44 protein-coding genes (2 of these 44 only partly in view) are annotated in these 57,671 nt (G+C 55.8%); 36 read left to right on the top strand and 8 right to left on the bottom strand.

Annotated features, from left to right (window positions below; all coding sequences use genetic code 11):
* Window positions 1-206, top strand: partial view of a GNAT family N-acetyltransferase gene (locus QMO62_RS15725; protein WP_284642352.1) — the 3' portion only. 295 nt of this gene lie to the left of the window's left edge; 206 of the gene's 501 nt are visible here — the last part of the coding sequence; its start codon lies beyond the left edge, outside the window; the stop codon is at window positions 204-206.
* A gap of 33 nt (window positions 207-239) precedes the next feature.
* Here the strand turns inward: QMO62_RS15725 and QMO62_RS15720 are convergent, their stop codons facing one another.
* Window positions 240-2,144 (bottom strand): right-handed parallel beta-helix repeat-containing protein, encoded by a 1,905-nt coding sequence (locus tag QMO62_RS15720; RefSeq protein WP_284642350.1) that lies wholly within the window; start codon window positions 2,142-2,144, stop codon window positions 240-242.
* A gap of 255 nt (window positions 2,145-2,399) precedes the next feature.
* Between QMO62_RS15720 and QMO62_RS15715 the strand changes: the two genes are divergently transcribed.
* Window positions 2,400-3,869, top strand: a complete 1,470-nt coding sequence (locus tag QMO62_RS15715) for an FAD-binding oxidoreductase (protein ID WP_284642349.1) — start codon at window positions 2,400-2,402, stop codon at window positions 3,867-3,869.
* Window positions 3,870-3,871: 2 nt separating this feature from the next.
* Complete coding sequence (locus QMO62_RS15710) at window positions 3,872-5,260, top strand: (Fe-S)-binding protein (RefSeq protein ID WP_284642347.1); 1,389 nt, start codon at window positions 3,872-3,874, stop codon at window positions 5,258-5,260.
* Window positions 5,261-6,114: 854 nt separating this feature from the next.
* Here QMO62_RS15710 and QMO62_RS15705 read toward each other — a convergent pair.
* From QMO62_RS15705 to QMO62_RS15695, 3 genes are all read right to left on the bottom strand, one after another.
* Window positions 6,115-7,338: a sensor histidine kinase gene (locus tag QMO62_RS15705; RefSeq protein WP_284644958.1), complete on the bottom strand. Its 1,224-nt coding sequence runs from the start codon at window positions 7,336-7,338 to the stop codon at window positions 6,115-6,117.
* A gap of 2,545 nt (window positions 7,339-9,883) precedes the next feature.
* The gene (locus tag QMO62_RS15700) at window positions 9,884-11,356 is read right to left on the bottom strand and encodes a serine/threonine protein kinase (RefSeq protein ID WP_284642345.1); all 1,473 of its coding nucleotides are present in this window, start codon (window positions 11,354-11,356) and stop codon (window positions 9,884-9,886) included.
* A gap of 66 nt (window positions 11,357-11,422) precedes the next feature.
* Window positions 11,423-13,084, bottom strand: a complete 1,662-nt coding sequence (locus tag QMO62_RS15695) for a hydroxysqualene dehydroxylase (protein ID WP_284642343.1) — start codon at window positions 13,082-13,084, stop codon at window positions 11,423-11,425.
* A 207-nt stretch (window positions 13,085-13,291) separates the two neighbouring features.
* Between QMO62_RS15695 and QMO62_RS15690 the strand changes: the two genes are divergently transcribed.
* From QMO62_RS15690 to QMO62_RS15675, 4 genes are all read left to right on the top strand, one after another.
* Entirely contained in the window at window positions 13,292-14,056 is a 765-nt protein-coding gene (locus QMO62_RS15690; RefSeq protein WP_284642341.1) for a phytanoyl-CoA dioxygenase family protein, read from the top strand.
* A gap of 148 nt (window positions 14,057-14,204) precedes the next feature.
* Complete coding sequence (locus QMO62_RS15685) at window positions 14,205-15,059, top strand: helix-turn-helix domain-containing protein (protein WP_284642339.1); 855 nt, start codon at window positions 14,205-14,207, stop codon at window positions 15,057-15,059.
* Window positions 15,060-15,088: 29 nt separating this feature from the next.
* Window positions 15,089-15,718 carry a stalk domain-containing protein gene (locus tag QMO62_RS15680; protein WP_284642337.1) on the top strand — a complete coding sequence of 210 codons (630 nt, stop codon included), beginning with the start codon at window positions 15,089-15,091 and terminating at the stop codon, window positions 15,716-15,718.
* 130 nt (window positions 15,719-15,848) lie between these two features.
* The gene (locus QMO62_RS15675; protein ID WP_284642335.1) at window positions 15,849-16,439 is read left to right on the top strand and encodes a spore coat protein; all 591 of its coding nucleotides are present in this window, start codon (window positions 15,849-15,851) and stop codon (window positions 16,437-16,439) included.
* 66 nt (window positions 16,440-16,505) lie between these two features.
* Here the strand turns inward: QMO62_RS15675 and QMO62_RS15670 are convergent, their stop codons facing one another.
* Window positions 16,506-16,598, bottom strand: a complete 93-nt coding sequence (locus QMO62_RS15670; protein WP_284642333.1) for a YjcZ family sporulation protein — start codon at window positions 16,596-16,598, stop codon at window positions 16,506-16,508.
* 282 nt (window positions 16,599-16,880) lie between these two features.
* Here QMO62_RS15670 and QMO62_RS15665 point away from each other — a divergent pair, with 282 nt between their 5' ends.
* Complete coding sequence (locus QMO62_RS15665) at window positions 16,881-17,873, top strand: PfkB family carbohydrate kinase (protein ID WP_284642331.1); 993 nt, start codon at window positions 16,881-16,883, stop codon at window positions 17,871-17,873.
* A 46-nt stretch (window positions 17,874-17,919) separates the two neighbouring features.
* Here the strand turns inward: QMO62_RS15665 and QMO62_RS15660 are convergent, their stop codons facing one another.
* Window positions 17,920-20,163, bottom strand: coding sequence for an FAD-dependent oxidoreductase (locus QMO62_RS15660; RefSeq protein ID WP_284642329.1), 2,244 nt, complete (start codon window positions 20,161-20,163; stop codon window positions 17,920-17,922).
* 155 nt (window positions 20,164-20,318) lie between these two features.
* On the opposite strand from QMO62_RS15660, the gene QMO62_RS15655 reads away from it, so the two are divergent.
* The 16 genes from QMO62_RS15655 to QMO62_RS15580 all read left to right on the top strand — a co-directional run bounded on the left by QMO62_RS15655 (window position 20,319) and on the right by QMO62_RS15580 (window position 38,624).
* A complete protein-coding gene (locus tag QMO62_RS15655) occupies window positions 20,319-21,113 on the top strand; it encodes an AraC family transcriptional regulator (protein ID WP_284642327.1) in 795 nt (264 codons plus the stop codon).
* A 109-nt stretch (window positions 21,114-21,222) separates the two neighbouring features.
* Entirely contained in the window at window positions 21,223-22,113 is an 891-nt protein-coding gene (locus QMO62_RS15650) for an alpha/beta fold hydrolase (protein ID WP_284642325.1), read from the top strand.
* A gap of 115 nt (window positions 22,114-22,228) precedes the next feature.
* Window positions 22,229-22,546: a hypothetical protein gene (locus QMO62_RS15645; protein ID WP_284642323.1), complete on the top strand. Its 318-nt coding sequence runs from the start codon at window positions 22,229-22,231 to the stop codon at window positions 22,544-22,546.
* A gap of 2 nt (window positions 22,547-22,548) precedes the next feature.
* Window positions 22,549-23,220, top strand: coding sequence for an HD domain-containing protein (locus QMO62_RS15640; protein WP_284642322.1), 672 nt, complete (start codon window positions 22,549-22,551; stop codon window positions 23,218-23,220).
* Entirely contained in the window at window positions 23,217-24,302 is a 1,086-nt protein-coding gene (locus QMO62_RS15635; protein WP_284642321.1) for an acyltransferase family protein, read from the top strand. Before QMO62_RS15640 ends, QMO62_RS15635 begins: the two co-directional genes overlap by 4 nt.
* Window positions 24,303-24,345: 43 nt before the next feature.
* Window positions 24,346-25,362, top strand: coding sequence for a Gfo/Idh/MocA family protein (locus QMO62_RS15630; protein WP_284642319.1), 1,017 nt, complete (start codon window positions 24,346-24,348; stop codon window positions 25,360-25,362).
* 91 nt (window positions 25,363-25,453) lie between these two features.
* On the top strand, window positions 25,454-25,813 hold the full coding sequence (locus tag QMO62_RS15625; RefSeq protein WP_284642317.1) for a metal-sensitive transcriptional regulator: 360 nt from the start codon (window positions 25,454-25,456) through the stop codon (window positions 25,811-25,813).
* 595 nt (window positions 25,814-26,408) lie between these two features.
* Window positions 26,409-27,608, top strand: coding sequence for an IS4 family transposase (locus tag QMO62_RS15620; protein ID WP_284638332.1), 1,200 nt, complete (start codon window positions 26,409-26,411; stop codon window positions 27,606-27,608).
* A gap of 686 nt (window positions 27,609-28,294) precedes the next feature.
* Window positions 28,295-29,941, top strand: a complete 1,647-nt coding sequence (locus QMO62_RS15615; protein WP_284642315.1) for a response regulator — start codon at window positions 28,295-28,297, stop codon at window positions 29,939-29,941.
* A 4-nt stretch (window positions 29,942-29,945) separates the two neighbouring features.
* A complete protein-coding gene (locus tag QMO62_RS15610) occupies window positions 29,946-31,778 on the top strand; it encodes a sensor histidine kinase family protein (protein ID WP_284642313.1) in 1,833 nt (610 codons plus the stop codon).
* Window positions 31,775-32,758, top strand: coding sequence for a substrate-binding domain-containing protein (locus tag QMO62_RS15605; RefSeq protein ID WP_284642311.1), 984 nt, complete (start codon window positions 31,775-31,777; stop codon window positions 32,756-32,758). Before QMO62_RS15610 ends, QMO62_RS15605 begins: the two co-directional genes overlap by 4 nt.
* 249 nt (window positions 32,759-33,007) lie before the next feature.
* A complete protein-coding gene (locus QMO62_RS15600; RefSeq protein ID WP_284644957.1) occupies window positions 33,008-34,066 on the top strand; it encodes a galactose ABC transporter substrate-binding protein in 1,059 nt (352 codons plus the stop codon).
* 102 nt (window positions 34,067-34,168) lie between these two features.
* On the top strand, window positions 34,169-35,692 hold the full coding sequence (locus QMO62_RS15595; RefSeq protein WP_284642309.1) for a sugar ABC transporter ATP-binding protein: 1,524 nt from the start codon (window positions 34,169-34,171) through the stop codon (window positions 35,690-35,692).
* A 22-nt stretch (window positions 35,693-35,714) separates the two neighbouring features.
* Window positions 35,715-36,725 (top strand): galactose/methyl galactoside ABC transporter permease MglC, encoded by a 1,011-nt coding sequence (mglC, locus tag QMO62_RS15590; RefSeq protein ID WP_284642307.1) that lies wholly within the window; start codon window positions 35,715-35,717, stop codon window positions 36,723-36,725.
* A gap of 339 nt (window positions 36,726-37,064) precedes the next feature.
* Entirely contained in the window at window positions 37,065-37,844 is a 780-nt protein-coding gene (locus tag QMO62_RS15585) for a Cof-type HAD-IIB family hydrolase (RefSeq protein WP_284642305.1), read from the top strand.
* A 24-nt stretch (window positions 37,845-37,868) separates the two neighbouring features.
* The gene (locus QMO62_RS15580; RefSeq protein ID WP_284642303.1) at window positions 37,869-38,624 is read left to right on the top strand and encodes a class I SAM-dependent methyltransferase; all 756 of its coding nucleotides are present in this window, start codon (window positions 37,869-37,871) and stop codon (window positions 38,622-38,624) included.
* Here QMO62_RS15580 and QMO62_RS15575 read toward each other — a convergent pair whose 3' ends face one another.
* On the bottom strand, window positions 38,625-39,089 hold the full coding sequence (locus QMO62_RS15575) for a hypothetical protein (protein ID WP_284642301.1): 465 nt from the start codon (window positions 39,087-39,089) through the stop codon (window positions 38,625-38,627).
* An 86-nt stretch (window positions 39,090-39,175) separates the two neighbouring features.
* Here QMO62_RS15575 and QMO62_RS15570 point away from each other — a divergent pair, with 86 nt between their 5' ends.
* The 12 genes from QMO62_RS15570 (at window position 39,176) to QMO62_RS15515 (ending at window position 57,269) form a co-directional block, all read left to right on the top strand.
* Entirely contained in the window at window positions 39,176-40,270 is a 1,095-nt protein-coding gene (locus QMO62_RS15570) for a metallophosphoesterase (protein ID WP_284642299.1), read from the top strand.
* Between the two features lie 125 nt (window positions 40,271-40,395).
* Window positions 40,396-42,897: a heparinase II/III domain-containing protein gene (locus QMO62_RS15565; RefSeq protein ID WP_284642297.1), complete on the top strand. Its 2,502-nt coding sequence runs from the start codon at window positions 40,396-40,398 to the stop codon at window positions 42,895-42,897.
* A 113-nt stretch (window positions 42,898-43,010) separates the two neighbouring features.
* Window positions 43,011-43,865 carry an ABC transporter permease gene (locus QMO62_RS15560; RefSeq protein WP_284644956.1) on the top strand — a complete coding sequence of 285 codons (855 nt, stop codon included), beginning with the start codon at window positions 43,011-43,013 and terminating at the stop codon, window positions 43,863-43,865.
* Entirely contained in the window at window positions 43,865-44,743 is an 879-nt protein-coding gene (locus QMO62_RS15555) for a carbohydrate ABC transporter permease (RefSeq protein WP_284642295.1), read from the top strand. Before QMO62_RS15560 ends, QMO62_RS15555 begins: the two co-directional genes overlap by 1 nt.
* Before the next feature lie 64 nt (window positions 44,744-44,807).
* The gene (locus QMO62_RS15550) at window positions 44,808-46,394 is read left to right on the top strand and encodes an extracellular solute-binding protein (protein WP_284642293.1); all 1,587 of its coding nucleotides are present in this window, start codon (window positions 44,808-44,810) and stop codon (window positions 46,392-46,394) included.
* Window positions 46,395-46,456: 62 nt separating this feature from the next.
* Window positions 46,457-48,163 (top strand): hypothetical protein, encoded by a 1,707-nt coding sequence (locus QMO62_RS15545; RefSeq protein WP_284642292.1) that lies wholly within the window; start codon window positions 46,457-46,459, stop codon window positions 48,161-48,163.
* A gap of 3 nt (window positions 48,164-48,166) precedes the next feature.
* On the top strand, window positions 48,167-49,396 hold the full coding sequence (locus tag QMO62_RS15540) for a DegT/DnrJ/EryC1/StrS family aminotransferase (protein WP_284642290.1): 1,230 nt from the start codon (window positions 48,167-48,169) through the stop codon (window positions 49,394-49,396).
* Between the two features lie 4 nt (window positions 49,397-49,400).
* Window positions 49,401-51,221 carry an NHL repeat-containing protein gene (locus QMO62_RS15535; RefSeq protein WP_284642288.1) on the top strand — a complete coding sequence of 607 codons (1,821 nt, stop codon included), beginning with the start codon at window positions 49,401-49,403 and terminating at the stop codon, window positions 51,219-51,221.
* Between the two features lie 4 nt (window positions 51,222-51,225).
* On the top strand, window positions 51,226-52,272 hold the full coding sequence (locus QMO62_RS15530; protein ID WP_284642286.1) for an alpha/beta hydrolase family protein: 1,047 nt from the start codon (window positions 51,226-51,228) through the stop codon (window positions 52,270-52,272).
* A 73-nt stretch (window positions 52,273-52,345) separates the two neighbouring features.
* On the top strand, window positions 52,346-53,782 hold the full coding sequence (locus QMO62_RS15525; protein ID WP_284642284.1) for an extracellular solute-binding protein: 1,437 nt from the start codon (window positions 52,346-52,348) through the stop codon (window positions 53,780-53,782).
* A 242-nt stretch (window positions 53,783-54,024) separates the two neighbouring features.
* Window positions 54,025-56,865 carry a hypothetical protein gene (locus QMO62_RS15520; protein WP_284642282.1) on the top strand — a complete coding sequence of 947 codons (2,841 nt, stop codon included), beginning with the start codon at window positions 54,025-54,027 and terminating at the stop codon, window positions 56,863-56,865.
* A gap of 89 nt (window positions 56,866-56,954) precedes the next feature.
* Complete coding sequence (locus QMO62_RS15515) at window positions 56,955-57,269, top strand: hypothetical protein (RefSeq protein ID WP_284642280.1); 315 nt, start codon at window positions 56,955-56,957, stop codon at window positions 57,267-57,269.
* 356 nt (window positions 57,270-57,625) lie between these two features.
* On the opposite strand, the gene QMO62_RS15510 is transcribed toward QMO62_RS15515, so the two are convergent.
* A protein-coding gene (locus QMO62_RS15510) for a transposase (RefSeq protein ID WP_284642278.1) crosses the window boundary here: on the bottom strand, window positions 57,626-57,671 show its final stretch. The gene runs 836 nt beyond the window's last position; the window shows 46 of its 882 coding nt (coding positions 837-882); the start codon falls outside the window, past its right edge — the gene reads right to left on this strand; the stop codon is at window positions 57,626-57,628.

The following is a 57,671-nucleotide window of genomic DNA, read 5'->3' as shown; positions in this document are numbered from 1 at the left end:
TGCTGCCCGCTTATAGAGGCTTAGGAGCAGGAACGAAACTGCTGCAAGCGCTGGCGGAAGAGGCGATGAAGAGAGGATATGAAGCCCTTTCGCTTAGCGTGGATCCGCGGAATCCGGCTGTCCGCTTGTATAAGAGGCTCGGTTTTGTTGAAAAGGGCATGAGCGGCACCTCGGCTGTCATGCGATGGAGCTTGAAAGAAACATGAGGAAGCCCTCCATGGAGGAGGGCTAGGATGCCGTCAATACCCGTAGAGGATGATGGTGCCGCTATACGCCGTACCGTTGTTCGGGTTAATCGTGATTTGACTATTCCCGAGGGTGAGTCCGGGGATGTTGGCGGTATTATGCAGCACGATCGGAGGCTTTGCCAAAGGGGCGGGGAAGGCGATGGTTTGGGCTGTGCCCGTGCTGTTTACGTAGCCGGTCAATTCAAGGATGATTTTCCGGTAAGGCCTGGATGGGTTGGAGGTAGCGAAGCCGTCCTCCGCAATCATGGTGAGCACGACATTGCCCCCTGTGCTCCCCGTAACCGTAACCGGCCGGGGGGACCGGGGCATCAGGTAGCTTCGTCCGTCGCCGCCTACTGTAAAGTCGCTGTAATCGAACTCTCCCCGCCAGACGGCTCCGTTCCCATTCAGACGAAACACGCCAAGTCCTCCAGCCCGCTTGTAGAAGGGCGCATCCCCCGGCTCATACACCATACGCCCGAAGACAGAGCCGAGGACGACGGCATAATCCCGAGGTCTCGATAGAATGGCGTGATCCTGCCAATCGCTCCAGCTGAAGCCGACATTACGAATGATGGAGTCCTTTACCGTGCCGCTATCGGTTGCATTCCAGCGCTCGGTATAAATCGCCCCGTTGCCGATAGCCTCGAAGCGTAAATTATCGATCGTCCAGCCGTTGAAAAAGCCTTGGCTGGCACCCGGATTCGTAGGGGCGGGCTGATAAATGCCGTACGGGCAATACCCGGTGTGGCAGCGCAGGATCCAGGTGCCCGAATGACCTTCCTTGTCTCCGTTGATTGCAATCCCCGCCATTGCCGCTCCTGTAAACTCACTGTCCAGAATCGTATGATCGCCCTCATCCCGCTGCATATATAAATTGTAATAGTTCGCCTCCAGGCGGCAGCCGACAATTTGCACGTGGCTGGCACCGTTAATGTTGATGCCGTATTTGAAATTCGCGATCTTGACCCGGTTAAAAAAGCACTTCTTCGTCGCCTCAACACCCACGGTTGTTGTTGTAATGACCCCGATTTGTCTCGGCCCGGGACCGACGAGATACAAATCCTCCATCCCGGTGCCGTAGCCGGTCGCCGCGCTGCTGAGGAGAAACGCGGGGACATTGTCTCCGAGACTCGGAATCAGGATTCGGCTGGTGTTCATGCCGATGCCCCGGACGATAATGTTGTCCAAGGGGATGGGAGCCGTCAGGGAAGCCAGCCGGTAGTCGCCCCGGGAAAGCTGCAGCAGCCCGCCGCCTACGGAGTTCAAATAGGAAACGGCGCTCAAGAAAGCGGACGTATCGTCCTTCTGGCCATCGCCTGCAGCCCCATAATCTTCGACGTGCGCAACCCCCCGGTAGCTGCCGGCAGGCGGGTTGCCTCCCCCGGCTGTAGACGTTTCGAAGGAAACATCGTCATGCCAGCTGCCCGTATACCAGGAGCCGATGCCGTGCCGGGTCGCCGTTTGGTTAAAGGCATCAACCGCCTTCAGCTTGGATGCCCCGTTATAAAATATCTCGATAGAGCTTCCGGTAAAGGTCGCTTTGACCTCGCCTCCCTCCACATAGGAAATCGGGGCCGTACCGAGAGGCGTGTTCTGATCGTTCTGCCGTCTGTACAAGTTGATGGAATTCTGGTCGGAGCGAACCTCTGCAAAAAAATAGTTTTGGGCATTGGAAGCCCGGAAGGTTAGCCAGGCGGAGTTGCCGCCGTTCCCTTTCAGTTTTGCTTTGAGGGAACCGTCAGATTCGCCCGAATCGATCACGGCATTTTGATTACCAGACCCTATGGCTTCCGCCCGGTTCGAATTAATCCGCCAGGAGCCGTTGAGAATTTGCCAAGGCTGTCCCGTTTCCGCTGTACCCAGAGAGCTGCTTGTGCTTGCACGGTTGAAGGAATCCGTAAATATCAGCGCCATCCCAATCACCCTTTCTCTAAGTTAGCTTGAAATTGATATAGTATATGAGGTGGAAGATTAAAAGGTTTGGATAACTATGACACAGAAAGGGGAAAGTGGCTTTTTCGTCACATTGGCACGGGCTGACAGGGTCTGGGTCAAGGGGAATCGCTGTAAGGGATTTTTTATGTAGACGCGAAGGGTGGTTTTGATTACAATAAAGTCATCAGATGACCTGATGTATTTGTGAGGTCTGGATTAGGGAGAGGATAAAGCATGACTTTGGCTGAATCGGTACGCAAGGAACTGGCTTCTATTGTAGGAGCAGGATGGTTCCGTGATGATAAAGAAACGCTCGTTTCTTACAGCTACGATGCGACGCCGCTGTATCAATCGATGCCGGACGGAGTCATTTTCCCTTCTTCGACGGAAGAGGTTTCCGCGATTATGAAGGTGTGTGCGGCGCACAAAATTCCGGTTACCCCTCGGGGAGCAGGGAGCAATTTGTGTGCGGGCGTGGTGCCGCTGAAGGGCGGACTGGTCATGGTGATGACGCGGATGAACCGGCTGATTGAGATTGATGAGGAGAATTTGACCGCCACCTTCCAAATGGGGCTGAATACCAAGCAGTTTCACCTTGCAGTGGAGGATACGGGCTTGTTTTATCCGCCGGATCCAAGCAGCATGATTATTTGCACGATGGGCGGCAATATTGCCCTTGGAGCGGGGGGCTTGCGCGGACTGAAGTATGGCACGACGAAGGATTACGTCATCGGCCTGGAGGCGGTGCTGGCGAACGGGGACATCCTGCGTACCGGCGGGAAGCTGGTGAAGGATGTAGCCGGCTATGACCTGACCCGCCTGCTCGTAGGATCGGGCGGCACGCTGGCCATCCTCACGGAGGCGACGGTGAAGCTGGTGCCGAAGCCTGTTTATCGCCGCGCCATGCTGGCAGTATATGCAGACCTGCAGTCGGCGGCGAAGACCGTTTCACAAATTATCGCCAACCGCATAACTCCGTGTACGCTTGAATTCATGGATCAGGCTACCATCCAGGTGGTGGAATCGTTCGCCAAGATCGGACTTCCGGTGGAAGCGCAGGCCATTCTGGCAATCGAGCAGGATGGCGAGGAATCTCTTGTGGAGCGGGACTTGAAGCTGATCGAGGACATTTGCCGAAGTGCCGGAGCGATTCAGGTGAAGGTTGCGGCCACGCCGGAGGAGGGCATGAAGGTTATGGAGGCGCGGAGAAGCGCTTTGGCGGCATTATCCCGGCTTCGTCCTACGACGATCCTTGAGGATGCCACGGTGCCCCGCTCGAAGATTGCCGACATGGTGCTGGAGATCCAGCGGATCGCGGACAAATATAACGTGCAGATCTGCACGTTCGGCCATGCGGGCGACGGGAATCTGCATCCGACGGCGATGACGGATGCGCGCGACGAAGAGGAGATCCACCGTGTGGAATCGGCCTTTGCCGAAATTTTCGAGGTCACCATAGCGCTTGGGGGAACGATCACCGGGGAGCACGGTGTAGGTCACGTCAAGGCGCCGTACCTGGAGTGGAAGGTAGGATCCTCGGGAATTGATTTGATGAAGCGGCTGAAGACGGCTTTCGACCCGGATGGGCTGCTCAATCCGGGTAAGCTGTTCGCCGAGACGCGTAAGCGGATTGTGTTTGCCTCCGAGGCGGCTTCCTCGGAATCCGGGGCCTCGGGCGAGGCTTCAGCGAAGGGCGGTGCGTGAGGATGGCGACGGAAATACAACGGTTAGCCGAAACGTTGAAGCAGACGCTCGACTCGGACCAGCTTACGAACTGCATGCGCTGTGGCTTCTGTCAGTCGGCGTGCCCGACCTTCCAGGAGACTGGTCTGGAGGCGGCGTCACCGCGGGGCCGGATCGCCTTGATGAAGGCGGTGGCCGACGGGCTGATGGAGCCGGATGCGGCGTTCAAGCAGCAGATGGATCTGTGCCTTGGCTGCCGGGCCTGCGAGCCGGCCTGCCCGTCCGACGTCAAGTACGGGCAGCTCATCGAGCAGACTCGGGAAGCGATTGCCACGGAGACGGATTATCCGTGGCATGTGCGTTCGCTGCGCAAGCTGTTCATGGAGCAGCTGTTCCCTCATCACGGGCGGATGCGCGTGATGGGCGGACTGCTCCGGCTGTACCAGCGCAGCGGCTTGCAGCGCCTGGCCCGGGCGGCCGGCGTGATGAAGCTGTTCCCGCAGCATATGCGGGAAATGGAAGCCGTGCTGCCCGAGGCGGGCAGCGACGGAGTTGTGCTGCGCTGGCAGCGGCTCGGCTTGCCTGCGCGAGAGGAGCAGGCGCCGGACGGGGCGCGGCTGCTCGTCATTCCCGCGACCGGCGAGCCTCTTGCCCGCGTGGGGCTGTTCCGCGGCTGCATCATGGACGTCCTGTTCACGGATACCAACGTGAACACGGTCCGCCTGCTGCGCCGTGCGGGATACGAGGTCGTCATCCCGACCTCGCAGACCTGCTGCGGTGCGCTTCACGCGCACGCGGGTGAAACGGCCAGCGCCCGGAGGCTGGCCGAGCAGAACATCGCCGCCTTCGGGGGAGCTCGCATCGATTGGATTGCGAGCAATGCCGGCGGCTGCGGCGCCAGCTTGAAGGAGGCGGACCACCTCCTTCATCAGGATGCAGCTTTGGCGGGTCCCGCCAAGCAATTTGCAGCCCGCGTCCGCGACGTGTCGGAGCTGCTCGCCGAGGGCCGCCCTCTGCCGTTGAAGCGGCAGGCAGGCTCAACCTCGCAGGTCGTGACGTATCAGGACTCTTGTCATTTGCGCAATGTGATGCGCGTGCAGTCGCAGCCTCGCGAGCTCGTCCGCTCGGTGCCCGGCGTTCAGCTGCGCGAGCTGCAGGGCGCCGACCGCTGCTGCGGCTCCGCCGGCATCTACAACCTGACGCAGCCGGAGATGTCCGCCGGCGTGTTGGACCACAAGATGGAGAATGTAGAGCGCACCAAGGCGCAGGTTCTTCTAACCGCAAACCCCGGCTGCCTGCTCCAGATGAAGTGGGGCGTCCAACGTGCGGAGCTGCAGGGCAAGATGGAAGCCCTGCATTTGGTGGACTTTTTGGCGGAATCGCTGGATGAAGAGGAAAGAGACAGAAGCTAGTGCTGGTTTCAGCGCCCGTATTTCGATGAGATTGCGGGCGTTTTTGGCGTTACTCATGTGCAGCGAAGGAGCATACCCGTACTACCCTTGAAACGTTATCCCTTTCGCTCAGTAGCTCAGCGTGGGCCTGCATCTTCGACCTCACTGTATCTGAGCCATGGGGATAAGGCTCCAACAGAACGGAATATAGGGAACAGGTGACGCTACGGTGCGGGATTTGAATAGTTGGACATAGACAAGGTGGGTTTATCGTCGCGATTCGATTAAGTGAGCGCCCGTATCTCGATGAGATTGCGGGCGTTTTTGGCGTTACTCATGTGCAGAAAAGGAGCATATCCGCACAGCCTTGAAACGTTATCCCTTTCGCTCAGTAGCTCAGCATCGGCTGGCATCTCGACCTCCTTGTAACTGAGCCATGGGGATAAAAGTCCAAAGGAATCGAATGAAGAGGACGGGTGCTGCTATGGTACGAGACCCGAATAGGTGGACATAGGCAAGGTAATGTTTTAGATGGTGACATCTCAACCTCATCGGAACTGAGCCACGGGGATAAGAATCCAACGGAACGAAATACAGGAAAAGTGTAGCGGTGGCATTCGAGCCCAATGGCAAATCTGCCACTGCAAGAACTAAATGCATCGAAATCCCTGGATTAGTGTGAAATGTGCTATTGCAAGGTCCAAGCGGATATCAGTTAAGGGGAATCCGCGCCTGCAATGGCAAATCTGCCATTGCAAGGCCCCTAAGGTGCGAATACCAACTATTTAGTGTGAAATATGCGATTACACGGTGCCAGGAAATCTCCTCGCGCATAGAAAAGCCCGCCGCTCCGAAGAGCGGCGAGCATGTGACCGTCAGCCGACAGAGACTACCTGAGCAGCCTTCACCTGCAGCGGCAGGGTGAAGTAGAAGCAGCTGCCGTGGCCCCAGTCGCTCGAAACCCCGATCTCACCGCCGTGCAGCTCGACGATTTCTTTGGCGATGGCAAGGCCCAGGCCGCTGCCGCCGTCGGCGGAATTGCGGGATTTGGAGCCGCGGTAGAACCGGTCGAAGAGATGGGGCAGATCTTCTTGGGCAATTCCGCTGCCGGTATCCGTTACTTGAACGAGGAGGGCCCCCCCATCGACGCTGACCCCGCCCACAAGCCGCAAGCATCCGCCTCGCGGCGTATGCTTGATGGCATTGTAGACAAGATTCGAGATGACTTGTCCGATCCGGTCCGGGTCTGCGATGACGGCGAAGCCGCCTTGCTTCAACGGCTCCTGCAGCAGCAGCTCATACCTCAGCCCGGCTTGCTCTGCGTCGATCTCATGCTTCTGGTACAGCTGCTGCAGCAGCTCGGCGGCCTCACAGTTGCTGTGGCTTAGCTGAAGCTGACGGGTCTCCATTTTGCTCAGAAGGAACAGGTCCTTAATCAGCCTGCGAATGCTCAAAACGCGAGAATGCACGACCTTCAAGTATTTCTGCTGCTGAGCAGGCTCGGTAATGACGCCGTCAATCAAAGCCTCGACATAGCCCTGGATGGAAGTTAGCGGGGTGCCTAAGTCGTGCGAAATATTCGATAGCAGGTTGCGGCGGGATTCCTCCATTCGGCGGATTTCCTCCGTCCGCTCTCGCACCTTGTCCTCCATATGCTGATAAAGGCGGGCGTTCTCCAGCGAAATGGCCGCCTGAGAGGCAAGGATGTCAATCACCGTGCGGCGTTCCTCGGTAAAGGCATGGGTGGCCAGCGAGTTCTCCAGGTAGAGGACGGCTGTCACCGAGCCTTGATACATCACGGGCAGACAAAATACTGATCGTGCGCTGCCGTTCTGCACATAAGGATCGTTCTGGAACATGACCTCCGAGGAGGCATCCTCGAGCACCAGATGCTCCGCTGTCCGTACCGTATAATAAACAATGGACATCGGGAGCTTACCGTACACCGTTACCGGCAGGGAGTCCAAAATGTGAATTTGTTCCCCCTCCGCGGTCGTTTCCGCTTCCACCTCCACGATCAGACTGTCCTTCTCTTTCATGAGAAAGACACCGCGAGTAGCTCCGGCTGTCAGCATAACGACCCGCATCAGCTTCTGCATGAGCTGCTCCCAGACGATTTCGCCGGAAATCATCTGAGAGGCCTTGACGATAGCGGCCAGATCAAGCGAAATCGGAGACATCGTTGTCGTCGAATGGGCCGAGAGGCCAAGGCCGTTAGGCGGCACCAGCAGCAGCCAGTCGGGGAACATCCGCTCAAGCAGCTTGGCCTTCGCCTTCGCTCCCCACCGGACGTACCCCTGGTACGCCTCGGCCATGTATACTTTGCCGACCTGGTCCTGTCCCCTCTGGGCGTAGAAACGTGCCGCCCGCTCGGCTGCCAAGGCCTCGAACTGCGTAAACCCGCCGAAGCGTGCCGAGTGGATCGCGGCATGGTAGCAGGGCTCGGCTTTGCGGGCATTGCCGCCAACCCGGTAACGCTCGGCTTCCGCCAGCTGGTACAGATGCTTGTAGTTGTCGGGGCTATGCTCCGCCCACGTCTTCAGCTTCCGGCAAATGCCCCGAAGCCTCCGTTCCTCAAGCAGCCGCTCCCGGCCGGAGAGGTGGGGGATGACCGCTGCCAACGTCAGCGCGTAATAGAAGTAATGCTCGACGGTGTGAAAGAGCGCCAGAGACACATGCACAAGCGCTTGGGAGCGGCGGGCCTCGTCCAGCGCTTCCTTGTAACGCTCGAACATGTAGTAGAGCTTCATTTTTTTCATGTAATACACTTGCAAAATCACTTGGTTGAAGCAGGCTTCGAGCTTCTTCACCCGATGGGCTTCCTCCTCAGGTGAAGCCGCCAGCACGAATGAAGGCTCCTCCACACCCTGCAGGTTGTTCAGCACGTGGCTGAGCAGCTCCAGCATATACACCGTATCCTTGCTGTGCGTTTGCCTTACGAAAGGCAGCTGACGCCGAATGTCCTCCTGAACCTGGCTTAATCGCACTCCTAAAAAATCCGACATCAAGATGGTGTACGTCACCGCATAACTCGCAAACACAAGGTCCCCCGCCTCCATCGCCGCGTGAAACGATTTGGAGAGGTGGTCAAGGCTCGTTCGCATATGCCGCTTCCATGGATTGATGAACACGGCGAACGTAAACCGGCTCTTGCTCTTCAGGCTTTGCTGGTGAAACCGTTCGCTAAGCGCTACCCCGAGTCGACCGAACTCCTCGCTCAAAGCAAACTGACCGAAGCCTGACCCGATCATGAGCCCGTAAGCATTATAGGCGTTGGACGACTCGAAGGTGTTCCCGTGCTTCAGGGACAGATTCACGATCTGGAGAAGCATGTAAAGGTAAAGATTCGCGTTAACAAAATAAGCCGGCGTCCCCACATTCATCATCAGCTTGGCGAGCATCATCGTTTCTTCGTTCGTCATCTGCTTCAGATGCAGCAGATCCTGTACGGTTTTCCGGCCCATACGCATCCGGATTTTGCCCATGATCAGCAAAATGTCGGTACGGCCGGGGGAGGATGAAAGCTTCAAGCCAAGGCTGCGTAGTCCCTCCATACCGATGGCGACCGCCGCTTCATGCTCAACCATATTGGTCAGCATAATGACCATGATATTGTAAGCCTCCGCCCGGTCGAGATGGGTTCGGGCGCGTGTCGTCAGAAGCGTAAACTGCGCTTTCGCTTCATCGAAGCGGCCGTTCAAATAGTCGGCCTCCATCATGCCGAGCTGCAGAGGATAGGCCAGGTCATAGCGCTGGTGCCAGCCTTCTTCGCCAAGCAGGTCAAGACCGCCGGCGAAGAAGGCGGCTGCCGCCGAATAGGCTGCCGTGCCGACGGCCTTGCGACCGGCCTTAAGGTTCAGAACAGCCAGCCGTTCCTTCTCTTCCTGGTCTTCAATCAATGCGGAGCCTGCGTTATAATGGTTGGCGGTTTCAAACAGCGCCTCATCCCCCTGATGCTCCAAGCGTTCGGCAAGCAAGCGCCCGAGCCGAAGGTGAATGGCATGCTTCTCCAGCACGGGAACATGCTCATAACACCATTCACGAATTTTGTCATGCAAAAATTTGAACCGAATCGGCTCATGACCCGGTGTGCTCGAGTCCGACGGCTGATCTCCGGTTTGAAACGGCAAAAATTTGTAGGCTGTACCGATGGGCATGATCAGGTGGGCTTGAATCGCTTCCCAAAGTGAATCGAGCGTTTCCTGCTGCGAATCTCCGGCGAGAATGGCCAGCTGCTGTAAATCGAAGTGAAAGCCGATGCAGGAAGCGAGACGAAGCACCTGAACGGCTTCCGCCGGAAGGGCCTCGATCTTGTCACCGACCATGCCGAGCACATGATCGCTTAAGTTCAGCTCGCGAATGGTGCAGGAATCCCACATCCACCTTGCCTCTTCATAATCGAAATAAAGCAAGCCCTTGCGGTGCAGCTCGGTAAGGAACTGCTTCAGATAAAACGGGTTGCCTCCCGTTTTGTGAATCAGCATGCCTGCCAAATGGCGGCAATCCTCCGGTCCGCAGTTCAGCGTGTCGCACAGCATGCGGAGCACGTCTTCAGGCTCCAGCGCCTGCAGGACGATCGATTCCGCATCGGCCTTCTTGTCCAGCTCGCCAAGCAGCCAGTTCAGGGCATGAGCCTCTTGCAGCTCATTGTCGCGATAAGCGCCGATGATGAGGAACGATTCCAGCTTGGCCTCCTCGATCAGATAGAGCATCAGCTGGAGCGAGCCTTGGTCTGCCCACTGCAGATCGTCGAGGAACAGGAGGGGTTCCATGCGCGCTGAAACATGTCAGGAAGAGGCGAATGGCGGTGTGAAACCGCTGCTTGGCTTCCGATGCCGGAAGCGGCTCTACCCGGGGCTGCGGCCCTAAGATCCATTCCAGCTCAGGAAGAACCTCAGCGAGAACGGGGGCATGCTCGCCAAGCGTGCTACGCAGCGCGTTCGCCTTGGTTTCCAGCTCCTCTCCCGATTCGGAGGCAAGCCGGCGGATCAGTAGGCGAAAGGCTTGCAGGAACGCGGAGTAAGGCACGTGGCGGCGCAGGGAATCGAATTTACCTAGAATGAATTGTCCCTCGTCCTCATTCGCCCTTTTCATCATCTCGAGAATGAAGCTGGACTTGCCGATGCCGGAGTAGCCTGAAACAAGCACGCAGATGCTCTCGCTGAACGAGAGCCGCTCATACACGGCATGCAATCGCTCGAGCTCTTGCTCCCTTCCGTATAAACGCTGAGGTATATAAAAGGAATCCTTCCGATCATTGGTGCCGATCGCGAACTCATCAGACAAGCTGGAGGACAGCAGTCCCTCATAGCAATGCTCCAGATCGCAGAGCAGTCCGTAAGCGCTCTGATACCGGTCCTCGGCGTTTTTGGCCAGGCATTTCATGACGATATCGGATACGGACTGCGGGATGCTCGAATCCATTTGAGCGGGAGGCAGAGGGGCTTTGGCAATATGGCTGTGAATGAGCTCCATCGGCTCAGTCGTGGTGAAGGGCAGTTGCCCGGTCAGCAGCTCATACATGGTTACGCCGAACGAATAAAAATCCGTCCGCCGGTCGATGACCCGGTTCATGCGCCCGGTTTGCTCCGGAGACATGTGGGTCAGCGTACCCTCCAGCTCCCGGGGACTCAGCGGCTCCGAGGTTTCGGTATCGAGCAGGGAAGCGATGCCGAAGTCGGTGATCTTTACGGTTTCGCAGGAGGAATCCACGATGATATTGCTTGGCTTCACATCCTTATGGATGACGCCGCTTCGATGCAGCGATTCGAGGATCGCCGCCAGCTTCACTGACAGCTGGAGCGCTTCACTCAGCTCAAGGCGCCTTCGGGCGAGCAGATGGTGCAAGGATTCGCCTCCGAAGTCCTCTAGGAAAAGCGCATACGATCTGCCGTCGGGAACCATGGCGAGCGGTCGTACAACCCCCGCAAGATTGACGCTTCTTGCGATGTCGTACTCCCTGCGCAGCCTCGCATCGTCCTCCGGCAGCGGATGGTCGGAACGAAGCCGTTTGACAATGACATGTCTTCCCGTGGCTTGATGCCTGCCGCGGCTGATGAGTGTCCGTGTTCCCTCATATATGGTTTCAACCAAGTCATAATCGGATATCGAGATCAAATGTCCAGGCTCCTCAGTTGTGATATGATCCCATAATTATACAACAGATTTGAGATGAGTTGTGCGTCAGGCGAACAATTCTCCGATTGCCGTTCTGCCGTCCCACGGTTCATCCTTGCGGAAGCGGGTACGATCATTCGAATGCCAAGGCGCGAGCCAGTCGATATGAAAGGCTTCGTATCGGTACATCTCGAACACCTCACAACGCTCCGCTTCGACCCCGGATGCCTCCAGAATGGCGTTTACCGCCCGTCGGGCCGCTTCGTTGGCTCCTTCCATAGTGGCCAGGTCCGTATTCGTGCGAACATAGTCCGAGGCCAGGAACAGGTTGGAAACGCTGGTGTAGGCATACGGTCTTAGCGGCCAGGTATGGACCTCGTTGACGAGCAGCGGCTCAATATTCACGCAGTTTTGCCCGCCGTTTGTGAACTGGATATCGGTATCAAGGAACGAAGAGTGGAGCACCTCATCCCGCAAAATCTCCGTGCCGACATTCAGCCCCTTCTTCAGCTGGTACCACACCTCTTCGCGGATTTCTTCCGCCGTGCATTCCATCGCCGGCTTTTTATGCAGCTCTCCCGGCGTAGTCCAGTCCGACACATCGACGGAGAGGATGCCTTTGACCGTACCGTCACCATATTGGCTGAGATCAACGTGGGGCCAGAACTGCTTTTGCGAAATGGACGTCAGCGACCATGGGGAATCGAAATACATCACGTGACCCGGGGTAACGGGAACGTCCTCTTTGAGGTAAAACTGAATGCCGTTCATCCAATCCACCGCGCTGGACAGACGGCGAATGTTATCCAGGTCCACGTGCGCATCGGCCGCTTCATCCGTGATGAACGTAGCCATCACCTCTACAGGAAAGGCGGCGACATAATAGTCCGCTTCCACCTCGTGGGTAACCCCGTCGCGGGTGACAATCACCTTCTGCACCTGACCGTCCCGGATATCGATCTTCTCCACTTTGGCATCAAGATGATAGGTTACTTGCTTTGCCCGCAGGTAGTCGAGCCAGGGCTGAATCCAGCGGTCATTGGTCGGACCGTTCAGGATGCGCACGAAGGAGGTGCCGGGCGTCAGCAGGTCCATTGTCATTTGCGCGGCTACCGTACCTACGGTCTTGGTGTTCGCTTTGGTCGATTTGCAGGCTACCAGAGTGCGCGTAATGTTGGCGAATACCTTCTGGAAGGCGGGGGAGTGCTGGGCCGCTTCGATAAAATCCCACCAGGCGATGCGCTGGTACTCCTCTTCGCGGCGCTCGTCACAGCTGGTCATTACCTGCCACAGCTTGTCCGTATATTGGTCGATGTCCTCCATCGTAAGTCCCAGGCCGTTATCGAAAAGGGTGTGAATCACCGTTTTAATATTACCGGGTGTCAGCTCCATCTTGGTGACGAGCTCGACCATCGGGTGGGTTTCCGTCGAAATATTCAGCCGGGGCACCTCCACCAGATTGTCATATACCGTTTGTTTGCCGTAAGGAATACGCTTCATCGTGTCAATGACATGCTTGTAGAACTTCGGGAACAGCCGGAAGCCGTGTTCCCCCGGAAGGTCCGGACGCCCATCCTTGCCTGACCCCTCGAAGGGCATGCTCCGCGCTTTACCGCCCGGAATTTTTTTGAATTCAAACACCTCTACCTCAAATCCGCGTACCATCAGTTCATGGGCCGCAGTCATACCAGCTACACCGCCGCCTAGGACAGCCACTCGTTTCTTCATCGGAAAATCCCCCTTTTTTGCCTATTTCCTCCAATTTTAATACAAAGAGTCCTAGGAATAAAGTCCTTTTCTGCGGAAAATGGTCGAATCTCGCGAAAACGCAATGATCACTTTGTGCTACTTTTCAGCGATTCGGGGGGTACCAGCGAACCGGGACCGAAAGTACACTAAGGAGGAGAAGAGCGACAACGAAGGAGGCCGATGGGCATGATCACGAGGGGACAGCCGTTTTCTATTGAGCAGTATCGGGAGGAAGGGTATTGCGGACCGATTCAGGGGCTTACGCTGCAAGAGGCGGATGATTACTATGAGCGCTTCTTCGGGGTTCTAGGACAGTCCAGGTACGAGCCGGGCCCGGCTGGGATGAATTTATCCGCCTGGCATCAGCGTCACCGCTGGGCTTACGAGCTGGCTACGCATCCCGGCATCGTAGCTGCAATGAAGCAAATTCTTGGGGACGATCTGGTGCTGTGGGCGATGCATTTTTGGTATAAGGAGCCGGGAAACGGCAAATACATTCCATGGCATCAGGACATCAACTATTGGCCTATGGAGCCCGCAATTAACGCTACGGCTTGGGTGAGCCTCGGGTGGTCGATTCGCGAAAACGGCTGTCTGCGGGTCATTCCGGGGACGCATCGCAGCATCGTCGAGCATGCTTCGACAGGCGACGAGAGCAGCGCCTTTGCGCAGGGGATCGCGGCGGAGCTGATAGACGAATCGAAGGCCGTAGATGTCGAGATGTCCCCGGGCCAAATCGCTTTTTTCAATGAAGCGACCTTCCATGGCTCGGACCGCAACGATTCGAATATTCCCCGCGTCGCTTTTTCGGTACGATACACTACACCGGAGGTGAAATTTCTTATGGAGGAGTGGGGAGGCGACACAAGCCGAATCCGCACTTATCTCGTGAGCGGAGAGGACCGGTTTCGTTTGAACGACAGCATCAAGGGAGTCATACCTGCAACCTAAAGAAGCGGCGGCCGCGCGACGGTCGCCGTTTTTATGCTTTCCGCAGCAGAACCAATGGTTTCCATGGTTTTTCCAGTATTCAAGGCTTGGCATCCTTTGTATAAATCCGTTATGATGAGGGAAATAGGGCATGCTAGGAGGAGAGTGGATGGTTCCCCTGCAGCTGTTTATCGAATCGCTTATCGTCCGGTTCTGGCACGTGAAGGATTATGCCCTGGACAGCAGCTGGCGCATCGGCGCAAGAGAGCTTCAGCATAACGTCCTGTGGTACGTCCGGCAAGGCCGGTTCTCTCTTAGCGTCAACGGGACAACCTACTCCGGGGAAAGCGGCAGCGCTTACTTACTGCCCTCCGGCTCGGAGGTCGCCGTGTATGCCATCTCGAATGAAATCTCGCTGATCAGCGTCAACTTCGATGCGGAAATTTCCTTCTTGAGCGGCCGAAGCTGGTCGGAGCTGCTCCGCCTGCCTGTCCGGACGGAAGATCCGGCTCATGAGCTGGCGCCTTTATTTGAACATATGCTAGTCCACGCTTCCGAACGGCAAAGGATCGGTCAGAGTCTGCTGCTCCAAGCGGACCTGCTGCGGATCTTGTCCGCGCTGCTCGATCATGCGGCCCATTCGCCTCCGGCGGACACGGCTGCTTCGATTGCGATGGACAGCCGGATTCATACGATCGTCGATTATTTGTTAGGTCATCCTGAATACTTGCCCTCAATCGGAGAGCTGGCTGAATTCGTGCTGCTCAGCGAGTCGCATTTACGCAAGCTGTTCCTGCAGCATACCGGCATGTCCCCGCTGGCCTTTCTGCATCAGCTCAAGATGGAGCAGGCCAAGCGGCAGCTGATCCTAAGCAACCGACGCATATCGGAAATCGCATTCGGCCTCGGCTTTGAGGATGCAAACTATTTTACAAGATTGTTCGGCAAGTTGACGGGCACTACCCCGCAGCAATATCGCCGGCAGCATCGGCTTTGGACACATGAATCGAAGGAATCACCATAGAGCATCGAACAAAAGGAGAGTGTTACCCGATGAAAAAATTTGTGCTAGGACTGTTATGCGGTGTGATCTTGGCGGCGTCGACTACGCTATATGCATCGGATGAAATCCGAGCGACGTTATTCCCGGTTACGCTTCAATTCAACGGGGAAACCAAGGATCTGGGGTCCCGCTTTGCCGTGCTGAATTACGACGGTCATACGTATGTGCCTGTCCGTTTCATGGCGGAGCAGCTGGGGGCAGGGGCGCGTTACGATGAGACTACCCGGACGGTCTCGGTACAGTCTTCACCGGCGAGCGGCAGCGATTCGGATAAAAAGGTATGGTCGGTTCAGTACCGGCTGGAGCGGGGAATGTCCCAGAAGGACGTGAAGCCGATCATCGGCGAGCCCTCCTTCGTCACGTTGATCGACAGCAGCAGGCAGCAGGTGTCGAGGTATGATTTTGGCGCGGGCGCCGACTATAAGCACGGGGGCCTGAATGTGGATACGGAGGGCTTGCTTAAAGGGAAGCTTGACGCGCAGCTCTTCATTCGCTGGACAACCGAAGGCGCAATCGAACGCATGGACCTCTGGTATGCGAAAGGAACGGAGGCTCAGCGGACTGTCCATACGTATATCGTTTACCCTGACGGTACGGTAGCGGAAGGGCTTTACGAATAACGCATGCTTTGCCCGATTCCGCCACTTGCGAAGCTTTTCCGGGAGCTTGTACATAGCTTCGGAGAAGGTAAGGCATCCTAATTTCGTTCTATGGAACAAATTCAAGGAAAAGTGAGTGGAGGATTTCGAAATGCAAATCGAGCAGCCGCGTTATGCCGCACATGAATTCCTGGAGACCCAGGAAGCGATTCGAACGAAGGCAGCGAACATCGAGCTGTACGGCGTGATGTTTGCGATGGCCAAGGACACGCATCTGAAGGATATTTTGTTTAACCAGCAGCGCCGGATGATCGAGGTCTACAACTTCCTCTCCAATCTGCTGCGCGGCCGCGGCATGGCGATGGCGCCGCACACGCCGCATTTTCACGTGTATGAAAGACCGCAGACAGGCTTGAAGCAGCCTCAGATGCAGGCGCCGAATCCGAATGCAACCGAGCTCTCCGACCAAACGATCGCGACGCTTGCGCTGAATATGCACAAAACCGGATCGATGATGTCGATGCTTTGGGCTTCGGAATGCGTTGATCCGGATATCCGCTCGTTCCATGCGACCTCGGCGAATATTTGCCAGGAGATGGCTTACGAGATGTTCCAATACATGAACTATCGCGGCTTCTACCAGGCTCCTCAGCTGGCGAACCATACCATGCGCACCATGATGCAGGGCATCGCGCCGATGGCGCAGGGCCAGCAAAATTATCAGACGCATTTTCAACAATAAGGTAAGAAGAAAAAGCCGAACCGGGAGTCAAAGCTCTCCGGCTCGGCTTTTTCAATTAGATGATCCTTATACTAAGAAGCCGCCCAAAGTGATGATCACCAGCAAGATGTAGAGCACCAGAATCGCACCTGTGGAAGTGTAGCCGCCTGCAACTGTCATATGTTATTCCTCCTTTAGATTCTTCAGTTCTCCGGGGCTTGTGGCCTCGGTACAATACTACTATATGCTCGGGGACGAAAGACGGGTGGGTAGAGGCCCGGGATTTGAAAAATGGGTAGGGACCTAGTCGTAGGCCCCGGCCGGCGCATGCTGACACTCGCCTAACTTGTCACCTCTGCCTTCCCGGTGCGGAGGTTCTTTTGCATTGCGGGGCACGCCTTTGTCATTGTGGATCGGTTTGTGCTATCTTGGTAGGTACAATGCTTGAGAGGCAGGGATATCATGTCGGAATCCAGGAAAAAGAGAATCGTATGCTTAGGGGAGCTGCTCATTGATTTCGTCCCGGAGACGAACGGACAACCGCTCTCCGATGTGCCCGCCTTTCGCAAGGCTGCGGGCGGGGCACCCGCCAACGTAGCGGCGGCCGTAGCGAAGCTGGGCGGCTCGGCCCGTTTCATCGGGAAGACGGGACGCGACGCGTTCGGGCAGTTCCTGCGCGGCACGCTGGAGGACGCCGGCGTGGATGCCCGGCTCGTGGAGACGGATGCGGCGCGAACGGGGCTTGCCTTTGTCTCGCTCCGCGAGGACGGCGAGCGGGACTTTTTGTTTTACCGCGAGCCGGCAGCCGATATGCTGCTGGAGGCGCAGGAGGTGGACGCCGCGTGGCTGGAGGACGCGGCGGTGTACCACTTCGGCTCGGTATCTCTGATCGCCGAGCCCTGCCGTTCGGCCACGCTGGAGGCGGCTCGTAGGGTGCGCGAGGCCGGAGGCCTCGTGTCCTACGACCCGAACCTGCGGCCGATGCTGTGGCCTGACGCGGATCGCATGCGTCGGGAGGTGCTGGCCCACATCGGGCTCGGCGATGTGGTGAAGGTCGGCGAGGAGGAGCTGACGTTCCTCGCCGAGGAGAGCGACGCCGCCGCCGCGGAGCAGCGGCTGCTGGCGCTGGGCGCCCGCGTGCTGGTCGTGACGCTGGGCGGCGAAGGCTGCCGCGTCGTCACGTCCGGCGGCGCGCGCATTCGCGTGCCCGGCTTCCCGGTGCACGCGGTGGACACCACCGGCGCCGGCGACAGCTTCGTCGGCGCCATGCTGCACCGGCTCGTGGAGCTGGGCGTCACGGCCGAAAGCATGGTCAGTCGCCTCGGCGACGAGGCGACGGTGCACGACGTGTTCCGCTTCGCGAACAAGGTCGGCGCATTAACTACAACGCGCCGCGGGGCGATCCCGGCGCTGCCTACCCTAGCCGAGGCGGAAGCCTTCCACCCCGGCGGCTAAAAAACAAGCCTGCAGCGGATAATCTCGCTGCAGGCTTTTTCCATACTTAATATACTCGAATCTCGTATACCTCGGCATAAGGCGTGCCGTTGGTCGCTTCGACCGCCAGGCGCAGCTTCGCGGCTGTCACCGGAGCGTCCAGACGATGCACCCGCTTGCGCTTGCGGTTCGCCGTCTCCCGGTGTAGCACGGTCCATGCCCCATCTACCAGCGCTTCCACGCGGTAGTCGCGTACCAGCTCCGGGATGACCTCGAACGGGGTCCGGTGGTGGTGCAGGTTGATCAAATCCTCGTTCACATCGTCGTTAAAGACGATATGCACCTCTTGAATCGCCGTTCCTTCACTCCAGCTCAGCTCAACCGAAGCTTCCCCGCCGGCGAGCGGCTCCGACACCCACAGGTGAGGGCCGCCATAGGGGCGAAGATACCCGTCGGTTACGTTCTCCGCGGCAAAGGCGGATGTCTCCGGATAAGCGCGGAAGCAGAACGGCTTGCGGTTTAAGCCGCGCATCGACCATTGGACGACGGGCTGCGTCGGGGTGTGATCCTCCAGCTGCTTCACCGTACGGCCTTCGCCGACCCGCTTGAAGGACAGTACGCCCGTTTGCTGCCGGTCGCTTGCCAGCAGGGATACGGCCGCATTGGCGCGGACGATAACGAAGGCGTTCTGCGTGCTTTCCGGCTTCCATGCCAGCGGCACGCTCACCCACTGGCGTTCACCGGCGTCAATCGCCGCGGAGCCGGACACCTCGAACGTGTGAGGCACATAGTTCTCGGCACGGCCGGTGCTCCAGAGCTCGACCTGCAGTGTGGTTGCCTCGGCGGCATCCACAAGCAGCTCCAGCTTCTCGAGCTCCGGTGCTACCGGCAGCAGCAGGGCCAGATCCGTATCCAGCTTCACGGCCTCCGCCGGTGCTTCTACAGCAAGCCGGCGTAAAGTGCTGGAGGCGGTAACGGTCGCTTGCCTTGCCGCATCGGCTGCGTCTTCATTGCGCAGTCCGATGACCGAGGCATCCTGCTTCAACAGCGTCTGCTGCAGCTCGGCCAGATGGTTCTCGTACACGCCTCTTGGCGTTGTACCGTGCTTCACGGCCAGCGCAGCACCGGTCCCCGCCGCTTCCCCGATCACGGCGCAGGTGGCCATGACCCGTGTCGTACCGAAGGCGACGTGGGATGCGCTGATATTGCGTCCCGCGAACATCATGTTCCGTACGTTCACGGAATACGTGGAGCGGAACGGAATGTGGTAGTTGCCGTCCATATGCATGTGCTTCGAGCCGCTCTCCGTGGAGTACATTCCTTGCGGCGGATGAAGGTCGATCGACCAGCCGCCGAAGGCGATCCGGTCCTCAAATTCCCGCTGGGCGATAATATCGTTCTGATTGAGCACGTAATCTCCGACAAAACGGCGGTATTCCCGCTTGCCCGGCAGCGTGCCCACCCATTCGAGGGTCATATTCCCGGCGTCGAATTTGCCTGAGTTTTTAATATAATCCCAAATGCCGTAAATGACGGACCACAGCTCATCGCGGATGCGCTCGTTCTCATGCACCGTATCCAGCTCGCCGCCCCATTCAATCCACCAGTAATGGCAGCCCGAATCGCCGCTGCGAATGACGCGTTTCATCGGAATAGTCGTTTTCGTAATATCCTTTGCGAAGCTTGGCGGAATGTATTTCACCGGCTGGCCGGCATCCTTGGAGTAGAACAGAATCGTGCTGCCGAGTGTAATGTCGTCGGCAACCTCCGGCGCCCATTCCTCGTTATATTCGTGATGTGCTTCGCGGCCGAGACGGAATTTGGCGCCGGCGAGGAAGCCGACCAAGCCGTCGCCGGTGCAATCGAGGAACATCTCGCTTTCGAAGCGAATGCGCCGCTCGGAGCCCATCATCCAGCCCGTTACCGAAAGGATGCGCCGATCGTCCTCGTCGCCCTCCGCTTCGACCTCATGCACGTCTGTGTTTAAAAAGAGCTGTATATTTTTCTCCGCCCGGACCGCCTCCAGCACCACCAGATCCCAGAAATACGGGTTCCCCTCCGGGTTGCGGAACTGGTTCTCGACGAACATTTCGCCCATGATGCCGGTTTCGCGTGCATATCGTTGCGTGCCGTGCGCCGTCGCGCCGCATACCCATACGCGCACCTCGCTGCTGGCGTTTCCGCCGAGGACCGGTCTGTTCTGCACAAGAGCGACGGTACGGCCGAGCCTGGCGGCAGCAATGGCGGCGTTCACCCCGGCGAGCCCTCCGCCGATGACGGTTATGTCCGTCCGAATCGTTTCATGTCTCATCTTCAGTCACCTCGAGATTAAATATAATATCTAAAATTTCACTTTGAATTGAAAGCGGATAACATTTCACATAACCAATTGTATCGAAAGCTATTTACTTTTTACATACACGGATTTACGATTGTCATATACAAAATTTCAAGGGGGGTTACGGCATGTGGGATCATCGTATCGCCCCGATTACGATTTCGCACGTTTATTGGAAGCAAAAGCCGGCGTTTCAATTTCGCGAGGACGAATATGCCGATTGGGTGCTGTTTGCGGTAGCGGACGGCCGATTCCGTTATCGGATCGAAAGCTTCTCCGGGGAGGCGGGCTTCGGCGATCTCATTTTTTGCCCACCTTCAACGGTGTTTGAGCGGGAGGTGCTGGAGCCGGTTTCGTTTTATTTTTATACTTTCGGCTTGGATTCTGGCGGAGATGAGGCGCCGCGTCCTCCCGTCCATCTGACCGTGAAGGATCATCACCGTTTGGCCTCGACGTATCAATACATGGAGCAGGCGATGCAGCAGGGCTTAGCTCATGATCTCAGGCAAAGGCGGCTGGAGCATTACTGGCAGGATCTGTGGGTGCTGCTGAGCGTGGAGGCGGAGCGCCGGCGGCAGGCGGCGGCCAGAGGGGGTGTCCCGGACCCCAAGATGCAGGAGGCGGCTCGTCAGCTGCAACAATATGCGCTCGGTCCGGTAGCCATCCACGAGGTAGGTCTTCAACTGGGGCTGAATGCGGTCCAGTTTACCCGGCGCTTTCAAGCCGCCTTCGGCCAGACGCCGATGGATTACGTCACTTCCCTTCGTCTTCAGAAGGCGCAGTCGCTGCTTACGGAAACCGATCTGACGCTCGACCGGATCGCGGAGGCCGTCGGGTACGAGAGCGGCTTTTATCTGAGCCGAATGTTTACCAAGAAGCTTCATCTCAGTCCCTCCGTTTATCGCAAAACACATCGTGTGTAACGGCGGCATCTTTTTTTCGGCGATCCGAAGTATCCTCGAATGATTCAGCTAATTGTTGGTAACCCTAACCCTGCCAAGCTACTACCGCACGGGAAGGATGAGACGGAGCATGCCATTTGCCAATGTCAACAGGACGAAGATACATTATCAGGTCAAAGGGAGCGGCGTGCCCATTATTTTCATTCATCCGCCGATGATTACTTCCCGGATGTTTATGTATCAGCTGAAACAGCTGTCGGAGCGTTACCAGGTGGTCGTGTTTGACTTAAGGGGCCATGGGGAAAGCAGCTATTCGAAGGAATCGGTTACGTACGGCCTGCTTGCGGAAGACGTTCGGGAGCTGATGGATGAGCTCGGTATTAAAAAAGCGTATATCGCCGGTTACTCCACGGGCGGTACTGTCGCTTTGCATGCGCTTATGAACTACCCGGACCGTTTCTATGGAGGCATCCTTATCAGCGCCATGTCGGAGGTCAGCAGCCTCTCGATGGTCGGCGAAATTTGGACGGGGCTTCAGCTGGCATCCTTGCGGGCCAAACGCATCCTTGCCGCAGCGCTCTGCATGGCGAATGCGGATTCCCTGGAGACATTTAAAGGCTTGTATACATCCGCCATCAAGGGAGATATTCGCAACCAACGGCAATATTTGAGGCAAAGCTATGTCAACAAATGTACGGAACGTTTGCAGGAGATTACAGCCCCCATGCTTCTTCTATACGGGGATAAGGACCGGCTATTTCACCGCTACGCTCAAATATTGCACGACGGCTTGCCGAACAGCTCGCTGAAATTTTTTGAGAATAAACGCCATCAGCTGCCGACGAAGGCTTACGATGCTGTCAATCGCGTGATTCGCGAGTGGATCGAGCTGGTACACCCTACGGCCAGGGAACGCTTGGCCCAAGGCTATACGTTCTCCCCGGAGAAGGGGCTAAGGGATGTTTTTCCCCCGTTGCTGGAGGAGCTGCAGCCGGAGCAGCCTGAAGCGGAGCTGCATTAAAGAAAGAGGCTACCCGAAGGGGCAGCCTCTTTCTTTGGCTTTGCAAGGAAATGCCGGGCGAGTTACAATATTTGCATGTTTGATATTAGTGTCGAGCGGATGGGAGTGGGTTGGCATGTTTGTCTTGTTTATGATCGTATTGATCGCAGCGATAGCGATTATTATCGTTTCGCTTGCGAAAGCAGCCTCATCCGGCGGGAACGGGAATTCCGGGGCGGCAGGCCCCTCTGCGGGCTTCTCCCGCCACACCCACGATCCGGTGTATACGGGAGAAGACGGGCGGCCTTCTGAGGACGATGACACCCATCGAAGGCCGTTTAAAGATGATAGCGAGGATTACCGTACCGGCTCCCATTCAGAGGATTCCGGAAGCGGCTCTGACGGAGGCGGCGGAGATAGTGACAGCGGCAGTGACGGAGGGGGAGGAGATTGATCATGAGGAATCAAAATCGGACGGAACACGTCCTTGAGCAGGCAAGGGCTTATGCGAGGCAAGAGCTGGAGCGGGACAGCAGCGGTCACGACTGGTGGCACATTGTGCGGGTTACGGAGATGGCGAAGCGGCTTGCGGCAGGGGAGGGAGCGGATTCGTTTATTTGCGAGCTGGCGGCGCTGCTGCATGACGTCGCAGACGAGAAGCTGAATCCCAGCAAGGAAGCGGGAATGGATAAGGTTCGCACCTGGCTTGCGGGCCATAACCTGGACGAGGCCGATCGCGAGCACGTGCTGGAAATCATCGCGACGATGTCCTACAGCGGAGGACACGGCACCCCGATGCGCACGAAGGAAGGGCGCGTCGTGCAGGATGCGGACCGGCTTGATGCGCTGGGCGCCATAGGCATTGCCCGAACGTTCGCATACTCGGGAGCGAAGGGCCATGCGATGCACAATCCCGAGCTGCAGCCGCGTGAACAGATGACCGCGGAGCAGTACCGGAAGGAGCAGGGAACAGCGGTCAATCATTTTTATGAGAAGCTGCTCAAGCTGAAGGAGCTAATGAACACAGACGCGGCGCGCCGGGTGGCGGAGGAGCGGCATCGCTTCATGGAGCAATTTCTGGAACAATTTTATGCGGAATGGCGGGCTAAGGACGCGGATGTAATATGACACGCAGCGGTTTGATCGATTTTCTGAGGGGCTGGGCCATTCTGGGTGTGATCACCATTCATGTGCTCCTGCTGGTTCCGAAGGAAGGGATTTCGGAGGAGATGCTCTATCTGGCACACTGGGGAGACCTGCTGTTCCGGTTTGCCGTGCCGTTTTTCATCGCGATTCTGGGCTTCATGACGTACGAGAAATACCGGCATACACAGAGCTGGTTGTCCTTCTATAGGAAAAAGCTGCTGTACGTCGCCATTCCCTTTCTCCTTTGGTCCTGGCTGTATACCGGGGCGCCGGATATTTTCACGGACTATTTGGACTATGTCCGGCAGGACGCAGCGGGGATATTGCTCGGCTACGCAGAGATTCATCTGTATTTTATGATCGTTTATTTAGGCTTTATTGTGCTTACTCCCCTAGTCGTAGGGTTGTTTCGAATCTTACCGTCTAGCTCACATCCTCTGTTGGCGTGGGGCTTGCTTCTAGTCCATCTGGTAGTGCTTTATCAGGTGGAGGCGGATATTTTCGCCGGACGGTTCGATACGTTCTATATTCAAACGGAGTCCCATCTCCCGCTGCATTGGTTCGGTTACTACGCGGCAGGAATGCTTCTCTCTATGACCCGTTCGCAGCTGCTGTCCTGGCTCCAGCGCCACCGAGCCCGAATCATGCTCCTCGGTGCATTGCTTATTCCCCTGTATCTTGTACTGATCGATTCCATGGTGGAGATGCAGGTGTATTTGTATATTTATCACACTCCCGTTTTGTATATATCGAGCGGGCTTGCCCTCCTGCTGCTCAGCTGGCTGTATGCATGGGTCGGACAAAGATGGGCCCGGTGGATCGAGTGGCTGGGCCGCTATTCCTTTGCCGTATATTTGTCCCACGTGCTTTGGATCATCGGCGGATGGCTGCTTGCGGGGCAAATGGAGCTGTCCCTGCCTTGGGCGATCGGCTTTACCTGGATCGTCGCTCTTGCCGGCTCGGTTCTGTACATCCCGATTCACCGGTGGATTGGAGGCTATGCAGCCAAATTCGAGAGGAAGAGCGCACAATCGAGTAAAGACATCGCCCAAGGAACAGATTAAAATGAGGAAAAGAAACCGTTCCCAATAAAAGGAGACGATGACCATGAAGCCTTATCGAATTGTTGTGGCCGGCTGCGGCGGGATGTCCAAGGCCTGGATCGAGTATGCAGTTAAGCGAGAGGATGCGGAGATCGTCGGGCTGGTGGATCTGTATAAGGAGCAGGCCGAGAAGATGGCTGCCGCTTACGGCCTCAGCTGCGGAGCTTATACAGATGTTTCGGAGGCGATCCGTGAAGGAGGGGCGAATCTGGTATTCGACGTTACGATCCCCGAGAGTCATACGACCGTAACGGCAAAAGCGCTAGAACACGGCTGCCATGTGTTTGGCGAGAAGCCGATGGCCACCTCGATGGAGGATGCGAGACGGATCGTCGGGCAGGCTGAAGCATCCGGGCGCACCTATGCGGTGATGCAAAACCGCCGCTACAACCCTCAGATCCGCGCCTTCCGCAGTCTTGTTTCGTCCGGCACGATTGGCGAGATCGGCTTTGTGAATGCGGACTTCTTCCTTGGGCCTCATTTCGGCGGGTTCCGCGACGCGATGGAAAGTCCCTTGCTGCTCGACATGGCGATCCACACGTTCGATCAGGCGCGGTTTATTACAGGGAAGGACCCGATTTCGGTGTATTGTCACGAATTTAACCCGGCGGGTTCATGGTATGCGGGGAACGCGGCGGCGGTTTGCATTTTTGAATATGCCGACGGCGGGGTGTTCTGTTACCGTGGCTCTTGGGCCTCCGAGGGCAATCCTACCTCCTGGGAGGCGAACTGGCGCATCTCCGGCAGCAAGGGAACGGCATTATGGGACGGGACGGCAGCCCCTTATGCGGAGGTCAAGGATCCTGATGCCGCTGCGGGCTTCTCCAGCAAATTCCGCCGGGTGGAAGCGGAGCTGGAGTGGAAGGGCAGCAGCGGTCATGCAGGCTGCCTGGACGAGATGTTCGCCGCTCTGCAGGAAGGGCGTAAGCCGGAAACGGTCTGCACGGACAATCTCCGAAGCATGGCCATGGTCTACGGAGCGCTGGAGAGTGCGAAGGAAGGCCGCAAGGTTTCGTTGTAAGCTGCGCCTGCGCATTGCCGGGAGGCCCCAGGGAACGGTATAATAGAGGCAACCATAAGGTACAAACCCGAACGGAAGGTGAGTGAAGCGCATGGAATTAGAGTCCAAGCCGGCGGCGGATACGCCAGCGGCAACGCCTGAACAGGGGGAGAACTGCTGTCATACCGAGGGCGATAGGCGCAGCCACCATTCGCAGAAGGTGAAGGATAATCTGGTATCCCGGCTGAACCGGATCGAAGGTCAGATTCGCGGCGTGAAGGGGATGATCGAGAAGGACACCTATTGCGACGATGTGCTGAACCAGATCGCGGCGATCCAGTCGGCGCTTAACAGCGTGGGCCGGATTTTGCTCGAGGGCCACATGCGCAGCTGCGTGGTGGAGAGGCTGGAGCAGGGCGATGAAGAAGTGATTGAGGAGCTGCTCAAGACGATGAGCAAGCTGATGAAATAATCGAAAGTCCCGGGGGTAGCGTTCTCTTCCGGGACTTTCTTTATAACATTAGAATTTGTAAGTTTTGAGCGGAGCTCAAGGATTCTAATGTTTCAAGAAAAGCTTCCTCTTGGCACGATGCTCAATTGCATAATAATATTGACTTCAATCGCACAAATTGAGCTTTGGCAGCGCAATCTGCTTGCGAATTCTGCCCATTAAGATGATTTTTCATAACTTTACAAAGAACATTACCGGCCCGATATAAGCGCCAGACGCCTGTAACGCGATTTTTTCATCTTACGGTGGCAGATGAACACATTTTGGGTACAGTAAGGTGATTTCATAACGTTACAAGGAGCGTTACGGGGCCGTGTTAACAACCAGGCTCATTGTAACGCGATTTTTTCATCTTACAGTGGCAGATGAACACATTTTGGGTACAGTAAGGTGATTTCATACACTAACTATGCATCAAACCTAACACGGATATGGAGCTTTAAAACTAACTTAAAATGTAATTTATAGTTTTTAATTTCATGGACAAAAAAGAAAAAGGCCCTTACTGTAGAGAATGACGCGTTATCCATCATTTCTCCAAGTAAGGAGCCAACCCATGGATAACAATAAAGCGATTCGAGTCATTTGTCAATGTTTAAAAGTATTGGATATCTCGGGCTTCCGATCAACCTTCGATGATCATCGGACCAGAAAATTTTTCACAGGCACGGCCATCGAGCTGCACGTCATCTCTCAACTGTTACAACTAGCATCCTACGATGTCATCCCCATTCAACTGAGAGCCCACCCAGAGCTACAAAAGGCGATCGGACTGGAGTCCATAAGTGCTTCTCAGTTATCCCGAAAGACAGAATCGATTTGCACGGGTTCGCTTGAGTCGTTGTTTTACCACCTCATTTCCCAAATTGATCGAAAAACGGGGCATAAAACAGGGATTACGCCAAGTATTGGGCGATTACATCTAATCGACGCGACGGATATTTCACTTCCGTCACTTCTAGGGTGCTGGGCTCGCTGCGGTTCAAAGAAAACAGCAGTTCGACTTCATGTCCGACTTGTTGTGGCTGATCCGGACACTGTGTTTCCAAACAAGGTGATTGCCTCAACCTCGAACGTTCAGGAAAACAAGGTCGTTCAGGAGCTAACGTTGGATGACGATGTAACCTACGTCATGGACCGGGGCTACGAGAAGTGCGAGCACTTTGAAAAATGGGTATCCGACGGAATCCGGTTTGTGGTTCGTGTAAGAGACCGGCTCACACTGTACCCGGTCGAAGGAACCGGGCGCGAAGTTCCCAAGTCTCCAGGTAATCACCAGATCCTGCGAGATGTGGATGTGCTTTCAAACAAGACTACCATGCCCCTTCGTCTGGTGGAGTTTGTAGATGAGCACGAAAGACGGTACCGCATCCTAACGTCTCGGTGGGATCTGACAGCAACAGAAGTGGCGCTCATTTACAAAAATCGGTGGAAAATTGAGATCTTCTTTAAATGGGTAAAGCAACACTTAAATCTGGTACGTATCCACGGCAAGGCTCCCCATGCGGTATGGAATCAATTATTTATGTCACTCATTGCTTTCGCTCTTAGCTTGCTTGTAAAACTCGAATTGCAAACTGATAAGAGCCAGTGGGAGATACTAAAGACAATGAGAATTTATCTTTTTCATCCATGGGAGCAGTTTTTGCAAGAGCTGTTCAAACCGCCCACAAAAGTATCCAAGGGACGACAGAAAGTGGAGGGTAAGAGCGGACGGAAGTACGAACCCCAGAAAGGGATCAAACGCTGGAACTAAAACCAGAATAACCATTTAATGGTAATACGCGTCATAACAGATGCAGATTCGACTTTTAGCTTCTATGGTAAAATACATCATGTAAATTTATGTTAATTTCTGTGGATAACTCATGTAACTTGTTTCAATTCGTTGCATGTTAGGTTGTGTGCATCGTTAGTGGATTTCATAACGTTACAGGGACCATTACCGGGCCGTGTTAAGCGCCAGACGCCCTGTAACGCCATCTATCTGCCACAGGTTACCGATTTCGAGTTGTACATTTAGTTCGAGATCGACAAAAGCCCGTTTTTTTGCGCCTTCGTGTTGCCCGTGCCATTTGATTTGGTAACCTTAACTTCGAGAATGTGGGGAGGTACTCCTGCTTTTGTATGCCGGATAACCTTATTCCACAAGGGCTTTTTAAATATGAAATTGACTTCCAGAGCAGAAATCCACGATCCCAGACGATGTTCGGAACAGGATTTGCGAGAATAGGCATCTTTGAGAGAGAGCAATGGCTGAAAACGAGGCAAATGGCCCTGGAATGTTGTGCATACGCAGAAATCTTCTTGTTTTTGATTTCAAACCATTAAAAAGCTGCGTTTTAGCAGAATTATGCATTCAATGATGGCAGGCCCTGGCCTACACATGGGTCGAAGCTGTTCTTATAACCTGGTTATTACGAAGAGGAAGGGAGGCTGCCGATGTATAAGCTGATCTTAGTGGAGGACGAGGAGGATGTCCGGGAGGGGCTGGTCCAGGAGATCGACTGGGCGGCCTGCGGCTTCGAGATCATCGATACGGCGGAGAACGGGAAAGAGGCCTGTGAGCTCATCGAGCGCTCCGTACCGGATGTGGTGGTGACGGACATCAAAATGCCGTTCATGGACGGAATGGTGCTGTCGGAATGGATTCGGGAACGGTATCCGGTGATGAAGATCATCATTTTGACCGGCTTTGACGAGTTCGAGTATGCCCGTAAAGCGGTGAAGCTGCATATCGACGAGTATTTGCTGAAGCCCTTCTCCGCGCAAGAGCTTGTCCAGGTACTAGGCAGAATCAAGTCTCAGATTGACGAGGAAACGGCTCAAAGGGAGAATGTGCAAACGTTACAGGTGCACTACCGGGAAAGTCTGCCCGTGCTTCGGGAGGTGTTTCTGGCTTCGCTCCTTACCAGGAGGCTGCCCGGTAAAGAGATCGAACGGAAATCCGCAAGCTATGGTCTGGCGCTTAGCGGCCGCAGCTACGTCGTTTCGGTCATCAGCATTGACCACTTGCAAGAGGACGGGGTTGTCCTGGGAGGGGAGCAATCTCTTCGTTCTTCGAAGGATATGGAGCTGAAGCTCTTCGCCGTTCGCAACATCGCGGATGAGATTGTTGAGAAGCATCGTCTGGGGATCGTCGCTTTGGTGGGCGATCAGCTTGCGGTTCTGACGATCGATGAGGGGGATAAGGAGGAGGCGCTGAAACGAACGCTAAGTGCGCTTGAGGAGGTTCGCCAGAGCATCGAAAAGTATCTTCGTTTTACGGTGACTATAGGGGTAGGGACTGCCGCTTCAGAGCTGACGAACGTGGCATATTCCTACAAGGATGCGGTGCTGGCATTGGATTATCGGCTGCTGCTGGGCAATAACCGTTCGATCTATATTGAGGACGTGGAAACGAGGGTGCTGGAGAAGCTGCGGTTCGACGAGCTGAAGGAGCAGTCTCTGATCCGAACGCTCAAGGTAGGTACGGCGCAGGAGCTGCGTGAGATTATGGACGCTATGTTTCTGGGCATTGCCGACACGCCTGTGTCGATTACGGATCTGCAGATTTACTTGTTCGAGATCGTTACTGCCATTCTCAGGGCTGCTAAGGATTCGGGTGCGGCTCTAGAGCCGGTTGTCGGAGCCGACTTCAACCCGTTTGTGGAGATCGGGCGTTTCACACACACGGAGGAGGCCAAGCAATGGATTCTTGGCCTGTGCGGCCGGTTGATGAGCCAGATCGCCAGCAATCGGCAGCATACGTACAAAAGCCTGATCGAGCAGGCCCTTGCCTACATGAAGGCCCAATATCACGACCCGGATATCACGATCAATAAGCTTTGCCAGCACCTGCACATCAGCGCGGGGTACTTCAGCACCTTATTTAAGAAGGAAACGAAAATGACCTTCGGCAGCTATTTGATTCAAATGCGTATGGAAGCCGCGAAGGAGTTGCTTCGCACAACGGAGCTGAAGGCCTTTGAAATTGCGGAGAAGGTAGGATATGCCGAACCGAACTACTTTAGCTACGCGTTCCGCAAAAGCTGCGGAATGTCGCCCAAGGAGTACCGGGAGAGCATGACGCAGGGCCACGGGGGGTGAGCGAATGAGAGACAGGCTCCGGCGATGGCTATTTTCGCTGCATAACCTATGGAAGGTCAAGAGCATTCAGCTGATTCTCACATTCTCCTTCACGGTCATTACCTTAGGGGTCATGATCGTCGTCAGCGTCATTTTGTACGATAAATTCGCCGAGACCGCGGAGCGGAATGCCCATCTTAGCAACCAGCAGATTGTGGAACAGGTCAATTACAACTTGGAGCTCTATCTTCGCGGAATGACGGATGTGTTCGGGGCGCTTGAGCAGCGGCTTCGCGATACCGGGATCGGTTCGGGGGGAGAGCCGGCCTTGCTAGAGCCGTTCGAGACCATCGCGGGCACCCGGAAGGATCTCGTTTCGATGACCCTGCTGACGATGGACGGAGAGCCGATCTTCAGCCTGCCAAGCGGAGGAATGCGCGAGGGGCTCCGCCTGCGGGAGCAAGGCTGGTTCCAGGCGGCGCTGGACCGTCCGAATTCTTTGACGTTTTCCCTCCCCCATATTCAGAATTTGTATAAGGGCCAGTATAAGTGGGTCGTCTCGATGACGAAGGTCGTTCCCGTGGTGCGTGCGGGGCGGACGGAGAATGCCGTGCTGCTGGTCGACATCAATTTTAGTACGATCGACGAGCTGTGCAGGAGAGTAAGCTTAGGGAACAAAGGCTACGTCTACATTATCGACGAAGGTGCGGGCAACATGATTTACCATCCCCAGCAGCAGCTGATCTATATCGGGCTGAAATACGAGAATGTGGAGCAAGTGCTGAGGTATGCTTACGGAAGCTTTACCGACGAGCAGGGGGGAGAGAGGCGGCTGGTCACGATCAAGACGGTTTCCGGCGTCGGCTGGAAAATCGTCGGCGTCTCCTATATGGATGAAATCATGACCGCGCGAAAGGAAATCAGCGGCTTTATGGTTTGGCTGCTGGTTGTCGTCATTGTGTTTGTGCTCCTCATCTCGGCCTTCATGTCCGCCCGCATTTCGAGGCCGATCAAGCGGCTGGAACGATCCATGAGGCGTGTGGAGCAGGGAGACTTCGACCTCCATGTGCCCGTCGGCGGGGAGGATGAAGTCGGTCGCTTGTCGCGGCAGTTCAACGTCATGGTAGGACGTATCGGTGAGCTGGTGGAGCAAAATATCAGAGAGCAGGAGGCCAAGCGGCGAAGCGAGCTCGAGGTGCTCCAATCTCAGATCAATCCCCATTTTCTTTATAATACTTTGAATACGGTTGTGCGCATGGCGGGCAGCGGCAAAGGGGAGGATGTCGTTACGATGATCACCTCGTTGTCCAAATTTTTCCGAATCAGCTTGAGCCGCGGGCAAAATATCATCCCCGTTGCCGACGAGCTCGATCATGTGCGGAACTATTTGATCATTCAAAAGGTGCGGTACAAAAATCAGTTCGAATTTCAAATTACCGCTGACGAGCAGGTGACGGGGCTTCTCACGATGAAGCTGCTCCTTCAGCCGCTGGTAGAGAACGCGATCTATCATGGCGTCGAGCTGATGCCGGACCCCGGGCGCATTGAAGTCCGCGCCGATGTCTGTGACGGGAAGCTTCGCTTCCAGGTTCGGGATAACGGACTCGGGATCCGCGAAGAACGCTTAAGGGAAATCCGGCAGGAGCTGTATGGCTTGGACGGAAGCCCTGCGAACGGGAAGACTAACGATTCGACTACCCGCGGCGACGGCTCCGGAGTAGGCGTGAAGAATGTACATGAACGGATTCGACTGCGCTATGGCGAGCCTTACGGCCTGGTGATGGAAAGCGAGCCGGAAGAAGGTACGACCGTTACCTTATGGCTGCCGCTTCTGCGTGAGGGGGGACGAAAGGAATGACGGCTCGTCTGATCCAGCTATGGATGGCAGTGCTGCTGCTGACCTTGGTTTCCGCCTGCGGCCCAGGTCTCGGGGGGAGCGGGAAGGATCCGCTCGGGGAAAGACCTCGGGTTACGCTCGTAGCCCGCATGCAGCAGATCGACTATTGGAAGACCGTGAGGCTGGGTGCGGAGGCGGCGGCGAAGGAGATGGCCGTTACCCTGGAGGTGGTGAGCCCAGCCAGCGAGGAGGATGTTCAAGGGCAGGCAGCGCTGATCGATCAAGTGGCGGCAAGCGGGAAAACGGACGTGCTGATCGTCGCCGCCAACGATTACAAAGGCGTCGCTCCCGCAGTAGATCGTGCCGTCAGCCGAGGCCTTCCCGTGATCAACATTGATGCGGAGGTCGATTCACCTAAGGTGAAAAGCTTCATTGGCATCGACAATGTCGAGGCCGGGCGGCAAGCGGCGATGCGGCTGGCGGAGCTGATCGGACAACGCGGCCAGGTTGCCGTGATGAGCTTCGGCGCAGGACCGCGCAACGGGGAGCAGCGCCGGCAGGGCGTGCTGGAGGTGCTGGAGCGGCGGCCGAACATCGAGGTGGTCGCAGTGGACCACTGCTACTCTGTGGGCACGTCCTGCGCGGAGGTAACGAGAAGCTGGGTGGAACGTTTCCCCAAGCTGCAAGGAATCGTCGCACTCAATGCGGTGTCCTCCCTCGGTGTGGCCCAGGAGATGGAGCGGCTGGGACTCGGAGGCAAGGTCAAGCTCGTTACGTTCGACAGTACGCCGGAGGAGGTAGAGCTGCTGCAGGAAGGCGTGATTCAAGCGACCATTGTGCAGAACCCGTTCAGCATGGGATACCTTGGCGTTAAGCATGCCGTTGATGTGTTAGAGGGGCGGAAGGTCCCCGCGCGTACGGATACCGGAACGAAGGTAATCGACCGGGAGAACATGTTCTGGCTGGAGAACCAGAAGCTGCTGTTCCCGTTTGTTCAATAAAAGCGAGCGGAAGAAGCGCTGCTTTTCTTTAAGAATGCGTTAGGTAAGAGCATTCCTGAAGAGCAGCGCTTTTTTTCATGGAAAAGACAGCAGCTGCAACACATGAGGATTTCGATAGAACAGATGAGGATTTTGCCTGTGAGGGGCTTCGGATTTCGAAGATAATGAGATTGTAAGCAAACGAGACAAGACAACTACATGCCAAATAAACTTATTGGAGGTCTTTATCAGATGAAAAAGAAGAGCGCAATGAAACGGCAAATCGCAGGTATTCTCCTGGCATCGGCCATGGCGGCGATGGTCGGCTGCGGTAACGCAAGCACTCCGGCGTCGACGTCAAACGGAGCGTCAGGCGGCTCAGGCTCCGGCGCGGAACAGAAGAACATCGGCGTAGCGATCTACAAGTTCGACGATACGTTCATGACCGGTGTCCGAAATGCCATCTCTGCGGCAGCGGAAGGCAAAGTAAAGGCGGATATCGTAGACAGCCAAAATTCCCAGCCGACGCAGAACGATAAGGTGGATCTGTTTATTACGAAGAAAATGAATGCGCTTGCAATCAACCCGGTTGATCGTACGGCGGCAGGCGTCATTATCGATAAAGCGAAGAAAGCGAACATCCCTGTCGTCTTCTTCAACCGCGAGCCGCTGGCCGAGGATATGAAGAAGTGGGATAAGGTGTATTACGTGGGCGCGAAGGCGGAGCAGTCCGGCACCATGTCCGGCGAGCTGGTGGCGGATTACTTCAAAAAGAACCCGGCTGCCGACAAAAACAAGGACGGCACTCTGCAGTATGTCATGCTGAAGGGCGAACCGGGACATCAGGATGCGGAGCTTCGCACGAAGTTCTCCGTCAAGGCACTCGAGGACGCGGGCATCAAGGTAGAGAAGCTGGCGGAAGATACGGCGATGTGGGATCGGGTTAAGGGCCAGGAGAAAATGGCTGCCTTCCTCGCGGCACACGGCGACAAGATTGAAGCGGTTTTCGCCAATAATGACGATATGGCGCTGGGAGCGATCGAGGCTCTGAAGGCGAAGGGCTATTTCAAGGATAACAAGTATGTCCCTGTTGTCGGTGTGGATGCAACGGCTCCGGCACTGAAGGCGCTGGAGGAAGGCACACTTCTCGGAACGGTGCTGAACGATGCGAAGAACCAAGGCAAGGCTACGCTGAATCTGGCGAACGCTTTGGCTAACGGCCAGACACCAACCAAGGACTCAATTGGCGGCTATGAGATTACGGACGGCAAGTATGTATGGGTGCCGTACAAGAAGATTACAAAGGATAACATGAACGACGCAAAGTAAACGGACGACAGCATAGGCAAGGCAAGGTGCAGGCGGGGCAGCGCAAGCAGGAAGCGCGGCTCCCCTCCTTGCTTCTTAGGAACAGAGGGGGAGGCTTACCTGATGGCACCGGCTCAAACGGAATATGTACTCGAAATGCTAGGCATTTCCAAGGAGTTTCCCGGCGTGAAGGCGCTGGATAACGTATCGATCAAGGTTCGCCCGGGCACGGTTCACGCGCTCATGGGCGAGAATGGCGCCGGAAAATCGACGCTGATGAAATGTCTTTTCGGTATTTACCGGCCGGACTCCGGTGAAATTCGATTGAACGGCGTCCCTGTAGACATCGTGAATTCGAAGGCAGCCTTGGCGAACGGCATATCCATGATCCACCAAGAGCTGCACCCGGTCCCGCACCGGAATGTCATGGAAAATATTTGGCTCGGCCGGTTTCCGGAAAAAGGTTTCGGACCGCTGAAGCTAATCGATCATAAGAGGATGTATAAAGAAACCGAGCTGCTGCTGCGCGATCTGGATATGGACATCGATCCCCTGGCCATTGTCGGGATCATGTCGGTGTCCAAGGTGCAATCGCTGGAGATTGCCAAAGCGGTATCGTTCCGCTCCAAAATCATCGTGATGGATGAGCCCACCTCCTCGCTGACAGGCAATGAAGTGGAGCAGCTGTTTCGCATTATCGCCGAGCTGAAAAGCCGCGGTGTCGGGATCATTTATATCTCGCACAAAATGGAGGAAATTCTTCGCATCTCCGATGATGTGACGATCATGCGGGACGGAAAGCTGGTGGGGACTTGGCCCGCTGAGGAAATGACGACGGATACGATCATTACCAAGATGGTCGGCCGGGACCTCAGCGAACGGTTTCCCGAGCGAACGAATGTCCCTGGCGCTCCGATTCTTAAGGTGGAGCAACTGACTTCCCCGTCTCCGAGATCGTTCCAGGACGTAAGCTTCGAGCTTCGCCGAGGGGAGATTCTCGGCATCGGCGGCTTGGTCGGATCCCAGCGAACCGAGCTGGTGGAAGCGTTGTTCGGACTTCGGGCGGTGGCCTCCGGCTCCATTTCGCTGAACGGCGGCAAGGTAAAGATCGAATCGCCTATTGATGCGAAGAAGCACAAGATCGCACTCCTTACCGAGGAGCGGCGCGTGACGGGGATTTTTCCCGTGCTTTCCGTGCATGAGAATACCATCATTGCGAATTTGGAGCGTTTCATGTCACCGCTGGGCTTGCTGAACGAGCGGAAGGCCCGGGCGGAGTCCAGGGCTAGCTCCGAGAAGCTGCGAGTCAAGACGCCCTCGGTGGAGGCGCTCATTAAGAACCTGTCGGGCGGCAATCAGCAGAAGGTGCTGCTGGCCCGATGGCTTCTGACGGAACCGGACATTCTGATGCTGGATGAACCGACGAGGGGTATTGATGTGGGAGCGAAGTTCGAGATTTATTCAATGATTACGGAGCTGGCGAAGCAGGGTAAAAGCATCATCATGATCTCCTCGGAAATGCCGGAGCTGCTGGGGATGTCCGATCGCATCATGGTCATGTGCGAGGGACGGATGACGGGAATTGTAGACGGCAGGACGGCTACGGAAGAGGACATCATGCGGCTGGCGACGGGTCACAGGGTCTAAAACAGGGGGAGGCAGTAAGGCTATGAACACCAAGGCTGTAGGCCGCATTTTTTCCCAATACGCCATTTATATTGTACTGGCCGTATTGGTCCTGGCTATCGCGGTGAAGGACCCGCGGTTTTTATCGGTTGATATATTTCGGGATATCTTATTGCAAAATTCCACGCGCGCCATCATTGCGCTAGGCGCCGCCTTCGTGCTCATAACCGGGGGCTCCGATCTTTCGGCGGGCCGCGTGGTGGGCTTAACCGCCGTACTGTCGGCTTCCATGCTGCAGATGGCGGATTATCCGAGACGCTTTTTCCCGGACCTTCCGGATTTGCCGATCTGGCTTCCGATTCTCGCCGGTGTGGCGGCCGGGCTGCTGGTCGGTCTGGTTAACGGCTGGATTGTAGCGAGGCTTCACGTGCCTCCGTTCATCGCAACGCTAGGTACCATGGTTATTGTGTATGGTGCGAACTCCATCTATTTTGATATGAAGCCGAACGAATCCCAGCCGATTGCCGGTCTTCGGGAGGAATTCACCAGTTTGGGAACCGGCTTTATCGGGCCCAACGGGCCTTATTCGATTCCTTACATCGTCATTATAGCGATCCTTGTGGCGGCTATGGTATGGGTGATTTTCAACAAAACGAGGCTGGGCAAACATATGTACGCCATTGGAGGCAATGTTCATGCAGCGACCGTATCGGGAATTAACGTCACCCGGAATCTGATTTACATTTATGCCATTGCGGGCGGCTTGTACGGCCTCGGAGGTGTGCTAGAAGCAGCCCGTACCGGCGGTGCCACGAACAATTACGGCAACATGTACGAGCTTGACGCTATTGCTGCCTGTGTAGTGGGCGGCGTTTCGACGGCGGGCGGCATCGGAACCGTTCCGGGCGTGCTTGCGGGCGTCCTCATCTTCGGCGTTCTTAATTACGGGCTGACGTTCATCGGCGTAAGTCCGTACTGGCAGCTGATCGTCAAGGGCTTAATCATTGTAGCAGCTGTTGCGTTTGATATTCGGAAGCATGTAGCGAAGAAATAGTGGACTATTGCGCTCCTCCTCTGCGGATGGGCGCTTTTTCTATGTCGCGGGCTCCCTCTGCCGCTCATACAATGCAGGAAACGGAAGCCGAAGGCAGGTGAACCGAGCCGATGAACCCTATGTTTAAACAAGCCATGAAAATTCTCCTGGAAGACAAGGGGATGAAGAAAATGTACGGCGATCTGGAAAAGATGGCCAAGGAGCTGCAGAAGACCCTCAAGGAGTCGGAGGAATTGAAGAAGAAGTGGAAATGAAGCGGCAGTCAACCGGGCCGTGATTGTGAGCCCTCGTCCTTCTCTGTTATAGTTAATAGAAAACAAAGAAATGGACGGGGAGACGATGATCAAATTAGCAGCCTTTGATGTAGATGGTACCCTTCGGGACCGGGATTACCTGCCTGATTCCACTAGGGAAGCCTTGAAGAAGCTGAAGGAGCACGGAGTTCAGCTAGCCTTGTGTACCGGTCGGCCGGAATTTGAGATGGCGTCGCTTCGACAGGAGCTCGGCATCGATTGGGCCGTTACCTGCAACGGAAGCCATATCGGGTATCGGGGGCAAACCGTCGTGGGCAATCCATTCCCGCAGGAGACGATTCGCCGCTGGCTGGCGGAGGCGGAGCGCAGCAACCACTATCTGCTGCTTTACGGCGCGGACCTGATGTATTGCAACGGAGCCGATGATTCGCTCTTCCGCCAAGCCCAGCAGGAGATCGGCTTTATGGAGCCGATCCCGCTGGATACGGCAGGGGACATTCCCGATATGTTCCAAGTGATCGTATTCTGCACAGAGGAAGACGAGTATGTTTATACGGGCAAGGGGGACGAGCGTGCGGGCTATTATCTTCACCGCTGGCGGCCTTGGGCGCTCGATATCAATCCGAACGGAAGGCACAAGGCGATCGGTCTGAGCCTGCTGCTGGATCATTTAGGCATTGCCCCGGAGGAAGCTGCTGCTTTCGGAGACGGAGGCAATGATTACGAGCTGCTGCAGGCGGTGGGCACAGGCATTGCCATGGGCAATGCGGACGACAGGCTGAAGCATGTTGCCAAGCGGGTGACCCGGTCGCTTCACGAGGATGGCATTGCCTATGCCGTGAATGAGTGGCTGGTAAAGAAATGACATGCCGACAGGAGGATTCGGATCATGAACAATAAAGAACGGTTTTCGAACCGGGTGGAGGCTTATGTGAAGCATCGCCCCAGCTATCCGAAGGAGGCGCTCGACTATTTGTACAAGGTCGTTGGCTTTCAGCCCGGCTCGACCATTGCCGATATTGGCTCAGGCACAGGCATATTCTCCAGACTGCTGCTGGAGCGAGGGAGCACGGTGCTCGCCATCGAGCCCAATCGAGAGATGAGAGAGGCTGCCGAGGCCGCACTGGCATCGGAGAGCCGGTATCGCAGCGTTGCAGCCGCAGCCGAAGAGACGGGCTTGCCGGACCAATCAGTAGATTTTATTGTTTGCGCGCAATCGTTTCATTGGTTTGACCGGGCTGCGGCACAGGTCGAGTTTCGCCGTATTCTGAAGCCCGGCGGCAAGGTGGCGTTGATCTGGAACTCCCGCCGTGTAGGGGGGACGCCCTTCATGGAGGCCTATGACAGGCTGGTGCGCACCTACGGTATTGATTACGATAATGTCGGACATAAGGTCATCACAACGGATACGCTGAAGCCCTTCTTCCAAGCGGACGAGCTTACCTTGGGCCGCTTTGATTACCGTCAGTATTTTGACTACGAGGGGCTGCAGGGTCGTCTCGTATCCTCCTCCTACATCCCTACGCCGGGTCACCCTAGCTACGAGCCGATGATGGCCGAGCTAAAGCGGATATTTGAGCAGAACCGGCAGGAGGGGTTAGTGGAATTTCTGTATGATACGGAAGTGTTCTGGGGCGAAGTATAGTTACTTTATAGACGGACAATGGATCGCGTTCCACGCCTTCGCGACGGAACTATCCTCGGCAGAAAGGATGCAGGCTTGAACGACCCCTCGGACGCTAAGGTTTAGAATCAGCGTATGAGAAGCCTCTTGGCCGTCGGTCAACAGGGTGACCCAAGCTCTGCCGTCCATTCGTTCTCTGTCGAAGGGGACGCGCAAGCCTTCATACCTTATGAGCGTAATGCCCGACCGGTTCATCCGCTCAGTCCAGTCGTTCTCATTGTGCAGTCTCTTATCCAACGCCTCGGCCGCTTGGCCGTAATCCTGCCGGGCCAGAGCATTCATATACTGTTCGGCATACCGCTTGTGAATGGGGTTCGCTACCCAGCCGATCACCCGGATCGGGTCCAGCAGGAAGATCAAGAGAAGAAACGAGATGACACCGGTGAACGGAATCCATACGCCCGTCAGGCTGCGATTTGTTTTCATGACGAAGCAGCTCCTCCAGCTCAGAATTTCTAACAGTAAGACGGCAGCTTCGGGATAAAAGTTCCAAAAGAAGGAGCTTCTCCATCATGTTTGCTGTAACAGGCGCCATTCTATTTATTATTTATCATTTGATTTTACTATACATCGGCTGGAACGGCTGGGTTTGGCTGCGCACCCTGTGGAGCGGCCGCAGGAGTATCCGGTATGTTTACATCCTCGTACTCATGCTGCTGGCGTATTCCTTTTTTATCGGTCGATGGCTGGATGGCAATGTAATCATTACCTTGATCGGTGCGTATTGGCTTGCTTTGTTTTATTTCTCTCTCATAGTGCTTCCCCTTGCCAATCTTACGGTATTCCTGAGCCGAATTACGCGGGTCCCGCGTGCTCAGGCCGTGAAGTGGACGGGCTGGGGAGCGATAGGCGCCACAGCCATTCTCTTGGCCTTGGGTTTGTTCAACGCGTACATACCTGTCGTAAGAAGCTACGAGATCACGATCCCCAAGAAGGTGGAAGGGAAGCAGGAACTGCGGATCGCTATGGCGTCGGATATGCACTTCGGGATCCTGTCCGGCAGCAATCATGCCAAGAGACTGGTAGAGAACATCAATGCGCTGAAGCCGGATCTGGTGCTCTTTCCCGGTGATATCATGGATGATGACATCGAACCGTTCTTAGGCAAAAACATCCCGCAACTTCTTCAGCAAATCGAAGCGCCGGTCTATGCCTCCTTGGGCAATCACGACCGGATGCACGGTAGGCTGCTGGAGGCGCTGGAGAGCACCGGCATGGAGGTGCTGTACGATGAAGCGGTAGTCGTGGATGACCGGTTCACGCTGATCGGCAGGAAGGACCGCCGGGATCGGGGAAGGCTGGAGCTGCCGCAGCTCGCGAAGCAGGCGGATCCGTCCAAGCCGGTCATCCTGCTTGACCACCAGCCGTATGATTTTGACATTGCGCAGCAGAATGGCATCGATCTATTGGTAGCGGGACATACGCATCGCGGACAGATCGCCCCGGGCTTCCTTTTTACGAGCCGAATGTATGAGAACGATTGGGGATACCTGCAGAAGGGATCTCTCCACACTATCGTATCCTCAGGCTATGGCTTCTGGGGAACGCCGATTCGGATGGGCACGCGTTCCGAGATCGTCCAGATTATCGTGAAATTTCAATCGTAAGCTAAACAAAACAGCCCGGATCGCCGTGATGCGCTCCGGGCATTTTTACGTGATTTATGCATTGACAAAAAACAATGTATACAGGTAATATACAAGTATACGAAATGGAGGGGGCTGAAGCAGCTGTGGGTGATTTGCATATATCCAGGCCGTCTCTGCTGGAGGTCGGCGAGGATTCCCTTCTTGCTTTGCGAACAGCAGACACGTCAGGGGTGACCGGCTGTGTGGATACAGAGGCTTGGATCGTCAGCTGTGATGCGCCAGGCGTAGTGGAGGCAAGCGGACTTCGACTGCGGGCAATGGCTCCCGGGAGCGCTACGATTCGCGTCAGGCCTCGCACGGAACCGGACGACGAAGGCAGAAGCTGGACCGTTCAGGTAATTGACCGTCAACTAAATTCCAGTATACACCTTTTCAATAGACCGCGCATTCTCTTTACCGATAGGGAGCTGCAGGAATTTCGAAAGCGCATACAAGATACATCCCCTATAGGCGAGAATTTCCTAGCAACCGATCGGCCTGCAATCCGTTTTCCTCAGCTTTGGAAAAGTATGCTGGATACAGCGGATAACTACGTACAGGAAGAGCGTTTTGAGGTAAAGTATCCATCGGTCACGATGACCATGCTTGTGGAGCTGCCGCTCACGGAGCCAATGACCATTCCTAACCCGGCGGGCTACGTCGATTATCCGTTCTGGACGATGTTCTCACGGGCCGTGGAGGAGCGGCTGACCGTTCTGTCTACCGCTTATATGGTGACGGGGGAGACCGTTTATGCGGACAAAGCGAAAATGTATCTGCTGGCTCTCGCGGAATTCAGCAAATGGTATGAGTTCGACCATCGCGGTGCCGAAGGCAATTTGAGCAATGCGCATCTGGTGATCGGTGCGGCTAGCGCCTACGATGCGGTTTACAGTTACCTTACAGCCGAAGAGCGAGAGATTGCGGCAAAGGCGCTGCTTTACCGAGGGCTGCAGCCGCTCGCGATTGACCTCGGCAACCGGGATATGCACAATATCGTCGCGGCCAAGCAAGTGGCCATGATGTATGGAGCGGCAGCGCTGCATGGTGATTCTGCCTACGCGGACAAATATTTGCAGCAGGCGTACGACTATATTTTGTCTTACCTCGATCGGAAGCTGGTATCGAGCGAGACGGAGGGCCTGCTGTACGACAACGTTGCCGCAAGGCACGTCTGGATGGCGGCAGACTTATACCGCCGGGCTACCGGTGATGCTACTCTCTGCAATCATCCTTATTTAAAGGTGGAGCTTCCGGAACGCTTCTTCCGGTTCCTTTCGGCAGGGAATACCAACACGTTCCCTAACCTTGCGGATTCGTTCCTGAAGCTGGATGTCTCCTACATGATGACGATGCTGGCATCCCACCATGCCCATCCCGTAGCGATGTGGTATGTGGAGCAATTCGAAGCGGATAAGACTTCCCTGTTGATGAACCTGCGCGGGATTCCGTCTGCCGTCGGACCCGATGTGTTTTACAAGGAGCAGCCGTCCCAGGTTTTCGGTGCGATCGGCTGGGCAGCGCTCCGCACGGGGTGGGGCGCCAGGGACCACCTGCTGGCGTTCACCTCCAGCGGTTCCGCCAGAGATCATACGCATAAGGATCAAAACAATCTGATGCTGAATGTAGCCGGGGAATGGCTGCTGACGAATCCGGGGTATCAGGATTATGTTCCGGGGCCAAGGGCCGATTATACGGTAGGCACCGTCGGACATAACAGCTTGCTGATCAACGGACAGGGACAGTCCGCTCGGGGAGGCGGTTTTATAGCAAAGGCTTGGATGACTTCGTACTTCGAAGCGGTGCAGGGAGACGCATCAGCCAGCTATGAGGGAGCGCTGAAGGCTTACCGCAGGAGCATCCTGCATATCAACAAAAGCTGCTTCCTCGTGTGGGATGAAGTGGAGACGAATACCGTGGACGACAGCCCGCAGCTTCTGTTCCACACGGCGTCGGTGAACCGGTTCTGCCAGCAGGATAAGGTCCTGAGCGTAAGGGATAAGGTCCCGACGAATACGGTGACGATCCATGGGGAGAAAGAGGCCGTGAAGCTGCAAGTGCTCTTCCCGCCGGATGCACAGATGGACATTACGGAATATCCGGGAGCGGAAACATACGGGCCGTACGCAGCTGTCCGGGAGCAAGCATCGAAGAGCACGCGCAAGCAGTTCGTGACGCTGCTGGCGCCATCTTCGGCCAACAGCACGGATATCAAAGCTGAGGGCAAGGAGCTGGCGGAAGGAGCGTTCGGCGTAACCCTGGCAATCGGAGAGGGTAACGATGCACTGATCCTAAGTGCCGATGAACGGATCACAGTAAGCTTTGATGGGAAGCGATTCCAGGGTAAGGCACTGTGGATGCATCGGAACAGCTCGAAGCTGGCCGCATGGGAAGCGCAGCATCTGCACATCGAAGGCAGGCTGACACTGCAAGCGGAGATCCCGATGAACATCACGTACGACGTATCCTCCGGTGAGCTGGCCGTCCACCATTACGGGCGAGAGGCGGCGGCGCTCACTTGGACAATACATGGCGAATCAAGCCGAACAAGGACCTTGTCTCCTGGAGAGCACAGGCTCCATAGAGTAGAAGGGGTGAATGATTGAATACGGTGACGAAGCAAGCTGCTGACAACGTAAGCTCCGTCCTTCAGCGCAAAAGCAAGGGAGCCCGCTTAAGAGCCAGGCTCTGGAAGGATCGTTATATTTATTTACTGCTGATGCCGGGGCTGCTGTTCTTTCTGGTCTACCGGTATGTGCCGATGCTCGGCATCGTCATTGCCTTTAAGGATTACAGTCCGTTCATGGGCATTGCCGACAGCCCTTGGGTCGGGATGAAAAATTTCGCCCGGATTTTTGAAAATGCGGAGGTCGTCCGGGTTATCTGGAATACCCTGATCATTTCCCTGCTGCAGATCGTGTTCGCCTTCCCGGCGCCGATCCTGCTCGCACTGATGCTGAATGAAGTGTCCCGAAGTGCGTTCAAACGCGTCATTCAGTCCATCGTTTATTTACCGCACTTTCTCTCTTGGGTCGTTGTGGTCGGAATCGTTACGATCTTCTTCCGTAATGACGGACTTGTGAACGACTTCCTTGTGGAGATGTTCGGCTTGGAGCAAACCATCCCTTTTCTGACGAACCCCGACTACTTCCGAACCTTTATTGTGGCGGAGGTCATATGGAAAGAGGTGGGCTGGGGCACGATCATCTTCCTGGCGGCTTTGGCCGGCGTCAACCCGGCGTTATACGAGGCCGCGGTCATGGACGGTGCCAGCCGTATGCGCCAAATCTGGCACATTACGCTTCCGGCTATTCGCAGCACGATTGTCATTTTGCTGATCATCCGGCTCGGGGACGTGATGGAGGTCGGATTCGAGCAGGTGTTCCTGCAGCTGAATCCGTTCAATATGGACATCGGCAACACGCTCGACACCTACGTGTACTACAAAGGGATTCAACAGTCCGACTACAGCTTCTCAACAGCGGTCGGCGTGTTTAAAGGTGTGGTCGGCCTAGTGCTGGTTATGGCGGCCAACAAGCTGGCGAAGCGTTTCGGTGAGGAGGGTGTTTATTAATGAAAAACAGAACATCAGCCTTCGACCGCCTGTTCGACTGGGTTAACGTTTCCGTGCTTTTATTGATTGCAGCCGTTATGCTGTTTCCGTTTCTGTACTTATTCTCGGTGTCCTTCTCATCGCTGGAGGACTTCCTGGCCAGCAGACTGCTGCTGTGGCCTTCGAACTGGACGACGGATGCGTATGAATACATCCTTGAATCCAGAGCGTTCCGCAACTCGATGATGATCACGATCCTGGTGACGGTTATCGGTACGCTGGTGAACCTGATTTTTACGGGAACGATGGCTTATGCGCTCTCTAGGCAAATCATCGGGCAGCGGACCGTGATGTTTATGGTGGTGTTCACTCTCCTGTTTTCCGCAGGGATGATTCCTTCCTACCTGGTTGTGAAGGCGACGGGCCTGCTCGACTCGATCTGGGCGCTCATTTTACCGGTTGCTATCACGCCGTTTAACCTGATTGTCATGCGGCAGTTTTTCTTGAGCATTCCGGGCGATCTGTACGATGCGGCGCATATGGACGGAGCGAATGATTTGCAGATCTTCACGCGCATCATTCTTCCGCTTTCCAAGCCGTCGCTGGCTGCCTTCGGCCTCTTCTATGCCGTTACGCATTGGAACAACTATTTTGCGCCGATTCTTTACATCAATGCCCCGGAAAAATGGACGATTCAAGTCATTCTAAGGCAAATCGTCGTGGTAGGCGAAGCTACGGCTACCTTGGCGGGGGACAATTCCTTCTCGGAGAACCCGCCGCCGCCGGAGACGATTCAGATGGCCGCCATTTTGCTGGCTACGCTGCCGATTCTCCTGGTGTATCCGTTCCTGCAGAAGCATTTTGCCAAAGGAGTCATGCTGGGCGCTGTGAAAGGCTAAGCTTCCCCGTTAAGCTCCATACTCGGGTTGTACTGAAATGACATATAAATGGAGGGTTCGAAGAATGAATGCAAAACGCACGACGTTCGTCACCTTAGCCGTCCTGCTGGCGGCAACTGCAGTAGCCTGCTCCAAGCAACCGGCAGCGGGAACCAATCAACCGAGCGCAGAGGCTCCTAAGGAAGATCCCAACAAGAAGCACACAATTACCGCACTGGATTTCCGCTACGGTGATCCGCCCCCAAGCTCGAGTCCAGGGCTGAATATGATTAACGAAAAGTTCAACATTGATTACAAGGTTACCTTTGTGACCAACACAGCCTTTGATGAGAAAATCAATGCGACCTTCGCTTCCGGCGACATTCCGGATATGGTAGGCCTGATGTCGACGGACCTGAAGGCTCGTTATGCCAAGTTCGCCAAACAAGGCGCCTTCCTTCCGCTCGACGATTACATTAAACAGTACCCGACCCTTCAGGTGGTGCCGGATTTTATCTGGGACTCCATGCGCGTCAACGGTAAAATTTATGCGATTCCGCAATATTCGCCCAAATTCCAAGTGGTTACCGTCATTCGTAAGGATTGGCTCGATGCCGTCGGGATGAAGGTACCGACAAACTATGAGGAGCTGAAGCAGGTAGCGCTTGCCTTCACGAAGAACGACCCGGACAAGAACGGGAAGAACGATACGTACGGCTTCGCCATCGGCAAGGACATTAACCCGAACTTTAACCAAGGGCCTTATTGGGATCCGGACGCTTGGTATCATAAGAACAAGGACGGAAATTACATTCCCGGCATGATCGGCGAGGGCCGCAAGGAAGTCATTCAAATGTTGGCCGATCTTTATAAGGAAGGCGCGATCACGAAGGACTACGCGGTTCTGAACTGGGCGGATACGAACAAGGAATTTTATTCAGGCAAGGCGGGGATCTTCATCGGTACGCCGCGAGGCATGTCCCAAGCGTACATGGACGGTCTGCTCAAAATTCACCCGAATGCGCAATTCGTCAGCCTGGGTGCCTTCGTGGATAAGAACGGCAACCAAGGCTTGACGGCGGGGAGCGGCTTTGCCGGTTTGACGGTGCTGAACGCGAAGCTGGCGAAGGAGCCCGATAAGCTGAAGCGGATTTTGACGCTGAATGAGTTCGGCCGCAAGTTTTATGCCGATGACCAGAAGAACGAGAAGAATGCGGATTTCGACTGGTGGTCCGGTAAAGTGGGCGTAGGTTATGACATGACGAACGGCCAGCCGGTGAACAAGAAAAATTTTGCTTCCGACGGTTTGGCTCCATCGACTTATTTTGTAGACAATGTCGCTTGGGCACCGAAGGATACCGACGTGAATTATTCCATCACTTATCAGACGAAGCAGCTGTCCGATCTGGTCAAAGAAATTGAGACGATGTACAAGAGCGTGAAGCTGTATGCGAATCCGATCAACGGCTTGGAATCCCCTGCAGATCTGGAGAAGGGCGACGAGCTGAAGAAGTACCTCATGAACGAACAGGTAAAAATGATCGCCGGCCAGCGTCCGGTATCCGATTGGGATAAACTGGTCCAGGAGTACATGGACAAGGGCGGAGCGAAGATCGTACAGGAGTACAATGCCGGCATCAAAAATAAAGACCCGAAGGCGTTGTTTAAATAATGACAAACAAGGGGCAAAGCGGGCTTTTGCCCCTTTTCCTTTTAGGAGAGGAGCGGGACATCATGCTAAGACTGGCTAAAGTAGGCGTATGGCTGGACGGCGCCGCTGCAGAGAAGAGATGGCGCTATGGGCAGAACGTTTTTGAATTATACATGGAGGAAATATTGGCTCATGCGGGAATTCCGTTTCGCAGGCTGACAACGGGAGCTGAGCTGGCTGAATACGCTCCGGATGTGCTGCTTGTTGCACTGGCCGGTGAATCCGATGCGGCGCTGGAGGAGCTGCTGTCCTTCGTTCGAAGCGGCGGCACGCTCATATCCTATGCCGGGCTGAACCGCTTGGCGGGACAGCTGGGCTGCCGCGAGCTTGCCGTACGGGACGCGGCGTATGCCGAGCTGCCGGAGCAGGGAATCGCCGCCGATGGGGTAACCCTGAGGGCCTTGAAGGTGCGCCCATGGGTTCGTGTAGAGGCTGAGACGGCGACAGCACAAGGCGTGCTTCGCAAGGGGGAGCCGAACGGCGAGACGATCGGGGCGGCCTCGTTGGAGCTGGCTATCGGTTCGGGGAAGCTGATCCGCTGGAACGTCAACGTGCCGGAGACGATCGTTCGTCTTCAGCAGGGCTCCGGCCCCGTATTGGAAGACGGAATCCCGGCAGCGGACGGTACAGGCACGCTGGATGAAGGTATCCTTAAAGCGGATGATTGCTGCGAGCTGGATTGGGAGCTGGACCGGACGGAGACGGCGACAGGCGTGCCTTACTACGGGGTCCCGTATGCGGACCTGTGGCGCGAAGCCATGATCGGTCAGCTGCTTCGGGAAACGTTGGAGCTCGGGGCCGCATTGCCTTTTGTGGACTACTGGCCGGAAGGTGTACGGCAAGTGGCGTTGATTTCCCATGACAGTGATTTTAATGTGGATGCCTCGGCGGAGGCTACGCTGGAGGTGCTGAAGGAGAACGGCGTTCGGTCCACCTGGTGCATGATCGAGCCCGGGTATTCCGCAGACATCTATGAGAAGATCAAAGCGGACGGCCACGAGCTGGCCTTCCACTATAACGCGCTGGAGAAGGAAGACGGCATTTGGGATGCGCGCGAGTTTGAGCGGCAGCTGGAGTTTATTCGCTCCTCTACAGGGGCGGAGGTCGTGTCGAATAAGAACCATTATACCCGCTATGAGGGCTGGGGCGAATTGTTCCAGTGGTGTGAGGAGAACGGGATCGAAGCGGATCAAACCCGCGGGCCGAGCAAGAAAGGCAACATCGGGTTTCTGTTCGGCACCTGTCATCCGTACTACCCGATCGCTTGGGCGGATGAGCGGAACCGAACGTACAACGTACTGGAAATCGGCTTCCTGACGCAGGATCTCGAGCATCCGTCACTGGCGGATACTTCGGTGATCGACCCGTTCCTGGATGGCGTGGAGAGGGTGCGCGGCGTGGCGCATTTCCTATTCCATCAGCTGCATGTGCTACAGCAGCCGATGGTGCGGGAAGCGATGGGGCTGGTAGTCCGCAGAGCGAAGGAGCGGGGCTTTACCTTCATGACATCGGCGCAGATTTTACGCTGGGAGCAGGCCCGGCGCAGGACTGTTCTGGCAACCGGCGAACAAGGAGGACTGCAGCTGCAGCAGGCGCCGGACGGCGCTGTCGTATGGATTCCGACGACAGCAGGTGAAGGCGCGGAAGCCATACGCTTCGGTGTGGCCTGCAGGAAGGTTGTCATTGGAGCGGGAACGGATGTACATGCGGCAGCGGGACGGGAGGCATAACATATGGAACAGTTAGCGTTCTTAGGCGGTCCGAAGGTCAAGACGACCCCGTTCGGGACGGGACGCCGCTTTGGTCTGGAGGAGGCTACCCAGCTGCTGGAGGCGCTGGAGCAGAACACGCTTTTCTACCATTTCGGCGGCAAGGTGAAGCAGTTTTTGAACGATTTTAACGTAATGTACGGAGTAAAATACAGTGTGGCCACCTCCTCCGGCACCGCTGCGCTTCATGTAGCGATGGGGGCCGCAGGCGTGTCGGTCGGGGACGAAGTGATTACAAGTCCGATAACGGATCAAGGAACGTTAATTGGAATTCTATATCAGAATGCGATTCCTGTTTTCGCCGATCTCGATCCGCATACGTACAACATGACGCCGGCATCGATCGAAGCCCGCATCACGCCAAGGACGAAGGCGATCGTCGTTGTGCATCTGGCAGGAAACCCCTGCGATATGGATCCGATTATGGACATCGCGCGCAAGCACGGGCTCAAGGTCATTGAGGATTGCGCACAGGCGTATCTCACTAAGTACAAGGGGCGGTTAGTCGGGACGATCGGCGACTACGGCTGCTTCAGCACCAACGATTTCAAGCACATTAGTACGGGCGACGGCGGTATGGTGACAGTAAACTCGGCAGACGAGACGGATTACCAGGTGACGCATGCCTTCGCCGATAAAAATTACCGCCGATTCGGGACGGGGCTCCAGCGGGATACGCATTACGTTGCTCCTAATTACCGGATGACGGAGCTGCAGGGAGCGGTCGGTATCGCCCAGCTGAAGAAGCTGGAGTGGATTTGCTCCCAACGCAGACGCTTCGGAGACCGGATTACGGCAGGACTGGAGAAGGTAAACGGCTTGGCGCCTCATTACGTGGCGGAGGGGAATGAATGCACGTATTGGTTCTATATGTTTCGACTGCGCGAGGAGGAGCTGACTTGTACTCGTGAGGAGTTCTGCCAAGCGCTGACCGCGGAAGGCATTCCGAACCGGGCGGGCTATATTCCGGATGTGTGCTACATGCAGCCGTTGTTTCAGCAGCGTCAAGCATACTTGGGCAGCCATTTCCCGTTCGATCAGAGCGATGTATCGTACGATCGGGGACTATGTCCGGAAGCGGAGCGGATTTTGCAGACCGCGGTGCAAATTCCTTTAAGCGAATTTTATACGGAGCAGGACGTGGAAGAGATCATAGCTGCGCTGCGCAAAGTAGCGGGTTCCTATGCGAGGTAGCGACATGGCGGATCCATTTATATGCCTTGGGACGCCGGTAAGGGCGGACGAAACGCGTTCGGCTGCGGTATGCACTTCCGCGGACGGCAAGCAGCTCGTCGTTCTTGCGGCGAGAGGCTACGTGGTCATCGTCGACCCTGAGACCGGCGACTGCCGGCAGACGGCGTTTCCAGAGAGGCTCATCGATTATCCCTTCGGCTCCATAGCGACAAGCTCGGGCTTATTTATCACCGGGGCGGGACCGCTGCTGATGGTGCTCGACCCGTTCTTAGGCCAATTTATCCGATGGTTCCGGCCCGCACCGGAAGAAGAGATCATCGGGATGGCATTTGCCGAGGATCGGGAGGGCACGATGTATGCCACCACTTATCCGGGGTGTAAACTGTTGCGGTTGGAGCTCTCGCAGGGACAGGTGGAGGAATTGGTTCAGCTGGACCCGCTGCAGAAGTATGCCATGACACTGGCTGCCAGCGAGGATGGCTGGATTTACGCCGGCATCGGTACGCAGACAGCCGTCGTAGCGGGCTTCGAACCGCGAAGCGGCGCGCTGCGGAAAGTATCGGCTGCGGGCAGGGGGGCCGGCGAAGTGCATCTTGGCGAGGACGGTCAGGTATACGCCGCCCTGCCCGCAGCGGAAGGCGGACGCAGATGGTTTCGGATGGCAAGGGGTGAAGCCGTTCCCATGGAAGGTTCGGCTGTTGCCCCTTCACTCTATTTTGGCACAGGCTACAACAAGCTGCATCGCAACTTATCCGGTCGCCGGCGCGTAATGCAATACCAGCTCGCGGAAGGGGAGCTGGTGCTCTCCGACGGAGAGAGCGAGACTGCCCTGCCGCTGAGTTATGAAGGCAACGGGACGGCGCTTTCCCCTATGTTCCTTGGGCCCGACGGGCGCATCTACGGAACCTCGAACCATCCCCTTCACTTGTACTCCTACGAGCCCGGTGCAGCCGGTATGGTTACCTACGGCGGTAAGACCGTAGAGAAGGGCGGTGGCGGCAATATTTGCGCTTATGCCTCGCAAGGAGAGCTGCTGTTCGGAGCTGCCTACGCAGGAGGCCATCTCCACGTATTGGACACGACAAAGCCGCTGGCGGGCGAATCGGGAGGCTCCAGAAACCCTAGGCTGCTCTACTCCAATGAGCGGATTCATCGTCCCCGCTGCATGCTGGCGCACCCGGACGGCGAGCACGTGCTGTACGGCGGATTTCCAGGCTACGGCATGGTGGGCGGCGCTCTCGGTGTGCTGCACGTGCCGACGGAGTCCGTCACGGTATATGAGCACCACGAGCTCTGTCCGTACCAGAGCACGCTAGGCTTAGCCGCCTTATCCTGCGGCGATGTAATCGGCGCTACCAGCGTAGAGACGCCAGGGGGTGCGGAGCCCATTGCGAAGCAGGCGGAGCTGTACCGCTTCGACTGGAAGAGCCGTGCGGTTTCCGCCCGATGGGCGCCGGTGCCCGGTGCGAAGGAAATTTCCATGATCGCAGTGGACAGGATGGAGCGAATCCATGGGCTGACCTCGGATTCAATCTACTTTGTATTCGATACGGTACGGGGTGAGCCGGTCTATCAGCAGGATTTATCGGCTTGGGGCCAAGTAGTAAGGCATGGGCTCATATGGATAGAGAAGCAAGGCATGCTCAGCCTCGTAGGGCTGTTAAGCGGAGCCATCTTCGAGGTAGATCCGAACACGTATCGTGCCAGGCTTATCGCCACGCTTCCGAAGCCCGCCACCAGTGGCATAGCCTATAAGGATGGGTTCTTATATTTCGGGTGTGGGTGCGAGCTGTGGACGTACCGTTGGATGGAAGGGAGTGCATGAAGGCATGGGGTATAAACTTTCGGAGAGAACACTGGCCACGATACCTAAGCTGCTGGCCGGAGTAGATTCTTCGGCAGCATGGCAGGCGAAGCGCGAGCGGATCAGGGAGGTGTGGGAGCGGCTGGTCGGGATGCCGCCCTCACCGGATTTTTGGCCCGAGCCTGGCCGGCCCGTGGCATTCGAGGTGATGTCGGAGCAGACGGAGAAGGATCATCGCAGGCTGGATATTCGCTACCGGACGAAGGATGGCGATATCATTACGGCCTATCTGCTGCTTCCGTCAGGAATGGAGCAGGGACGGCAATATCCTGCTGTTCTCGCCATGCATCCCACAACGGAGTGCGGACGAGCGGACGTAGCGACCCCACAGGGCCGGGAAAACCGGCGGTACGGCTTGGAGCTTGTATCCCGTGGCTACGTAGTGCTTGCACCGGACTCCATCAGCTTCGGCGATCGAGTGTATGAGGGGGCGGAGCCGTTCCAGACCGCTCCGTTCTACGAGCTTAACCCCCAGTGGACGGCTGTCGGCAAAATGCTGGCGGATCATCTGCTCGCGCTCAATCTGCTTTGCAGTTTGCCGGAGGTGGATCCGCAGCGGATCGGCGCTATCGGGCATTCGCTAGGCGGGTACAACGCGTGGTTTTTGGCCGGCTGGGACCGCCGTATCCGCGCGGTCGTATCCAGCTGCGGCTTCTCCATGTTCACAGGCGATCCGGAGCCGAATCGCTGGGGTAAGCGGGAATGGTTTTCCCATCTTCCCGAGGTCACCAACTACCTTCGTGAGGATCAAATTCCCTTTGAATGGCACGAGGTGGCGGCATTAGCTGCTCCTACCCCCTTATTCATGTGGAGCGGACTGAAGGATCATATATTTCCGAATTGGCAGGCCATCGCTGAAGGAATGTCCGATTTGGAAGAGCTGTACGGGCAGGAGGCAGCTGCCGGCTCCTTTGAGTTTTGGCTGGGTCCCGCCGGCCATGATTTTCCTCCACGCGCAAGAGAGCTGGCGTACTCCTTCCTGGATCGATGGCTGGCCAATAATGAGAAATGATGGAAGTCGAATGGAATTGTCGCAGGTCCCATGATATACTGAAGCTTAAAGACATGTATAGGAGCGGTATATATTGCTGCGAAGAAGAAATAATTTTCAAGAACGGTACAACCAATTCCTTCAAGAGCTACGGGACGAAATCGTCAGCGGCGGTTTGCAGCCGGGCGAGTACATTTTGCCGGAAAATACACTGAGCGTTCAATATGAAATAAGCCGGGTGTCCGTTAGGAAGGCGCTAGCCGAGCTGGTCGAAGAGGGCTTGATCGAGAAGATCGCCGGCAAGGGCAACCGCGTCAAGCCGCCGGATCAGGACCAGACGCCGGTGGTGCTTCGGCTGGCCTGGTTTTCCAGCTCGTATGAAATCAATATCGTTCGCCGCATCATCGGTGCGTTCGAGGAGAAGCACCCCTTCGTCAAGGTAGAGCTGGAGCTGCTTCCTGAGCAGGGATATGCCGATCTGCTGATCCGTCAGATGGAGCAGGAGCAGGGGCCAGATGTATTTATGTTATCCGATTTGCATTTCCGCCAGTGGCTGGATGCAGGGAAGTCGGAGCAGGTTACGGGCTATGTTCCGGGACACCTGAAACCGGATGATACCACCTATCCGCAGGTATTCGAATTGTTCTCGGACAGAGGCAGACTGCTGGCGGCTCCGTTTATTTTCTCCCCGGTCGTTATCTGCTTTAACCGCACCTTATTCCGGGAGAGCGGGCTGTCCGAGGAGACGGCGCTGAAGGATTGGGAGGATTTGCTCAGAGTAGCCAAGCATTGCACCCGTGATGTGAACGGGGACGGGCTCGTGGAGCAATACGGCTTCTGTTTCTCGTCGTCCTACAACCGCTGGCCTGTGTTTCTGCTGCAGAACGGCGGCGAGATCATGTCCGAGGACGGGGAGCGGTGCACGCTGGCCAAACCGGAGAACATCGAAGCGCTGGATTTTTGTACCTCGTTGATGTATAAGCATGGCGTGTCTCCGATCTATGCCCATGGGAGCAGCCATTTGGCGGAGAGCTTATTCATGAAGGAACGCGTGGCAATGATCATGTCCACGTATTACTTCATGAACGAATTCCGAGATCATTCCATCCAATGGGATGTGCTGCCGGTGCCCCAGCATAAGAAGCAGGCGACGCTGCTGCTTGGCGGCGGCTTGGCGGTGAACGCCGGGAGCGAGCATGAGCGGGTGGCCCAGCGGCTGGTCGATTTCATGACAGGAACGGAGGCGCAGACACTGTTGAAGCAGTATGGCTGTACGATTCCCGTATTGAAGTCGGTTGCCGAGGACGATACGCTGCTGAATCCGGCCATCCATCCGCAGCACTACAATCGGTTCTTGGATGTGCTGCCCTATGCGCAGCCTCTGAGAAGCATGCGTCTCAGCCAGCAGGAGATCGATAAGCTTTATGACGAGCTGAACCTGCTCTGGGCCTGCATGGAGAGTCCGGACGAGGCCTGTCAGAGGATTGAGCGAAGGTTTAACGAGCAGCGGAGCACGCAGCCCCTTTCGTAACTTCGAGGCGGCGGGGATCGACATCGTTCATACACCCGGACACATGTCGAGGCATACCGTATACGTCTTAGCTTCTAAGCCACCGATTCGGTGGCTTTTTCCATGATAAGAGGCGAGCCCCAAGCAGCATTGGTACACCCCATTAAATACATGTTATTTACTTGTATATAGCTACTCGTCTATGCTACAATCGTAACGATTGATCTTCTGTCTTACTATCACCTGGAAGGGGAGAAGGATTGATGAAGAGCAAATGGTTTCGAAGGCTTTCCACTACAGCTTTAACGATCGCCTTATCGGCAGGAATGATAGCGGTTTCACCGTACCAGCAGCCGCGTGCAGCCGCCGCTGAGGCAGTGCAGAATGCTTTGCCCAACGGGAGCTTCGAGCAGCTTGCCGCCGATGGGCATCCACTGGGCTGGCAGCCCGAGGGTGTATCCGGCTCGGTTAATGTAAGCGATTCCGTTTACAAGGAAGGGGCTAGAAGCCTCATTGTTGAGAAAACGACACCGGGCGTGCAAGGTGCCGTTAGTGACGCCCTTCCTGCAGCACCGTTCAGCAATGTTGTTCTAACGGCTCAAGTTCGCTCGGAGTCGGGCAGTGGCGGCAAGGTTGACCTGCAGTTCTACAGCACCGAGGGGAAGCTTATCTCGATTGTCAGCGGCTTGGTGCAGGGGGTGCCGAACGAATGGTCCGAGCTTCGCGTAGCTGCAGCGGCACCGAAGGACGGTGCGCAAGTGAAGGTCTCATTTTATTTTCCTAATGATAAAAATGGCCGCTTCTATGCAGACGACGCCGTGCTGCAGATCCGAGATACCCCTCCGTACATAACGAATCTCGGTCCGCAGAGCACCAGCTTGACGCTCATGACCGGCTCATACGGCAAAGACCGCCAAGGGCGTGACGTCATGTATACGGTAGTGCAGGGCGATCCGGCTCAATTTCTTGTTACGGATGTGAAGACCAAGGCAGTGCTGGGGAAACATCCGCTTGTGGCACTGGACGGCAGCAACGTAACGGCTGCCTGGGCGATCGCAACGGCCACCGACGGCAAGGTTTACGTAGGTAGCACGCCGAACGGGACGTTGTTCCAGTACGATCCGGCCAGCGAGACGATGCGTACGATCGGCAAGCCTGTGCCTACCGATACCGTCATCTGGGTGCTGGTGCCCGGTCCGAACGGTAAGATGTACGGCGGAACCGGTTACTCCCAGTCGGTTTTTGAGTATGACCCGGCTACCGACGCAACCAAGACGTTGGCTTCCTTTAAAACGGCGAGCAAGGAGCAGCACACACGCAGCCTGGCATACGACCCGGACCGCAATGTGCTTTATGTAGGCGGCTCCGATGTAGCGAGGCTGTATAAATACGACTTGGCGACGGGACAAAAAACGGCATTAACCCCACCGGAATTTGCAGGCAAAACCTCGGTTTACGACCTGCAGTATACGGCCGGCAAGCTGTTCGTGCGACTCGACCCGGGACCGGTCATGTTCGTGTACGATCCTGCAACGGCTGCTTGGATAGTGAAGAACAATACAGCGTACAACACGCGCGGATTCTCTCCTGTTTCCCCGGACGGCCGGGTGTTCTATACCTTTTACGAAACGCTGCCGGATGACAAGCAGCAATGGTCCCTGTATGAATATGACACCAAGACGAACACATATAAGTCTACCGGGGCTGATGTCAAGGGCGCAGGTGTCGCCTTCGGCTATGTTACTTTGAATCTGCCGGATTACCCGGGTACCACGCTCGTAGGTTTAGCCGGGAACGGCGGTCGCGCCTTCTATTACAACCTGGAGACCGGCAAGTTGGATACGCCCGAGCTGGATTTACCGCCGCAATTCGTAGAGCTGTTCAACATTGGCAAGAGTGTGGACGGCAAAATGCTGACCTCCGGCTTCATCTCGGGCGGCGGTATGGGTATTTATGCCCCTTCCGCGAACGAGACGAAGCTGTACCCGCAGATAGGCCAGGTCGAGGGCTACGGTTCCCTGAACGGCAAGATGTACTTTGGGGTGTACCCGCGGGCTACTATTTTTGAATATGACCCGACGCAGCCCTGGAACCGAACCGACCCAAGTGCACCGAACAATCCGCTTCGACTGGGCCAGCTCGGCGATGAGCAGGATCGTCCGGTAGCCTTCGCCAGTGCGGAGGAGCTGGGCAAGCTTTACATCGGCACGTACCCGATAGCAGGTAAGATCGGCGGCGCTTTGACTACCTATGACCCTGAGACAAAACAATTCGATGTGAAGCGAAATATCGTTCCCGATCATTCCATTAATACCTTGTTATACCGGGACGGTAAACTATACATGGGTACCAGTGCGATGAACGGCGGAGTGGGAAAGCTCGTCATCTACGATGTAAACACCCAATCTATAGAATTCGAAACCATTCCTGTTGCGGGTAAAAAAGCAGTCACCTCCTTCTTCTGGGGGCCTGACGGCAAGCTGTGGGGTATGGCGATGGGGGCATTGTTTATCTTCGATCAGGATAGCCGCCAAATCACTTATAGTGACGATAAGTTCCCGGCGGCCGATTATGCGCACAGCAATCCTCGCCTCATGGTAGGGACGGACGGCAACATCTACGGCTCGATCTATCTCGGCTATGTAGCGGATAAAACCTACACGAGCAAGCTGTTCCGTATTGATGCCGATACCAAGCAAGTAACCGTTCTGCTTGAAGGCAACGTGGAGAAGCTGGCGCAGGACGATTTCGGCAACCTGTACTTCAAGTACGGGAGCGAGCTGATGAAGTACAGCGATCCGAAGCTGGTCTTGAAGCTGGCACAGGTCGAGCTGAAAGCCGGACTTACGGAGCTGCGCCGCGGCGAGACGACATCCTACACTTATCAAGCTATCTTGGAAAAGGGCCGTGTCACCCGTGAGCTCTCCGGGGCAACGATCGAATTCGTCAGCAGCCGACCGAAGGTAGCGGAGTTGACGGCAGACGGCCAAATTCATGCGAACCATCCGGGACAAACGGACCTGTCGGTACGCATCACGTTGAATGGAGTGACCGTTCAATCGGCGCCGGTTACCGTCAAGGTCACAGGACCGGAGCCCAAATAACGGAGGATTACGTGTTTTTGGCAATATGGATAAATTAGGGCGGAACGGGCACTCTTAAGATAAGACATCATGTATGGAGGACACTACCCATGATAGACTTATCTGTACTAGCCAATATTCATGCCGATATAGAGGTTGTGCACCAGCTGGTGGAAACCTTGAAGGCACGGGTAGACGGCAAGGATATCGGCATTCATATTTATCGAAATCGAAACGGACATTTCTTTTATGAGCTGAGCCATATGTACCGTGGCGCGGACAGCATGGACCCTGCCATCTCGATCGGCAACAGCTACGATTCGGTCGAGGAAGCGGCGAAGGGTGCCTTGCAATCAGCCGTCATGTTTTACCGGAGCACGGATGAAGGCGGTGCTTGGGTGCGTAACGAATCGTTTTTTCACTAGGATAAATGGATCTATGGAAGCAGCTTGCCTGGGTTTGTGAGGCAGGCTGTTTTTTTATGGGGCCAGAGGTTTGCCTCGGGTCTCGTCCTCCCTTTTGGCCCTTATCCCCATGACTCAGTACGCAGAGGGTGGCAGTAGTGACGATTAGCCCGTGAACGATGAGGTTTGAGAAAAAAATCACATGAAGAAGCTTGGAACATCATTCCATGGTTACAGCACGTAACAGCAAAGTATGCACAGCAAAGATAAGGAAGGTGACACCCGGGGGAAAAGTTTATAGGGCCAGTTCGTTCATCTTGCATGTATCAGAAGCAACTCAAATAAGAGGTAGTCGCTTAAGGAGGCCAAGTACCTGATTACGAGCTGAAGGAAGTTAATTGTTTGTAAGTAAAGCGAGGAGCT

The sequence above is a fragment of the Paenibacillus silviterrae genome, assembly GCF_030167925.1.
Taxonomy (GTDB): Bacteria; Bacillota; Bacilli; order Paenibacillales; family NBRC-103111; genus Paenibacillus_G; species Paenibacillus_G silviterrae.
The sequence above is the reverse complement of the archived record's forward strand: the minus strand, read 5'-3'. Positions and strand labels throughout refer to the sequence as shown.

Bases quoted from the DNA above. Each gene is read 5' to 3' on its own strand.
- QMO62_RS15720 (WP_284642350.1), bottom strand. From the start codon at position 2,144: ATGGCGCTGATATTTACGGATTCCTTCAACCGTGCAAGCACAAGCAGC.
- QMO62_RS15715 (WP_284642349.1), top strand. From the start codon at position 2,400: ATGACTTTGGCTGAATCGGTACGCAAGGAACTGGCTTCTATTGTAGGA.
- QMO62_RS15710 (WP_284642347.1), top strand. From the start codon at position 3,872: ATGGCGACGGAAATACAACGGTTAGCCGAAACGTTGAAGCAGACGCTC.
- QMO62_RS15705 (WP_284644958.1), bottom strand. From the start codon at position 7,338: ATGCAGAAGCTGATGCGGGTCGTTATGCTGACAGCCGGAGCTACTCGC.
- QMO62_RS15695 (WP_284642343.1), bottom strand. From the start codon at position 13,084: ATGAAGAAACGAGTGGCTGTCCTAGGCGGCGGTGTAGCTGGTATGACT.
- QMO62_RS15690 (WP_284642341.1), top strand. From the start codon at position 13,292: ATGATCACGAGGGGACAGCCGTTTTCTATTGAGCAGTATCGGGAGGAA.
- QMO62_RS15685 (WP_284642339.1), top strand. From the start codon at position 14,205: ATGGTTCCCCTGCAGCTGTTTATCGAATCGCTTATCGTCCGGTTCTGG.
- QMO62_RS15680 (WP_284642337.1), top strand. From the start codon at position 15,089: ATGAAAAAATTTGTGCTAGGACTGTTATGCGGTGTGATCTTGGCGGCG.
- QMO62_RS15675 (WP_284642335.1), top strand. From the start codon at position 15,849: ATGCAAATCGAGCAGCCGCGTTATGCCGCACATGAATTCCTGGAGACC.
- QMO62_RS15670 (WP_284642333.1), bottom strand. From the start codon at position 16,598: ATGACAGTTGCAGGCGGCTACACTTCCACAGGTGCGATTCTGGTGCTC.
- QMO62_RS15665 (WP_284642331.1), top strand. From the start codon at position 16,881: ATGTCGGAATCCAGGAAAAAGAGAATCGTATGCTTAGGGGAGCTGCTC.
- QMO62_RS15660 (WP_284642329.1), bottom strand. From the start codon at position 20,163: ATGAGACATGAAACGATTCGGACGGACATAACCGTCATCGGCGGAGGG.
- QMO62_RS15655 (WP_284642327.1), top strand. From the start codon at position 20,319: ATGTGGGATCATCGTATCGCCCCGATTACGATTTCGCACGTTTATTGG.
- QMO62_RS15650 (WP_284642325.1), top strand. From the start codon at position 21,223: ATGCCATTTGCCAATGTCAACAGGACGAAGATACATTATCAGGTCAAA.
- QMO62_RS15645 (WP_284642323.1), top strand. From the start codon at position 22,229: ATGTTTGTCTTGTTTATGATCGTATTGATCGCAGCGATAGCGATTATT.
- QMO62_RS15640 (WP_284642322.1), top strand. From the start codon at position 22,549: ATGAGGAATCAAAATCGGACGGAACACGTCCTTGAGCAGGCAAGGGCT.
- QMO62_RS15635 (WP_284642321.1), top strand. From the start codon at position 23,217: ATGACACGCAGCGGTTTGATCGATTTTCTGAGGGGCTGGGCCATTCTG.
- QMO62_RS15630 (WP_284642319.1), top strand. From the start codon at position 24,346: ATGAAGCCTTATCGAATTGTTGTGGCCGGCTGCGGCGGGATGTCCAAG.
- QMO62_RS15625 (WP_284642317.1), top strand. From the start codon at position 25,454: ATGGAATTAGAGTCCAAGCCGGCGGCGGATACGCCAGCGGCAACGCCT.
- QMO62_RS15620 (WP_284638332.1), top strand. From the start codon at position 26,409: ATGGATAACAATAAAGCGATTCGAGTCATTTGTCAATGTTTAAAAGTA.
- QMO62_RS15615 (WP_284642315.1), top strand. From the start codon at position 28,295: ATGTATAAGCTGATCTTAGTGGAGGACGAGGAGGATGTCCGGGAGGGG.
- QMO62_RS15610 (WP_284642313.1), top strand. From the start codon at position 29,946: ATGAGAGACAGGCTCCGGCGATGGCTATTTTCGCTGCATAACCTATGG.
- QMO62_RS15605 (WP_284642311.1), top strand. From the start codon at position 31,775: ATGACGGCTCGTCTGATCCAGCTATGGATGGCAGTGCTGCTGCTGACC.
- QMO62_RS15600 (WP_284644957.1), top strand. From the start codon at position 33,008: ATGAAACGGCAAATCGCAGGTATTCTCCTGGCATCGGCCATGGCGGCG.
- QMO62_RS15595 (WP_284642309.1), top strand. From the start codon at position 34,169: ATGGCACCGGCTCAAACGGAATATGTACTCGAAATGCTAGGCATTTCC.
- mglC (WP_284642307.1), top strand. From the start codon at position 35,715: ATGAACACCAAGGCTGTAGGCCGCATTTTTTCCCAATACGCCATTTAT.
- QMO62_RS15585 (WP_284642305.1), top strand. From the start codon at position 37,065: ATGATCAAATTAGCAGCCTTTGATGTAGATGGTACCCTTCGGGACCGG.
- QMO62_RS15580 (WP_284642303.1), top strand. From the start codon at position 37,869: ATGAACAATAAAGAACGGTTTTCGAACCGGGTGGAGGCTTATGTGAAG.
- QMO62_RS15575 (WP_284642301.1), bottom strand. From the start codon at position 39,089: ATGAAAACAAATCGCAGCCTGACGGGCGTATGGATTCCGTTCACCGGT.
- QMO62_RS15570 (WP_284642299.1), top strand. From the start codon at position 39,176: ATGTTTGCTGTAACAGGCGCCATTCTATTTATTATTTATCATTTGATT.
- QMO62_RS15560 (WP_284644956.1), top strand. From the start codon at position 43,011: ATGCCGGGGCTGCTGTTCTTTCTGGTCTACCGGTATGTGCCGATGCTC.
- QMO62_RS15555 (WP_284642295.1), top strand. From the start codon at position 43,865: ATGAAAAACAGAACATCAGCCTTCGACCGCCTGTTCGACTGGGTTAAC.
- QMO62_RS15550 (WP_284642293.1), top strand. From the start codon at position 44,808: ATGAATGCAAAACGCACGACGTTCGTCACCTTAGCCGTCCTGCTGGCG.
- QMO62_RS15545 (WP_284642292.1), top strand. From the start codon at position 46,457: ATGCTAAGACTGGCTAAAGTAGGCGTATGGCTGGACGGCGCCGCTGCA.
- QMO62_RS15540 (WP_284642290.1), top strand. From the start codon at position 48,167: ATGGAACAGTTAGCGTTCTTAGGCGGTCCGAAGGTCAAGACGACCCCG.
- QMO62_RS15535 (WP_284642288.1), top strand. From the start codon at position 49,401: ATGGCGGATCCATTTATATGCCTTGGGACGCCGGTAAGGGCGGACGAA.
- QMO62_RS15530 (WP_284642286.1), top strand. From the start codon at position 51,226: ATGGGGTATAAACTTTCGGAGAGAACACTGGCCACGATACCTAAGCTG.
- QMO62_RS15520 (WP_284642282.1), top strand. From the start codon at position 54,025: ATGAAGAGCAAATGGTTTCGAAGGCTTTCCACTACAGCTTTAACGATC.
- QMO62_RS15515 (WP_284642280.1), top strand. From the start codon at position 56,955: ATGATAGACTTATCTGTACTAGCCAATATTCATGCCGATATAGAGGTT.